The 49,793-nt window shown below is 38.0% G+C and carries 41 protein-coding genes, 1 tRNA gene and 1 pseudogene; 23 read left to right on the top strand and 20 right to left on the bottom strand.

From position 1 onward, the window contains the following. Positions 1-502: 502 nt before the first annotated feature. Positions 503-2,758 (bottom strand): ATP-dependent Clp protease ATP-binding subunit ClpA, encoded by a 2,256-nt coding sequence (clpA, locus tag HRT55_RS18110; protein ID WP_291623491.1) that lies wholly within the window; start codon positions 2,756-2,758, stop codon positions 503-505. A 19-nt stretch (positions 2,759-2,777) separates the two neighbouring features. Then, a complete protein-coding gene (clpS, locus tag HRT55_RS18105) occupies positions 2,778-3,098 on the bottom strand; it encodes an ATP-dependent Clp protease adapter ClpS (RefSeq protein ID WP_291623490.1) in 321 nt (106 codons plus the stop codon). A 258-nt stretch (positions 3,099-3,356) separates the two neighbouring features. On the opposite strand from clpS, the gene cspD reads away from it, so the two are divergent. Beyond that, entirely contained in the window at positions 3,357-3,575 is a 219-nt protein-coding gene (gene cspD / locus HRT55_RS18100) for a cold shock domain-containing protein CspD (RefSeq protein WP_291614749.1), read from the top strand. Between the two features lie 74 nt (positions 3,576-3,649). Here the strand turns inward: cspD and icd are convergent, their stop codons facing one another. Continuing rightward, positions 3,650-4,900 (bottom strand): NADP-dependent isocitrate dehydrogenase, encoded by a 1,251-nt coding sequence (gene icd, locus HRT55_RS18095; RefSeq protein WP_291623488.1) that lies wholly within the window; start codon positions 4,898-4,900, stop codon positions 3,650-3,652. Positions 4,901-5,158: 258 nt separating this feature from the next. After that, positions 5,159-7,390: an NADP-dependent isocitrate dehydrogenase gene (locus HRT55_RS18090; protein ID WP_291623486.1), complete on the bottom strand. Its 2,232-nt coding sequence runs from the start codon at positions 7,388-7,390 to the stop codon at positions 5,159-5,161. Between the two features lie 180 nt (positions 7,391-7,570). Between HRT55_RS18090 and HRT55_RS18085 the strand changes: the two genes are divergently transcribed. The 6 genes from HRT55_RS18085 (at position 7,571) to HRT55_RS18060 (ending at position 12,942) form a co-directional block, all read left to right on the top strand. Continuing rightward, the gene (locus HRT55_RS18085) at positions 7,571-8,176 is read left to right on the top strand and encodes a pseudouridine synthase (RefSeq protein WP_291623484.1); all 606 of its coding nucleotides are present in this window, start codon (positions 7,571-7,573) and stop codon (positions 8,174-8,176) included. Further along, positions 8,166-8,675 carry an NUDIX hydrolase gene (locus HRT55_RS18080; RefSeq protein ID WP_291623482.1) on the top strand — a complete coding sequence of 170 codons (510 nt, stop codon included), beginning with the start codon at positions 8,166-8,168 and terminating at the stop codon, positions 8,673-8,675. Before HRT55_RS18085 ends, HRT55_RS18080 begins: the two co-directional genes overlap by 11 nt. A gap of 112 nt (positions 8,676-8,787) precedes the next feature. Continuing rightward, positions 8,788-9,930 carry a tRNA 2-thiouridine(34) synthase MnmA gene (gene mnmA / locus HRT55_RS18075; protein ID WP_291623480.1) on the top strand — a complete coding sequence of 381 codons (1,143 nt, stop codon included), beginning with the start codon at positions 8,788-8,790 and terminating at the stop codon, positions 9,928-9,930. Between the two features lie 53 nt (positions 9,931-9,983). Continuing rightward, positions 9,984-10,610: a high frequency lysogenization protein HflD gene (gene hflD / locus HRT55_RS18070; RefSeq protein ID WP_291623478.1), complete on the top strand. Its 627-nt coding sequence runs from the start codon at positions 9,984-9,986 to the stop codon at positions 10,608-10,610. Between the two features lie 260 nt (positions 10,611-10,870). Continuing rightward, positions 10,871-12,241 (top strand): adenylosuccinate lyase, encoded by a 1,371-nt coding sequence (gene purB, locus HRT55_RS18065; protein WP_291623476.1) that lies wholly within the window; start codon positions 10,871-10,873, stop codon positions 12,239-12,241. A gap of 227 nt (positions 12,242-12,468) precedes the next feature. Beyond that, positions 12,469-12,942, top strand: coding sequence for an N-acetyltransferase (locus HRT55_RS18060; protein WP_291623474.1), 474 nt, complete (start codon positions 12,469-12,471; stop codon positions 12,940-12,942). 7 nt (positions 12,943-12,949) lie between these two features. On the opposite strand, the gene HRT55_RS18055 is transcribed toward HRT55_RS18060, so the two are convergent. Continuing rightward, positions 12,950-13,357, bottom strand: coding sequence for a DUF4826 family protein (locus HRT55_RS18055; RefSeq protein WP_291623472.1), 408 nt, complete (start codon positions 13,355-13,357; stop codon positions 12,950-12,952). Between the two features lie 230 nt (positions 13,358-13,587). On the opposite strand from HRT55_RS18055, the gene HRT55_RS18050 reads away from it, so the two are divergent. The 3 genes from HRT55_RS18050 (at position 13,588) to HRT55_RS18040 (ending at position 15,594) form a co-directional block, all read left to right on the top strand. After that, positions 13,588-14,622: an amino acid dehydrogenase gene (locus HRT55_RS18050; protein WP_291623469.1), complete on the top strand. Its 1,035-nt coding sequence runs from the start codon at positions 13,588-13,590 to the stop codon at positions 14,620-14,622. An 89-nt stretch (positions 14,623-14,711) separates the two neighbouring features. Continuing rightward, entirely contained in the window at positions 14,712-15,191 is a 480-nt protein-coding gene (locus tag HRT55_RS18045; protein ID WP_291623467.1) for a hypothetical protein, read from the top strand. A 4-nt stretch (positions 15,192-15,195) separates the two neighbouring features. After that, on the top strand, positions 15,196-15,594 hold the full coding sequence (locus HRT55_RS18040) for a hypothetical protein (RefSeq protein WP_291623465.1): 399 nt from the start codon (positions 15,196-15,198) through the stop codon (positions 15,592-15,594). Positions 15,595-15,682: 88 nt separating this feature from the next. Here the strand turns inward: HRT55_RS18040 and HRT55_RS18035 are convergent, their stop codons facing one another. The 5 genes from HRT55_RS18035 to thrS all read right to left on the bottom strand — a co-directional run bounded on the left by HRT55_RS18035 (position 15,683) and on the right by thrS (position 20,389). Next, entirely contained in the window at positions 15,683-16,786 is a 1,104-nt protein-coding gene (locus HRT55_RS18035; protein ID WP_291623463.1) for a phosphoribosylaminoimidazolesuccinocarboxamide synthase, read from the bottom strand. A 237-nt stretch (positions 16,787-17,023) separates the two neighbouring features. Continuing rightward, the gene (gene rplT, locus HRT55_RS18030; protein WP_019029134.1) at positions 17,024-17,383 is read right to left on the bottom strand and encodes a 50S ribosomal protein L20; all 360 of its coding nucleotides are present in this window, start codon (positions 17,381-17,383) and stop codon (positions 17,024-17,026) included. Between the two features lie 16 nt (positions 17,384-17,399). Then, the gene (rpmI, locus tag HRT55_RS18025) at positions 17,400-17,594 is read right to left on the bottom strand and encodes a 50S ribosomal protein L35 (RefSeq protein ID WP_291623461.1); all 195 of its coding nucleotides are present in this window, start codon (positions 17,592-17,594) and stop codon (positions 17,400-17,402) included. Positions 17,595-17,798: 204 nt separating this feature from the next. Beyond that, positions 17,799-18,356 carry a translation initiation factor IF-3 gene (gene infC / locus HRT55_RS18020; RefSeq protein WP_291616165.1) on the bottom strand — a complete coding sequence of 186 codons (558 nt, stop codon included), beginning with the start codon at positions 18,354-18,356 and terminating at the stop codon, positions 17,799-17,801. Between the two features lie 110 nt (positions 18,357-18,466). After that, positions 18,467-20,389, bottom strand: coding sequence for a threonine--tRNA ligase (thrS, locus tag HRT55_RS18015; RefSeq protein ID WP_291623458.1), 1,923 nt, complete (start codon positions 20,387-20,389; stop codon positions 18,467-18,469). Positions 20,390-20,837: 448 nt separating this feature from the next. Here thrS and HRT55_RS18010 point away from each other — a divergent pair, with 448 nt between their 5' ends. Then, positions 20,838-21,590: a hypothetical protein gene (locus tag HRT55_RS18010; protein WP_291623456.1), complete on the top strand. Its 753-nt coding sequence runs from the start codon at positions 20,838-20,840 to the stop codon at positions 21,588-21,590. 49 nt (positions 21,591-21,639) lie between these two features. On the opposite strand, the gene HRT55_RS18005 is transcribed toward HRT55_RS18010, so the two are convergent. Next, positions 21,640-23,325, bottom strand: a complete 1,686-nt coding sequence (locus HRT55_RS18005; protein ID WP_291623631.1) for an NAD(P)/FAD-dependent oxidoreductase — start codon at positions 23,323-23,325, stop codon at positions 21,640-21,642. Between the two features lie 147 nt (positions 23,326-23,472). Here HRT55_RS18005 and fdxA point away from each other — a divergent pair, with 147 nt between their 5' ends. The 6 genes from fdxA to dcm all read left to right on the top strand — a co-directional run bounded on the left by fdxA (position 23,473) and on the right by dcm (position 29,516). Continuing rightward, a complete protein-coding gene (gene fdxA / locus HRT55_RS18000; RefSeq protein ID WP_291623455.1) occupies positions 23,473-23,808 on the top strand; it encodes a ferredoxin FdxA in 336 nt (111 codons plus the stop codon). Between the two features lie 88 nt (positions 23,809-23,896). Continuing rightward, a complete protein-coding gene (locus tag HRT55_RS17995; protein WP_291623453.1) occupies positions 23,897-24,829 on the top strand; it encodes a fructosamine kinase family protein in 933 nt (310 codons plus the stop codon). Between the two features lie 140 nt (positions 24,830-24,969). Continuing rightward, on the top strand, positions 24,970-25,176 hold the full coding sequence (locus HRT55_RS17990; RefSeq protein ID WP_291616177.1) for a CPXCG motif-containing cysteine-rich protein: 207 nt from the start codon (positions 24,970-24,972) through the stop codon (positions 25,174-25,176). A gap of 177 nt (positions 25,177-25,353) precedes the next feature. Further along, complete coding sequence (locus tag HRT55_RS17985) at positions 25,354-26,751, top strand: MATE family efflux transporter (protein ID WP_291623451.1); 1,398 nt, start codon at positions 25,354-25,356, stop codon at positions 26,749-26,751. Between the two features lie 134 nt (positions 26,752-26,885). Next, positions 26,886-26,962, top strand: a tRNA-Val gene (locus HRT55_RS17980). Between the two features lie 655 nt (positions 26,963-27,617). After that, a complete protein-coding gene (gene dcm, locus HRT55_RS17975; protein WP_291623449.1) occupies positions 27,618-29,516 on the top strand; it encodes a DNA (cytosine-5-)-methyltransferase in 1,899 nt (632 codons plus the stop codon). 114 nt (positions 29,517-29,630) lie between these two features. Here the strand turns inward: dcm and HRT55_RS17970 are convergent, their stop codons facing one another. The 6 genes from HRT55_RS17970 to HRT55_RS17945 form a co-directional block, all read right to left on the bottom strand. After that, entirely contained in the window at positions 29,631-31,745 is a 2,115-nt protein-coding gene (locus HRT55_RS17970; protein ID WP_291623447.1) for an AIPR family protein, read from the bottom strand. After that, on the bottom strand, positions 31,738-32,730 hold the full coding sequence (locus HRT55_RS17965; RefSeq protein WP_291623445.1) for a PD-(D/E)XK motif protein: 993 nt from the start codon (positions 32,728-32,730) through the stop codon (positions 31,738-31,740). Before HRT55_RS17965 ends, HRT55_RS17970 begins: the two co-directional genes overlap by 8 nt. Next, complete coding sequence (locus tag HRT55_RS17960; RefSeq protein WP_291623443.1) at positions 32,708-35,560, bottom strand: Z1 domain-containing protein; 2,853 nt, start codon at positions 35,558-35,560, stop codon at positions 32,708-32,710. The genes HRT55_RS17965 and HRT55_RS17960 overlap by 23 nt, the downstream gene beginning before the upstream one ends. Next, positions 35,553-36,923 (bottom strand): ATP-binding protein, encoded by a 1,371-nt coding sequence (locus tag HRT55_RS17955; RefSeq protein WP_291623442.1) that lies wholly within the window; start codon positions 36,921-36,923, stop codon positions 35,553-35,555. Before HRT55_RS17955 ends, HRT55_RS17960 begins: the two co-directional genes overlap by 8 nt. Then, positions 36,920-37,249, bottom strand: coding sequence for a hypothetical protein (locus HRT55_RS17950; RefSeq protein ID WP_291623440.1), 330 nt, complete (start codon positions 37,247-37,249; stop codon positions 36,920-36,922). Before HRT55_RS17950 ends, HRT55_RS17955 begins: the two co-directional genes overlap by 4 nt. An 89-nt stretch (positions 37,250-37,338) precedes the next feature. Then, the gene (locus HRT55_RS17945) at positions 37,339-39,186 is read right to left on the bottom strand and encodes a methyltransferase domain-containing protein (protein ID WP_291623438.1); all 1,848 of its coding nucleotides are present in this window, start codon (positions 39,184-39,186) and stop codon (positions 37,339-37,341) included. Between the two features lie 271 nt (positions 39,187-39,457). Here HRT55_RS17945 and HRT55_RS17940 point away from each other — a divergent pair, with 271 nt between their 5' ends. From HRT55_RS17940 to HRT55_RS17930, 3 genes are all read left to right on the top strand, one after another. Beyond that, positions 39,458-39,772 carry a YeeE/YedE thiosulfate transporter family protein gene (locus tag HRT55_RS17940; protein ID WP_291623437.1) on the top strand — a complete coding sequence of 105 codons (315 nt, stop codon included), beginning with the start codon at positions 39,458-39,460 and terminating at the stop codon, positions 39,770-39,772. 385 nt (positions 39,773-40,157) lie between these two features. After that, entirely contained in the window at positions 40,158-42,362 is a 2,205-nt protein-coding gene (locus HRT55_RS17935) for a TonB-dependent siderophore receptor (RefSeq protein ID WP_291623436.1), read from the top strand. A 102-nt stretch (positions 42,363-42,464) separates the two neighbouring features. After that, entirely contained in the window at positions 42,465-43,136 is a 672-nt protein-coding gene (locus tag HRT55_RS17930; protein ID WP_291623434.1) for a Fe2+-dependent dioxygenase, read from the top strand. 335 nt (positions 43,137-43,471) lie between these two features. Here HRT55_RS17930 and HRT55_RS17925 read toward each other — a convergent pair whose 3' ends face one another. Continuing rightward, on the bottom strand, positions 43,472-44,302 hold the full coding sequence (locus HRT55_RS17925) for a LysR family transcriptional regulator (RefSeq protein WP_291623432.1): 831 nt from the start codon (positions 44,300-44,302) through the stop codon (positions 43,472-43,474). 132 nt (positions 44,303-44,434) lie between these two features. Here HRT55_RS17925 and HRT55_RS17920 point away from each other — a divergent pair, with 132 nt between their 5' ends. The 3 genes from HRT55_RS17920 (at position 44,435) to HRT55_RS17910 (ending at position 49,040) form a co-directional block, all read left to right on the top strand. Further along, entirely contained in the window at positions 44,435-45,625 is a 1,191-nt protein-coding gene (locus tag HRT55_RS17920; RefSeq protein WP_291623430.1) for an acyl-CoA dehydrogenase, read from the top strand. An 89-nt stretch (positions 45,626-45,714) separates the two neighbouring features. Next, entirely contained in the window at positions 45,715-47,991 is a 2,277-nt protein-coding gene (locus HRT55_RS17915; RefSeq protein WP_291623428.1) for a thiamine pyrophosphate-dependent enzyme, read from the top strand. Continuing rightward, positions 47,991-49,040 (top strand): ACP S-malonyltransferase, encoded by a 1,050-nt coding sequence (locus HRT55_RS17910; RefSeq protein ID WP_291623426.1) that lies wholly within the window; start codon positions 47,991-47,993, stop codon positions 49,038-49,040. The genes HRT55_RS17915 and HRT55_RS17910 overlap by 1 nt, the downstream gene beginning before the upstream one ends. Before the next feature lie 112 nt (positions 49,041-49,152). Here HRT55_RS17910 and HRT55_RS17905 read toward each other — a convergent pair whose 3' ends face one another. Continuing rightward, the gene (locus tag HRT55_RS17905) at positions 49,153-49,293 is read right to left on the bottom strand and encodes a hypothetical protein (protein WP_291623424.1); all 141 of its coding nucleotides are present in this window, start codon (positions 49,291-49,293) and stop codon (positions 49,153-49,155) included. 254 nt (positions 49,294-49,547) lie between these two features. After that, positions 49,548-49,793 (bottom strand): annotated as a pseudogene (locus tag HRT55_RS17900) (transposase); the annotation flags it as partial.

Raw genomic sequence — 49,793 nt, 5'->3', positions numbered from 1 at the left:
ACATTAAAAAAGCCGCGATTATTCGCGGCTTTTTTATGTCTGATGAAAATCTATCGCTCTAGCTTACTTGGTAGAACGATGGACTGTACTCTCTATAATAAATAGCATGTGTCACTGGTTCGAGCCCAGTTTTGGGAGCCACATAAGAACGAAAAAAAGATACATGCCCTGTAGAGCGTTTGTTAGAGCCATAGTTTGTACTCTATTACTCTCAGGTATATGTTACTTGAGCCATTTAATATCAATAGCATTACGCACTATTAAGATATAAAATCTGCCCTTACCGTATTTTTCCCTTAACAATTCTCTTCCAACAAAATACACTTCTTCAATACTTCTTACCTTAACTAACCTTATTTGTCTTAGCAGTAAGTTTATTTGATGAACATAAACAATAAACGCTGTCTCTTTATTATATGACATGCATAAAAAAGCCCTACTAAGTTTATTTGTAGGGCTTTTAGAATAACGTCTAAATTAACTTCTTAATTAAAGTGAATTATTATTTCGCAGTAATCAATTCCTGTTTATTTTCGTAGGTAATCACTATCTTATCTTTTTTAACATCAACTTTAGCCACGCCTCCCTGTGTTAACTCCCCAAAGAGTAACTCATTAGCCAATGTTTTCTTCAAATGCTCTTGAATCAGGCGAGCCATAGGCCTAGCGCCCATAGTCTTGTCATAGCCATGTTCAGCTAACCATAATCTAGCTTGCTTACTTAATTCAAGTGAAACACCTTTATCATCGAGTTGCGCTTGTAATTCAACAATGAACTTATCAACTACTTGTTGAATTACAATGTGATCTAAATGATTAAACCAAACAATGTTATCTAAGCGATTTCTAAACTCAGGTGAAAATATCTTATTAATTTCACTTAATGCATCAAGACTGTGGTCTTGTTGTTTAAAGCCAATAGATTGACGCACTGTTTCCTGTACGCCGGCATTTGTTGTTAACACTAAGATAATATTTCTAAAGTCAGCTTTTCGACCATTATTGTCCGTTAAAGTGCCATGATCCATCACTTGTAAGAGAATGTTGTATACATCCTCATGTGCTTTTTCAATTTCATCAAGCAATACAACAGCATGAGGATGTTTTAAAACAGCATCAGTAAGTAAACCACCCTGTTCATAGCCTACGTACCCAGGAGGTGCGCCGATTAGTCGACTAACCGCGTGCTTCTCCATATATTCCGACATATCGAAACGAAGCAGTTCTACTCCCAATATTTTAGCTAATTGTTGGGTTACTTCCGTCTTACCAACCCCTGTAGGTCCGGCAAAGAGGAAGGAGCCAACTGGCTTTTCTTCACTGCCTAGGCCAGCTCGAGATAAACGAATAACGGATGAAAGTTCACTAATAGCTTGGTCTTGTCCAAAAACAACAAGCTTCAAGTTACGATCAAGGTTTTTAAGATGATCCTTTTCACTGAGTGATACTGATTTCTCAGGGATTCTAGCCATTTTAGCGACAATACTTTCTATATCGGCATTATTAATAACTTTTTTTCGCTTATTAGCCGGAATAAGCTGTTGCCTGGCACCCGCTTCATCAATGACATCAATGGCCTTATCTGGCAGAAACCTTTCGTTAATATATTTAGCCGATAGCTGAGCAGCTGCATGTAGAGCTTTACTGGTATAACGAATACCATGATGGCTTTCATACTTCTCTTTCAGACCGTGCAGTATTTTAGTGGTATCGGCAACGCTAGGCTCGGGAATATCAATTTTTTGGAAACGACGAGCTAATGCACGATCTTTTTCAAAAATACTTTGATATTCTTGATACGTAGTAGAGCCTAAACAGCGTACCTTACCAGCAGAAAGCAGTGGTTTTAGCAGGTTAGATGCATCCATCATACCACCCGAGGCCGCTCCCGCACCTATAATAGTATGGATTTCATCAATAAACAGCACCGCATTTTTATCTTCTTCAAGCTCTTTCAATAAAGATTTAAAACGTTTCTCAAAGTCGCCTCTATACTTAGTACCGGCTAATAAAGCCCCCATATCAAGAGAGTAAATTGTCGCATCGGCTAAAAATTCAGGCACCTGTTTATTCACAATCATATTGGCTAAACCTTCAGCAATGGCAGTTTTACCAACGCCTGCTTCACCAACAAAAAGCGGATTGTTTTTTCTCCGTCTACTCAAAACCTGTAATGTACGTTCAAGTTCCTCATCTCGACCGATTAAAGGGTCAATATTACCTTTGATAGCTTCTTCATTAAGGTTGACAGCAAAATTTTCAATGGTACGCGGTTCATCTTCGCTTTGTTGCTCGCCATCAAGTGTCTGCGGTGCATTGTCATCAACCTTTGCAATGCCGTGAGAGATATAATTAACAATGTCTAAACGACTAATATCTGACTTTTTCAAAATATATGCGGCTTGCGATTCTTGTTCGCTGAAAATAGCGACTAATACATTCGAGCCACTGACTTCATTTTTCCCTGACGATTGCACATGAAAAACAGCCCTTTGCAAAACGCGTTGAAATCCTAACGTTGGCTGAGTTTCACGTTCTTCTTCCCCTATAGGAATCATTGGCGTTGTTTCGCCGATAAAATCTAAGAGGCTTTTGCGAAGTTTAGCTAGGTCAGCACCACACGCTCGAAGCGCTTCAATTGCTGAGGGGTTATCTAATAATGCCAACAGTAAATGTTCTACCGTCATAAATTCGTGGCGAGATTCTTTAGCTTGGCGAAAAGCTAAATTAAGTGATATTTCTAAGTCTTTGTTTAGCATAACTACTCCAACCTTTTCTTTAGGCTTTTGTCATCACACACTTTAATGGGTGCTGATTTTCAAAAGCGTACTGGACAACATGTTCAACTTTTGTTTCTGCTATCTCTGCAGTATATATGCCACAAAGACCTTTTCCCTTATAGTGAATATTTAACATAATATCCGTTGCTTCTTCTTCACTTTTATTAAAAAAATTACATAATACGTCTACAACAAAGTCCATCGGGGTATAGTCATCATTAAGTAAAAAAACATGGTATTTAGCCGGCTCTTCTAGTTGCTCTCTAACTGCCTCTTCAACTATGTTTTGGGTGTCAAATAACTCTTTCCAGTTGCTCATATATTTATCTTAGTCTCTACTTTTTACTTTTGCTGTATCTTTTCATGCAATAAAGTTAAAAAAACGTTAAAAAAAACATGTTTTTACCTTGACTAATTCTATAAATTATCTACGATTCTATAGGTGACTAATATTTAGTCGCTTAGTTTGTTGTCTATGCACTTACTTATTCGGATTTGTTGACTCTTAGACAGAGTTAACAATGGAAAGTAAGTTAAACATAATTGAATACTAAAGGATATAGAAGGAAGTTGAAGTATGGCACACGGTACAGTTAAATGGTTTAATAATGCAAAAGGTTTTGGCTTTATTCGCCCAGATAGTGGCGGGGAAGATATTTTCGCGCACTATTCAACAATCGAAATGGATGGATATCGAACATTAAAAGCCGGACAAGATGTCAATTATGAACTAAATGAAGGCCCTAAAGGTCACCACGCAGCAAGTATTAAGTTAGCTGAAGGCGAAATAGAATAAAAAAGACTTTGCGCTAAAGTAATATAAAAAAACACAGCTTTGGCTGTGTTTTTTTATTCTTCTAAATCCCTCTGCTACATATGTTCAATAATACAATCACCAAACGCTGAACAAGAAACTAAGGTAGCATCATCCATAAGACGCTCAAAATCGTATGTTACGGTTTTCGCTTTGATTGCTCCTGACATCCCCTTAAGAAGCAAATCAGCAGCTTCAAGCCAGCCCATATGTCTTAACATCATTTCTGCTGAAAGAATAACAGACCCTGGGTTTACCTTGTTTTTACCGGCATATTTTGGTGCTGTGCCATGAGTGGCTTCAAACACGGCAACTTCATCGCCTAAATTTGCTCCTGGTGCTATTCCAATACCGCCAACTTGTGCGGCAAGCGCATCAGATAAATAGTCGCCATTTAAGTTTAAGGTGGCAATAACACTATACTCTGCCGGTCGTAATAAGATTTGTTGTAACATGGCATCGGCAATAACATCTTTAATAATGATTTCTTTACCTGTATTAGGGTTTTTGAGCGTGCACCAAGGTCCACCATCAATCAAACTAGCACCAAATTCTTCGCGAGCCAGTTCATAACCCCACTCTTTAAAAGCCCCTTCGGTAAACTTCATAATATTACCTTTGTGAACCAGAGTTACCGAGTCTTTATCATTATCAATTGCGTATTGAATCGCTTGTCTAACCAAGCGTTGACTTCCTTCTTTTGATACCGGTTTTATACCGATGCCACAATTGTCAGTAAAGCGGATGTTACTTGCGCCCATTTCTTCAGTTAGAAACTTAATCATGGCTTTAGCTTTATCACTACCTGCTTGATACTCAATGCCAGCATAAATATCTTCCGTATTTTCTCTAAAGATAACCATATCGACTTCAGCAGGTCTTTTTACTGGGCTTGGTACACCAGTAAACCATTGCACTGGACGTTGGCATACATAAAGATCAAGCATTTGTCGTATAGCGACATTTAGTGAGCTCATACCGCCACCTACGGGTGTTGTCAGTGGCCCTTTGATAGAGACTTTATATTCTTGAAGAATATTTAATGTCTCTTCTGGTAGCCAAGTTTCACTATCATACATTTTAGTCGCTTTTTCACCTGCATAGACTTCTAACCACTCTATTTTTCTATCGCCAGCATACGCCTTAGCAACAGCAGCATTAACAACTTTAAGCATAGGAGGTGTAACATCTACACCTATACCATCACCTTCAATGAAAGGGATTATCGGATTATTGGGTACTGATAATTTACCGTCAATAAAAGTAATTTTATCGCCAGTAGTGGGAATGATGATTTGATTAGTCATAGGACGAGCTCCACATTAAACAAGTATAGAAAAGTTACTCTACTAAACTAATTCAAAAATGCACAAGGCACTAATCACTATTTAGTGATATCCAATATCACTAAAATGAATAAATAACACTTAGACTAAAGTCTAATAAGCATATCATCTAAAAAAAGATAAAAAAAAAGCTAAGTATCTCTACTTAGCTTTTGATTAATACAGCGCTATTGAATAGCACTTTCACTAGCTATTTTGCATTTAAAGCAATTAGTTAGCTTAAAGTAACGCTGATAAAATAGTATTTAATGTTTCGCTAGGACGCATTGCTTTTTCTACAAGCTGAGTCTCAGCGAAGTAATAACCATTAAGGTCAATAGCAGGCCCTTGAGCAGCATTTAATTCAGCAATAATTTTTTCTTCTTGCTTAGTTAGTGCTTGCGCTACACCAGTAAAGTTTTCTTTAAGCTCACTATCTTTTGTTTGCTCTGCAAGGGCTTGTGCCCAGTACATTGCAAGGTAGAAGTGACTACCACGGTTATCTAATTCACCCACTTTACGTGATGGTGACTTATTAGTATCTAAGAACTTGCCTGTAGCTGCATCTAGAGTATCAGCTAATATTTGAGCTTTAGCATTACCTGTCGATACCGCAACATGCTCTAGTGAAGCAGCAAGTGCTAAAAACTCACCTAAAGAATCCCAACGTAAGTGGTTTTCTTTTTCAAACTGTTGAACATGCTTAGGTGCAGAGCCACCAGCGCCCGTTTCAAATAAACCACCACCATTCATTAGTGGTACAATTGAAAGCATTTTAGCACTAGTACCAAGCTCTAAAATTGGGAATAAGTCAGTTAAGTAATCACGTAAAACATTACCGGTAACTGAAATAGCATCTTCACCTTTAGCAACACGGGCAAGGGTATACTCACAAGCTTTTACCGGTTCAAGTATTTGAATATCTAAACCGCTAGTATCGTGATCAGCTAAGTAAGTATTAACTTTTTTGATCATTTGCGCATCATGGCCACGGTTTTCATCTAACCAAAATACCGTAGGAGTTCCAGTTGCTTTAGCACGAGTTACCGCTAATTTAACCCAATCTTGAATAGGTGCATCTTTAACCTGACACATTCTGAAAATATCACCTTCAGCAACATCTTGTTCAAGCAGTGTTTCGCCCTTATCATTAACAACACGAACAACACCAGCACCTGACATGGTGAAAGTTTTATCGTGTGAGCCATATTCCTCGGCTTTTTGCGCCATTAAACCAACATTAGGTACTGTACCCATTGTCGTTGGATCAAAAGCACCGTTTTCACGACAAAAATCTACTACCGCTGAGAATACACCCGCATAGTTACGATCAGGGATCATAAATTTAGTATCTTTTTGCTTACCATCTGGTCCCCACATCATACCTGAAGCACGAAGTGCTGCTGGCATTGACGCATCAATGATGACATCACTTGGTACATGTAAGTTGGTAATGCCTTTATCTGAATCAACCATAGCCATTTCTGGGCGAGTAGCATAAACCGCTTGTAAATCTGCTTCAATTTCTGCTTTTTGCTCCGCAGGTAAACGGGCGATTTTAGCGTAAACATCACCAATACCGTTATCAGCGTCTACACCTAATTGTTCAAAAGTAGCAGCATGCTTAGCAAATACATCTTTATAGAACACTTTCACTGCGTGACCAAACATGATTGGATCTGAAACTTTCATCATGGTTGCTTTTAAGTGCAATGATAATAAGACATCTTCTTCTTTGGCTTTATTGATTTCAGTTTCAAAGAATTCTATCAAGGCAGATTTACTCATCACTGCAGTATCAATAATTTCTTTATCAAGTAAAGGTAACTTTGATTTTAATAAGGTTACATCACCGTTTTGAGCAACAAATTCAATATTTACCTTAGTAGCACCATCAATAGTTACTGATTTTTCACTACCATAAAAATCACCCGATGCCATATGAGCAACATGAGATTTAGTTTGCTTAGACCAAGCGCCCATTGAGTGAGGGTTATTACGTACGTATTGCTTAACAGAAGCAGGAGCACGGCGGTCAGAGTTACCTTCACGTAATACCGGGTTAACCGCTGAGCCTAATACTTTCGCGTAAGTTAACTTAATAGACTGTTCTGCTTCATTTTGTGGTTCAGCAGGATAATTAGGTAAATCATAACCTTTTGCTTGTAATTCTTTAATAGCCGCTTCTAATTGTGGAATAGACGCTGAAACATTTGGCAATTTGATAATATTTGCTTCTGGCGTTTTTGCTAATTCACCTAACTCAGTCAATGCATCATCAACGCGTTGCTCTTGGGTTAAGTATTTTGGAAAGTTAGCTAAGATACGAGCCGCTAATGAAATATCACGTGTTTCAACGTTAATGCCTGAAGAAGCTGTATAAGCTTGAATAATTGGCAATAAAGAATACGTTGCTAAGGCAGGTGCTTCATCGGTAATAGTATAAATGATTTTTGAGTTATCAGTGCTCATTGAGATTCCTACATTAATTAGCTAAATGCTTGAGTGTTCGCATAAAAATTCAATAAAAATTAATTATAATTCACTCAAGCTAAAAATTTATTTTTCGCGCGCATAGTATAGTAATTCAAAGCGTATTAATATAGCCAAGAAAAAAGCCATTCAATTTTTTTAAGGGAATTTAGCGCAATAATGAAGCACAACAAAGGCTATTCAAGACATAAGGCCAATTCACCTCTAAAGGTACGACCAGTAGAGGGAGAGCGAAAAATCGTCCTCTTCAATAAACCTTTCGATGTTTTATGCCAATTTACTGATGAGAATAATCGCCGTACATTAAAAGACTTTATTACTATACCTGGTGTCTATGCGGCGGGACGACTTGATAGAGACAGTGAAGGCTTATTGCTGTTAACCAATGACGGTAAGTTACAACATCAAATAGCCAATCCGGTTAAAAAAACTGAGAAAACCTATTGGGTGCAAGTTGAAGGTGCTCCTACAGAGACAGATTTAGCGAAGTTACGCCAAGGCGTTGAATTAAAAGACGGTATGACTAAACCCGCTAAAGTTGCAATAATACTTGAGCCTAAAGTTTGGCCGCGTATTCCGCCAATAAGAGAACGTGCCAGTATTGCAACCACTTGGCTGGAAATTACCATAACAGAAGGCCGTAATAGGCAAGTTAGACGCATGACAGCAAATATTGGTTTTCCTACCTTGCGCCTCATTAGATATCGCATCGGCAATTGGACCTTAGATGATATTGCTAATGGAGAATATAAAGTTGAGCAATAAGTCCAATACTTCACCTGCTATACATGAGCATGATAGAAACGACCATGGTGCACAGCAATTTAAGCCCAACACCACCGTTGCTGCTGTTATTCATCACCAAGGTAAGTTCTTATTTGTTGAAGAATTAGATAATAACCAAGTGGTTTTTAATCAGCCTGCTGGGCACTTAGAAGAAAGTGAGAGTCTCACTACGGCAATAAAACGAGAAGTACTCGAAGAAACGGGCTTAAACTTAGAGCCAGATTACCTATGCGGCATTTATTATTTTCATCGACCCGACCTACAGCTGTATTTTTTACGTTTTTGTTTTGTCATCGAATTAGAACAGTGGCTGACCGGCCAACCTCAAGACAGTGAAATAATGGCCACCCATTGGCTTACCCTTGAGCAAATAAAAGCAAAAGGTCAGCAATTGCGCAGTTCCATGGTACTGGAGTGCATTGAAGATTACTTAGCGGGTAATAAAATACCCTTGTCACAGCTAAAATCTAATCTTTAATCTATATCCTGCTAGTCGTGCGTGTTATAATTTTGCGCTTCTAATTTCAGTGTAAATACTTAGTGCAATTAATTAACGCACTTAATTTTTAAAGTCTATTGGTCAAACAAACATGTTAACTGCCTCAAAAAATAAAGCCCCTGAAGAAACCAAAGTCATTGTTGGTATGTCAGGTGGTGTCGACTCTTCTGTTTCTGCTTACTTGCTAAAAGAGCAAGGTTATCAAGTAGAAGGTTTGTTCATGAAAAACTGGGAAGAAGATGATACTGAAGAGTATTGTGCTGCTGCCCAGGACTTAGAAGATGCCCAGGCTATTTGTGACAAACTAGGTATTAAATTACACACTATCAATTTTGCTACCGAATATTGGGACAATGTTTTTGAGTATTTCCTTGAGGAATATAAAGCTGGACGTACTCCTAACCCCGATATCATGTGTAATAAAGAAATTAAGTTCAAAGCTTTTTTAGAGTTTGCCTGTGAAGACCTAGGCGCTGATTACATTGCCACCGGACATTATGTGCAACGTGAGTTTCGTGATGATGCTTGGATGATGATACGAGGTCTTGATAATAATAAAGACCAAAGTTACTTTCTTTACACTTTAGACCAAAAGCAATTATCTCAAACCTTATTTCCTGTCGGTCATATTGAAAAGCCTGAAGTACGCGCTATCGCTGAAAAAGCAGGTCTAGTAACTCATAATAAAAAAGACAGTACTGGCATTTGCTTTATTGGAGAGCGTAAGTTCAAAGACTTTCTCGGTCAATACTTACCTGCTAAGCCAGGAATTATTGAATCAGCCGAAGGTGTTGCCGTCGGCCATCACGATGGTCTTATGTATCACACCTTAGGCCAACGAAAAGGCTTACGCATCGGTGGTTTAGCTGATGCCGGTGAAGCGCCTTGGTACGTTGTTGAAAAAGATTTATTACGTAATGTCTTAATTGTTGGTCAAGGTCACAACCACCCTCGCCTTTTCTCTAAAGGTTTAATTGCCAATCAATTGCACTGGGTTGATAGAAAAGCATTAGTTAACAGCATTCAATGCACGGTTAAAACCCGTTATCGCCAAGAAGATGTGGCTTGTACGGTAACGCCTTTAACTAATGACGCAAGTATAAGTAGTGATAAACAAGAATACCAAATTGATTTTAACGAAGCACAAAGCTCAGTTACTCCTGGACAATCAGTAGTGTTTTATCAAGGTGATGTCTGTTTAGGTGGCGGTATTATTGATACCCTCATTCGTTAGTTGTTAACAATTAACATCGTCTAAGCCAATATAAGCCAAAAGCTAGAGAGAAAATGAAAGATCAAACGATTACCTTTGCCGTTATTTGCCAAGTTGCTTATCATGTACAACAAGTATCACGTACAGGCCATATCACTGATGAAGAATTCAGTGTGTTATTACAGAGTATTATAGAAACATCGCCAGAAAATACCTTAGCGGTTTACGGCGGTAAACTCAGTAATATTAAAAAAGGGCTAGAACTGTTAGTCAGCCATTTAGGTAGTGATACAGCAAGCTCAAGCAAACAAAAAGATCCTGAGTTTACCCGTTATATCATTAGTTTAATTAACTTAGAAAGACGTCTTGCTAAACAACCTCAGCAACTCAATGCATTGGGTGAGCGTATCAACGCAACTGAGCGACAACGTGAACATTACGCAATAACAAGCGAGACATTAATTGCCAGTTTCGCCAGTATTTACAGCGATATCATTAGCCCATTAGGTCATAAAATTCAGGTGACTGGCGAACCAAGTATTTTAAAGCAGAATATAAATCAATATAAAATAAGAGCGTTATTATTAGCAGGCATACGTGCTGCGGTATTATGGCGACAAGTAGGCGGTAAAAGACGTCATATATTGTTTAGTCGCAAAAAAATAGTCGATACGGCTAAATCATTACTCAACAGAATTTAGTAGAAACTTTATAAAAAATTAACATGCCTATGTAGTTTACTCCGGAACTCTTTGTAAACGTCATCTTCGAAGTCTCTGATCGAAGATCCATTGCTCTTTATACACTGGATCCCCGATTAAAACATCACGGGGATGACGATCTTGAGCCAAGTGCATAGCCATGAAAATTAATAACAACTTAAGCACTATTTAGCTCTGTCACTTCACCAGTAAGTTACAGAGAATATTAATATAACCTACATATAACCTAGGAAAACATTATGGAACTTTCAGCATTAAGTGCTATATCACCAGTCGATGGTCGTTATGGCAGCAAAGTAAAATCATTACGCCCAATCTTTAGTGAATTTGGCTTAATTAAATACCGTGTTACGGTAGAAGTACGTTGGTTACAAAAACTTGCCGAAACGAGTGCTATTGCCGAAGTTCCAGCATTTTCAGCGCAAGCAAATGCAGCTTTAGATGCAATTGTTACTGACTTCAGCGAAGCAGATGCTTTAAGCATTAAAAAAATTGAAGCAACAACTAACCATGACGTTAAAGCGGTTGAGTATTTCTTAAAAGATAAAATTGCCGATAACGTTGAATTACACGCAGTAACTGAATTTATTCACTTTGCTTGTACCTCTGAAGATATCAACAACTTATCTCATGGTTTAATGTTGAATGACTGTCGTGAGCAAGTATTATTGCCAGAGATGGACAAAATTTTAGCGGCTATCAAAGCGCTTGCGATTGAATACAAAACTATTCCTATGATGTGTCGTACTCACGGACAACCAGCTTCACCTAGTACCTTAGGTAAAGAAATGGCTAACGTGTATGTACGTTTACAACGTCAACGTGAACAAATCGCTAAGGTTGAACTATTAGGTAAAATTAACGGCGCTGTAGGTAACTACAATGCTCACCTTAGTGCTTACCCAGAGGTTGATTGGCATGAATACGCTAATGAATTTGTTACTTCATTAGGTTTATCATTCAACCCATTTACTACACAAATTGAACCGCATGATTACATTGCTGAGCTATTTGATGCTATTGCACGTTTTAATACCATATTAATCGATTTTGATCGTGATATCTGGGGTTACATTGCTATGGGTCACTTCAAGCAAAGAACAATTGCTGGTGAAATTGGTTCATCAACTATGCCACATAAAGTTAACCCTATCGATTTCGAAAATTCAGAAGGTAACTTAGGTATTGCTAATGCATTATTTACTCACTTAGCACAGAAATTACCAATTTCTCGCTGGCAACGTGATTTAACCGACTCAACTGTTTTACGAAACTTAGGTGTTGGTTTTGCTCATGCAATGATCGCTTACGGCGCAACATTAAAAGGTATCAGCAAGCTACAAGTTAATGAAGCCAACTTAGCCGCTGAATTAGACAGCAACTGGGAAGTATTAGCAGAGCCTATTCAAACAGTAATGCGTCGTTACGGTATTGAAAAGCCGTACGAAAAATTAAAAGACCTAACTCGTGGTAAGCGTGTTAACGGTGACTCAATGCGTGCGTTTATTATGACCCTTGAATTACCCGATCATGCTAAAGCACTGTTATGTGAAATGACTCCTGCGAGCTATATTGGCCGTGCAGTTGCGTTTATTGATGAATTAAAATAATCAGTTTTATCATTTGATGACAACCTAAAAAAAGAAGGCTTTGCCTTCTTTTTTTATATCTATTTTCCGAGCTTATGTGCTAAAGAATATTGCTCTATTTCCTGATTAACAAAATCGAAAATAAAAAAACAAAAAAAGACACATCTCTATTGGCAATAGCCGCAGTTATTAACTAGTCTGAATGTACTTCAGGTTTACACCTTTTCTAGTTATATTGGGTCAAATAAATGTCTTACAGTATTAGCCAAGTAAAATGGCAACAAGCTGCACCACTACTAAGAAATATTCGTGAAAAAGTATTTGTCTGTGAAAGACGCATTCCTAGAAAAATTGAATTTGATCAAGGTGATCGTACCGCTTACCACATGCTAGTATGTGACGATAACAACCAAGATCCTATTGCTACAGGCCGTATATCTCCACAAGGGGAAATAAGCCGTATTGCCGTGGTTATGGGCTATAGAAGTAAAGAAATTGATAGCTTTATTATGCAGGGCTTATTTGGTATCGCACGTAAACTCATGCTCAAGGAAGTTTTTATTTCCAGTCCGTTAGATAAAGTAGATTACTTTACTCAACATGACTTTTACCCCATTGGCTCAGTTTATATGGTGGCTGGCATGCCAAAGCAACGTATGGCATGCACGATAACTAAGGCAGCTTGCCATGTAGAAAAGGCTAAGTACTACCTAAGTCATTAACTTACTATTATTTAGCTTGCCACAAAGACTCATCTTCATAAAGTTTATACAAACCATCGGCACGGCCAATTAATAACTGAGCAAAATCGTGTTGCTCGGCATTTTTTGCTTGTAACAGATTTTCTGCTTGCATCTGCCATTTTAGCGAAAAGTGTCTCAAGGCATCACGAGCATTCGGTGCTACCTCAATACTGCTGTGATCGCTAGGTAAATCACCACATAATACCCAAAACTTTTTACCATCCAGTGACGTTAATTTCCATAACGCCAACAAAGGTACTAAATAGCGACTATCTTCGACTTTAACACTATTGGTAACAATGCCTTTTTCCGCTAAATATTTAGTGGCTCTTTGATATTGCTCTTTTATCCACTGCTTTTGTTGCTCTTCTGTCATCTGTACTGCTTTGGTCATTTTAACTCTCTAATAATTCTAATTTATCTTGGGTTAGTCATTTATAGCAGCGCTAAGTTTGTCATTGATTTTGGGCAAGTTGTATCTTTTCGCTTACAGCTTGCACCCTAATATTAAATTCTTAATTTTTCAGTGACTAGCTTGGCTATTTTCTAGGTGCTATCGTTCCTTCACAACATTACAACACATTTAAATTGCCTTTTCTAGCAAGAAAAAATGGAGAGATAACGATGGCTTTATTTGATTTACCTGATTTTGACGATCACGAACAAGTAGTGTATTGCAGTGATGCTGCAAGTGGACTAAAAGCAATTATTGCCGTGCACAGTACCAAACTGGGTGCTGCCGTAGGCGGCTGTAGAATGTGGGATTATGCCAGTGATGAAGAAGCTCTCGTTGATGTATTACGCCTATCGAAAGGCATGACCTATAAAAATGCTTTAGCGGGTTTATCTATGGGTGGTGGTAAATCAGTAATTATTGGTGATGCTAAAACACTTAAATCTGAAGCGCTTTTTAAAGCCTTTGGTGAAGCATTAAATAGTCTAAATGGCCGCTACTTAAGCGCTGAAGATGTCAATATTACCACCAGTGATATCGCTATTGCTAATAGCGTCACCCCGTTTGTCACCGGTACTGAAGGTAAAAGTGGTAACCCGGCGCCTTTTACCGCCCTTGGAACTTTCCTAGGTATCAAAGCATCGGTCAAACATAAACTTAATCGTGATGATTTAACCGGTCTTAAAGTGGCTATTCAAGGCCTAGGCAGTGTTGGCTATCTTTTATGTGAATACCTACATAAAGCTGGGGCAAAGCTTGTTATCACCGATATCAACCAAACGGCCTTAGATATGGCGGCTACTGAGTTTGATGCTAAGGTTGTCGGTTTAGATGAAATTTATGATCAAGACGTTGATATTTATGCCCCTTGTGCATTAGGTGCCACCATCAATGATGAAACCATATCTCGATTGAAAGCCGTAATCGTTGCAGGTTGTGCTAATAACCAACTAGCTGAGCCTCGCCATGATAAAGCACTAGTAGACCGTGGCATATTATATGCGCCCGATTATGTTATTAATGCTGGCGGTATCATCAATGTATCATTTGAAAGTAACTACGATGCTAAGAAATCGACGCTAAAAGTCGAAGAAATTTATCATACCCTATTAGATATTTACACTAAGGCTGATACTCAAAATAGGCCTACTGGTATTATTGCTGATGAAATGGCCCGTGCCATAATTAAAAATGGTGGTAAGTAGTATTTAGCTTATCAAATCTGTAACAAGTAACTGACAAAGCGTTCAAAGCTAAACTATAATTGCTACAAACGCCCTCATAGGGATTAGCAATGAAAGCTTTGATTATTTTGTTGTTGCTTGTTGTAGTTGATTGTTTTGCCGTAACAACGGTGACAACAGCTGGAAAACAAAAGCCTGATGATGCCAGTCACGATTATTTTATTGGCTTACTACGCCTTGTCTTAATCGAAACAGCAGATGAATATGGTTTCTCTGTTTTACAAACTGTCCCCTTCCCTGGCCAAGAAAGAATGCTAAAGTTGTTAGCATTAGGCGCATTTTATGATGTGGTCTGGGCTGGAAATTCAGATACTCGTGAGTCTGAAGTTAATAAAGTACCTTTTCCTTTATTTCGCGGTGGTTTAGGTTGGCGCGGTATGATAATCCGCCAGCAAGACAAAAATAAATTCTCCGCTATTCATTCTGTCAAAGACTTAAGCAAATTAATTGCCTGTCAGGGGCTACACTGGCCTGATGCTGATGTATTAGAGCATGCTGGTCTAGTCAGTTGCCCGTGTAGGTTACTTTGATGCTATGTTACACATGGTAGCGTTAAACCGGTGTGATTATTTGCCCTTAAGTATTTTTGAAGGTAAAGCTGAATTGGCCGTAGTACAAAACAGCTTTCCAAATCTTATCTTTTACCAAGACTTAATTATTCAATACCCACTTACCATGCATTTCTTTGTCAAAAATAATAATAAACAGTTAGCCAAAAGGTTAATTCTAGGCTTACAACGCCTTTATGACTCTGGCGCCTATGATGATTACATGCAAAACCATCAATTAACCCAACATGCTTTTCCACTCACTAAGTTTAAAAAATCAAGAGTGATCAAGTTAACAAACCCTAATAATAAGCAGGCAGAGTTAACCGAACTAGCAAAGTTTGGCTTATCTTGGCCGAGTGATAATTCACCTGAACATAAATAGCAAAAACCCAGCAATTTGCTGGGTTTTATTTTACTACGAACTAAAAAGCTAAGAAATCAGAAGCTAAGAAATCAAAAGCTAAAGAGTGCTAATCGATTAACTGGTATTGCTCACGCAAGATAGTAATAATTTCTGCTTTCGGGTTATCCGATAAGACAATTTTATCACCGGTTATTTTTTCAGCAATACTGATATAAGTCTTTGAAACATCCATAAGTACTGACAAAGGTAGCTTATTATCACGTGCTAATGCTTCACGCTCATTCATCCGGTCTTTATTGAGTAAAATATCAGCATCTGGAAAGTGATTTAACAACAACTGACGGAAACCTTCTTTTGAGTTTTCGACTACATTGCCAGCGCGGTATTGCTCACCATCCCATATACGAGATGAATCTGGTGTGCCCACTTCATCCATATAAATTAGTTTGTCATTGCCCGCTATATCTTTTACGTAACCAAATTCAAACTTAGTATCTACAAAAACTTGGTCAATGTTAGCTAAAGCGGTAGAAATAACATCAAAACCTTCGGTCAGTAGTTTCTCATAAAGCGCGATGTCATCAACTGACTTAAAGTTAAATGCAGAAAAATTATCTTCAATGTTTTTACGGGTAATATTGACATCATCAACGGCAGGAACACCGGGTATACCTTCTAATATCCCCTTGGTAGATGGCGTTTGCAGTAAGCTTGTTAACTTACTGTCTTTTGCTAAGCCTTCAGGCAACTCAATACCACAAAATTCACGCTCACCTTTTACATAACTGCGCCACATAGAACCCGTAATATATTGACGACAAATGGCTTCAATCATTACCGGTTTGGCTTTTTGTACAATCCATACGAATGGGTGAGGAATATCTAAAATATGACTATCAGCTAAACCTTGATCTTTAAATAATTTAAACCAGTGGTTTGAAATAGCATTTAATGCGGCACCTTTACCTGGTACACCACGCATGCCATCTTCACCCGTCCAAATACAATCAAAAGCTGATATCCGATCGCTGATCACCATAATAGCTAAAGCCGTGTCACTCGGTACATCATAGCCTTTTTCTTTAATAAGGCGCTTGCTATCTGTTTCGGTTAACCAATAAACAGAGCGAACTTTACCGCTATGTACAGGGGCATCAGTTCGAATTGGCAGGTCATTATTAACGGCTAAAACTTTATCAGCTAGGTTCATAGTTCATTCTCTTGTATATTCACAGTTGTTTTCAGCCTTTTTGAAAACTTACTGTTTAGTAAGGGGATTGTTTAAGAAAGGATACTGCTTAATTAACGTTACTTTAGGGTTTTCACATTAAATAAGTTTAATTAAGCATTAGATCGATTATTTTATTCTCTTAAAAGTAAAAAGGACGCTATAAAGCGTCCTTTTTTCAAGCTTAACTAAAGTTTAGCTAAGCTTACATTCTGTTACTTAAGCAGCTAAAGAAGCTTGCGCTTTTTCAACTAAGAAAGTGAATGCTGCTTTATCGTATACTGCGATGTCAGCTAGGATCTTACGATCAATTTCAATAGAAGCCTTTTTAAGACCATTAATGAACTTGCTGTAAGATAAACCATTTTGACGAGCTGCTGCGTTAATACGAGCGATCCAAAGCTGACGGAATTGACGTTTACGTTGACGACGATCGCGGTAAGCGTATTGACCTGCTTTAGTTACTGCTTGGAAAGCAACACGATAAACACGGCTACGTGCTCCGTAATAACCTTTAGCTTGCTTTAGAACTTTTTTGTGACGTGCACGAGCTTGTACACCACGTTTTACTCTAGCCATTTTCTATATCTCCTAATTAACCGTGACGTAAAAGTTTTTTAACTGACTTAATGTCAGATGCGGCGATCATGCTTTTAGCACGAAGATGACGCTTAACTTTAGTACGACGCTTAGTCAAGATATGACGAAGGCCAGCTTGTTTGAACTTGTAGCCATTGGCTGTTTTTTTAAAGCGCTTTGCAGCACCTTTATTGGTTTTCATTTTAGGCATGGGATTACTCTCAAAAGTACATCATCTTTTTAAAAAGATGGATGTATGCCAAATATTAAGTAGCGAGGGCGAAAGTAATGTTTTTATTTTCATAAAACCTATTACTTTACTTGCAAGCCTGTACTACCAGCGTAAAGATAAAGTTGGTGAATTCGCTTTTCATTCAAAAAAGAAGTAAAAGCCAATTACTTGTCAAACCAAGTTTTATCTATTTTTAGGTGCTAATACCATCACCATTTGACGCCCTTCCGCTCTACGCGGGAAGAACTCAAGCACGGTAAGCTCTGCTAAATCGTTTTTAACGCGAGTTAACAAGTCTAAACCGAGTTGTTGGTGTGCCATTTCACGACCACGGAAACGTAAAGTCACTTTGACTTTATCACCCCCTTCTAAAAAGCGTTTCAGGTTACGTAATTTCACCTGATAATCGCCTTCATCTGTACCAGGACGGAATTTAATTTCCTTAACCTGTATTTGTTTCTGGTTTTTACGTTGCTCTTTTTGCTCTTTAGCTTTTTCATAGATAAACTTGCCGTAATCCATCACACGACAAACGGGTGGTTTAGCAGTAGGGCTAATTTCAACAAGATCAACACCAGCATCATCTGCTTGGTCCATTGCTTCATCAAATGTAACGATGCCACCTGGCTCTCCGTCAAACTTAATTAAACGAATTTCGTTGCCTGGGATATCTGTAATTAACTCATTTAAACGATGAGCTGGCTCTTTACGCCCGCCTCGTTGTCCACCTTTAATAGCCATGTTCCTCCAAAGAACTCATTTTAGCTTTTTATTTAATTTCTACCTCTTAATGCTTAATTACATAAAAGACAGACTAATTTACTTTTATAGTATCCGTATACGATTTATTGCTAGTTTAACGTTGCCTGACGAGTTTTCACTTCATCAGATAACTTAGCAATAAAGTCATCAACCGACATTTTACCTAAATCTTCACCACTTCGAGATCGTACAGCAATTTCACCTGCTTCCATTTCTTTGTCACCGACAACTAAAAGGTAAGGAACTCTCTTCAAAGTGTGCTCGCGGATTTTAAAGCCTATCTTCTCATTTCTCAAGTCTTGTTTTGCTCTAAAGCCATTTTCTTTGAGTTTTTTAACGATTTCTTTACAATATGGCGCTTGTTTATCGGTAATGTTCATAATTATCGCTTGAGTCGGCGATAACCACGTTGGGAATTTACCTGAATACTCTTCGATTAAAATACCAATAAAGCGTTCTAATGAACCTAAAATAGCTCTGTGGATCATTACCGGAGTATATCTTTCGTTGTCTTCACCAACATAAGTTGCACCTAAACGCTCTGGTAAAGCGAAATCGAGCTGCACTGTACCACATTGCCAAGCACGACCTAAACAATCCATTAAGGTAAATTCAATTTTTGGACCGTAGAATGCACCTTCACCAGGTAAATATTCAAACTCAATATTACTGTCGGTTAAAGCTTGTGCTAAGCCAGCTTCGGCTTTATCCCAAATTTCATCACTACCAATGCGATTTTCAGGGCGTGTTGATAATTTAACAATGATGTCTTCAAAGCCAAATGAACTGTATACATCGTAAACCATCTCGATACATTTTTTAACTTCATCTTGCACTTGAGATTCCATACAGAAAATATGGGCATCATCTTGAGTAAAACCACGTACGCGCATTAAACCATGTAAAGACCCTGATGGCTCATTACGATGACAACAACCAAACTCTGCTATACGTAGTGGTAAATCGCGGTATGATTTTAAACCTTGGTTAAAGATTTGTATATGACCAGGACAGTTCATCGGTTTAATCGCGTATTCACGCTTTTCAGAGGTAGTAGTAAACATACCGTCTTTATACTTATCCCAGTGACCAGACTTTTCCCAAAGACTTCTGTCCATCATCATTGGCGCTTTGACTTCGTCATAATCATATTCGTGTAATTTTTCACGAATAAACTTCTCTAACTCAGTATAGATAGTCCAACCATCATTATGCCAAAACACCATGCCTGGCGCTTCTTCTTGCCAATGGAATAAATCTAACGTTTTACCTATTTTACGGTGATCACGCTTTTCAGCTTCAGCTAAACGCACGATATAAGCTTTTAATTGCTTTTTATCTGCCCATGCTGTGCCGTAGATACGTTGCAACATTTTGTTGTCTGAATCGCCACGCCAATAAGCACCGGCAACTTTCATTAATTTAAAATGATGACAATGGCGCATGCTTGGTACATGAGGACCACGACACATATCAACGTATTCTTCATGATGATATAAAGCAGGCATATCAGTCTTCTCGATGTTTTCATCAAGAATTTGTAATTTGTATGTTTCACCACGTTCGGTGAAGGCGTCATACGCATCTTGCCAAGTGCCAGTTTTCTTAACAACTTGATAAGCTGTACGCGCAAGTTCAGTCATGCGTTTTTCAATTTTAACTAAGTCGTCTTCGGTAATTGACTCATCAAGATCAATGTCATAATAAAAGCCATTGTCAATCGTAGGACCGATAGCCATTTTAACATTTGGGTATAACTGTTTTATTGCATGCCCTAATAAATGTGCACATGAGTGACGAATGATCTCAAGACCTTCACTATCTTTACTGGTGATAAGTTGTAAAGAAGCGTCTTGAGTAATTAATTCACACGCATCAACAAGATTACCGTCGATACGGCCAGCAATGGTTGCCTTAGCAAGACCAGGGCCGATATCAAGGGCAACGTCCATTACAGAAACGCTATTATCAAATGAACGAGTTGAACCATCCGGAAGAGTAATTACAGGCATGTTTTTCCTTATTCAGTGGCGGCGCATACGAAGCGTCGCTTGAATTTTTATATAGTATTTAAATGATTAAGCAATATGCTTATGCTTTTATGTGTTCTTATTGAGCAGCACCTTGCTCAGGATAATGTGCTCAGGATAATTGCTCCTGCATTATCTAATAAGGTACTTCCTGTACCGTCTACGTGTGCTTAGCTAAACTTAAAAATAGCTCCGTTCGTCCTGAACATAAAAAAGAGCCATAAGCTCTTTTTGATAAATTTAATTTTCACCGCCAATTGTAAAAGCCTTACCTTTTTTAAACAAGGCTTTTCAATAAGATTTAAACACTTTTTACTATTCAAAATAGCAAAACAAAAATCCCCCCAGCTTTTGGAAAAAAGTCTGCATAGCACTTTACCAATAAATCAGTGATAGTATTATGAAAGCAATTAACAACTAGCTGGTATTGGTGAAAAGATTACTCTTCCTTACTGCACTTATTTTTTATCTCGCCCAACAATGTGTCAATGCCTCAGAAGCACCATGGAAATTATGGAAAAAGACCAGTACACAAAGTGTCAGTTATCGTGCAGTGACACTCGATGGTCTAGCTGAGCAACAACTTATTGAAATTAAAGCGACAACGACTGTTAATTCAAGTCTCGCCGGCTTCTTATTATTTTTGCAAGATGTCAGTAACACGCAAAATTGGTTGATTAATGCCCGAGAAAGTAAAATCATTCAGCAATACTCAGCCACAGAACATAGCTTTTATATTAAATTAGCCAAAATCTGGCCTTTTAAGCCTCGAATATTAATACTCAGTTCCATTTATTGGCAAAACGATGATCTCAGTGTTGAGATCAACATAACAGATATTGGTGCTATGACTGCAGATAAAGCCAGTCCGTTAGCAGTAAGCAATATTGACGATTATTTAAAAGTAAAAATTCATAATGCTCATTGGAAAATCACACCTCAGCGAATAGCAGGTGATGCCACTGCCAACAGGCAAGCAGATATAGTTATTGAATATAGGTTTATTGCAGATGGTCGCGGGGACATACCAACATGGTTGGCGGATCATTTAGCGCTGAAATCAATTTGGAAAAGTATGCGTAATATTAGACGTCAGTTGCCAGCAGAAAAATGGCAACAACAAGAAATTGAAGGTATTACTGAATTATCAGTAATACCTTCATCTATTGACCTTAAGCAATAGAGCTCAATGAATAGACTTTAACTAATATAGCTTTAGCCTCAAAATATCATTAAGCTTCTTGTTCTGCTGTTATTGAAAGCGCCATTGCTTCGGCAATTTTAATACCGTCAATCGCAGCGGATAATATACCACCCGCATAACCAGCTCCCTCGCCCGCCGGGTACAAGCCTTGAGTGTTAAGGCTTTGCATGGTTACTTTATCGCGAGTAATTTGAATAGGTGATGACGTGCGCGTTTCTACTGCGGTTAAAGTTGCCTCTGCCATTGAAAAGCCATTTATTTTCTTATCAAAAGCAGGTAGCGCTTCTCTAATTGCCGCTATAGCATAATCAGGTAGACTTTCACTTAAATCGCAATAAGTAACACCAGGTTTATACGATGGCGTTACACTACCGTGGTCGCCGCTTTTACGCCCAGCAAGGAAGTCACCAACAAGTTGTACGGGTGCATCATAGTTTCCGCCACCCAATTTATAAGCTTTTTCTTCTAATCTGCGCTGAAAGTCGATACCAGCTAGAACGTAGTCGCGTTCACTGGCAAATTCACTAGTCATGAAATCTTCAGGCTCAATGCCAACAACAATTGCACTATTAGCATTACGTTCATGACGAGAATATTGACTCATACCGTTAGTCACTAAGCGACCTTCTTCAGATGCCGCGGCAACAACAGTGCCACCAGGACACATACAAAAGCTATAAACCGAGCGGCCATTGCTACAGTGATGCACTAATTTATAATCGGCCGAGCCTAATATTTCATTACCGGCATTGTTACCAAAACGTGCTTCATCAATAACTGCTTGCTCATGTTCAATGCGAAAGCCAACAGAAAATGGCTTAGCTTTAATGTAAACACCTTCATCAAATAACATTTCAAAGGTATCACGAGCACTATGGCCAATAGCTAAAGCGATATGATTAGTTTCAATATAATCGCCATTAGAAAGTGTTAAACCCGTTACTTGTTTGTTTTGGTAACCTTCAATACCTTCGGTAGTACATTCATTACCATCAACATCAGTAAAGTGAATCTTATCTACTCGCTGGTTAAAGCGAACTTCACCGCCAAGTTCAAAAATTTCAGCACGCATTTTCTCAACCATAGTAACCAGTTTAAAAGTGCCAATATGAGGTTTGCTTACATAAAGGATTTCTTCCGGTGCACCTGCGGCAACAAACTCATTTAAGACTTTACGACTGTAATGCTTAGGATCTTTAACTTGGCTATAGAGCTTACCATCAGAGAAAGTCCCAGCACCGCCTTCACCAAATTGCACATTAGATTCAGTATTTAATATTTTTTTACGCCAGAAACCAAAAGTATCTTTGGTGCGCTGTCTAACTTCTTGGCCGCGCTCTAGAATAATAGGATTAAAGCCCATTTGAGCTAATACTAACCCAACAAACAAACCACAAGGTCCCATACCGATAACAACAGGACGGTTTTTAAGGTTCTTTGGTGCTTGGCTAACAAATTTATAAGCCATATCTGGCGTTGCTTTTACCTGAGTATCATCACTAAATTTTGCCAGTAACTCTTCATTAATATTGGTTTCTACATCAAGGGTATAAATCAGGAAGATCTTATTTTTCTTGCGTGCATCATAACCACGTTTAAACATTGTAAAATTAACTAATTGATCATTTTTAATTGATAACTTAGTTAAAATGGCTTGTTCAAGTTCGTGCTCTTGGTGGTCAAGGGCGAGTTTAATATTGGTTAAACGAATCATTCTGTAAGATCCAGCATTAGGAAGAGTAATATTTTTCACTATTTTACCTGTACGCTATCATTTTAGAAACAAGAGATTGAAATTGCCCGCAACAAAGGTATGATCTACGCCCTATTAAGATAAATATTAACGATTTTAGATAACACTATGGCATTTGTGGTAACCGATAACTGTATATTATGTAAATACACTGACTGTGTGGCAGTGTGTCCTGCTGATGCATTTTATGAAGGGCCTAATTTTCTCGTGATTAGCCCTGATGATTGTATTGATTGTGACCTATGTCCTGTTGAATGCCCTGCCGGTGCTATTTTTCAAGAAGATGATGTACCCGAAGACCAAAAAGAGTTTATTGAGCTTAATGCTGAATTATCCAAGCACTGGCCCAGAATCACCGAAATAAAGCCTGCTCTAACCGATGCGAAAAAGTGGGATGGAGTAACGGATAAAATCCAATATTTAGACATTGAATCTGATGACTAATTGTCAAAAAACGTCACGTCCAGCTAAGTCACAGTCTGTAGGAAAGCAGCTATACTAAAAAAGGTGTACTAAAAAGGTATAATTACCCTTGGAGACAACTATGTGGCACAGCATTGAACAAGCCATTAGCATTGAAACTGGGAAGCCATTTTATATTTCAACAACGCAAGAAATTTCTCTCGGTGGCACAAAGGCCTCTGCCTTCACTAGCTTACTTGATAATAAAGCGCCGCCATTAAACCTCACTTTTAAAGTTTCTGATGGCCAGCGTTGTTATTTTATAAAAATAAATAACAAAGACTACCTAGAAAACTATCAAGCCGAAGCCTATTCATTAAAACAACTTAACACCTTAGCGAATATTGCCAGTCCAAAGGTAACCACCTTAGGTACTAGCTTAGATAAGAGTTTTTTAGTACTCGATTATATCGACTTCAGTAAAGCGAAACCTATACTTTGGTACCAACTGGGCCAACAACTAGCACAAATGCATTATGAAACTCGTCATGGCCAGTTTGGTTGGCAACATGACAACTACATTGGCAGCACAATTCAGCCGAATCAGTGGAGTAGTAACTGGACAACTTTTTTTGCTGATCAACGCATTGCTTGGCAATTACAATTATTATCAGAGCGCTCCATAGTGCTCGGAAATATTGAACACATAGCCCAAGTTTGTCACGACGCCTTACTTCATCATCAAGTAACACCCTGTTTAGTTCATGGCGACTTATGGCAAGGTAATACTGGTTTTAGTGGTGAACAAGCGATGATTTTTGACCCCGCCTGTTACTACGGTGACCGTGAGGTTGATATTGCCATGACCGAATTATTTGGTCATTTCCCTGACGACTTTTATCATGGCTACCAAGCAGAGTACCCCTTAGATGAAGGCTATGGCCAAAGAAAATTAGTTTATAATTTTTACCATATTCTCAATCACGCTAATATTTTTGGTGGTATCTATATTGACCAAGCCAAAGCCGCATTATCACGAATTATGTCACTACCATTACACTAACAACGTAAGATACGATATAGATCAAAGAACTAGATAATAAGCACTAAAATCACCGGCTATTTTTTGGTAATTTAATTAAAAATAGTCATACTCAATAAAGAAGCATTAAAACCTTTTCCCCCTTTCTTTATGGAGGCTCTATGATCAATAAACTCAGTGAAAAACGCATTACTTGTCCTCACTGTGGCCACCATTTGCATGCAACGTTAGATGCTTCTGCTGGTGATCAAGACTACTACGATGAATGCCCTGCGTGCTGCATGGAAATTCACTACCATTTACACATAGATGAATATAGAAAGACCATTCAATTAACCGTTGATAGTGATGATGAACAAGTATTCTAACCACACCTTTAATAGCCACATGCACTGTTGAGTTAATTGCCGCTATAAAGCAATGCATTCCTTATTTTTTCAACATTTTTTGCCTTGTTTGCTTAAGCTATCTCATCTATTATGCTGTCAGTTTAACGATGCTCGATAATCGTTTCCCCCTCCCCCTTTATTAAAGTTACCGATGACATGAACCTAGCTGACTTCCGCACTCATAGTAAAAGCTTATTAAAACTGACTTACCCCATTTTAATTGCCCAATTAATTCAAAACTTAATGGGTTTTGTCGATATTGTTATGGCTGGACGCGTCAGTGCTACTGACTTAGCCGCAGTGGCCGTGGCCAATAGTATTTGGCTACCACTGATATTGACCATATACGGATTAATTATGGCGCTGGCGGCTATTGTTTCTCAGCTTTCCGGTGCAAAAAAATATACTGATGTGGTAGAGCAAACCTATCAAACCGGGTGGATAGCTTTGCTACTCGGCATATCATTAATAGGCCTGTACTACATACTCACCCCGATAATTGCACCGCTTGTTACGCTAGAAGGCAATCTTGAAGCATTGATGTTTGACTATCTAGGCTTTATTGTCTGGGGCGCACCAGGCTATTGCATATATTTAGTGCTAAGAAACTATTCAGAAGGCCTCTCCTACACTAAACCGACCATGATTATCAGCATTATAGGTTTACTGGTAAATATTCCAGCAAACTATATATTTATCTATGGAAAATTTGGTATGCCAGCGCTTGGCGGTGCCGGCTGTGGCTTAGCAACGGCGTTAGTTTACTGGTCTATGTGTATCAGTATGCTTATTTATTGCTTTTATTCAAAGGTACTCAAACAAGCCAACTTATTTAGTGCCTTTTATTGGCCAGTGTTAGCTGAAATAAAAGCAATTCTTGCCTTAGGCATTCCTATCGCTTTATCACTACTTTTTGAGGTTAGCCTCTTTGCCATTGTCGCTATCATTTTAGTCCCTTTTGGCTCGCAAGTTGTCGCCAGCCACCAAGTTGCCTTAAACTTTACCGGCTTAATTTTTATGGTACCGCTAAGTATTGCCATCGCGACAACCATTAAAGTAGGTTATGCCGTTGGCCATAAGAATTTTAAACAAGCCAGAGACTATACCAAGTATTCAATAATACTTGGCTTAGCACTCGCTTGTTTTACCGCGTTAATAACTGTGCTGTTTAGAACACAAATTGCAGGTATTTATAGTACTGAGGCACCCGTTATAGAATTAGCGGCGAGTTTAATGTTACTTGCTTCTGTGTATCAGTTTTCAGATACCATTCAAGTGATTTCAGCAGGGGCATTACGCGGTTATAAAGACACCAAATCTATTTTATATATTACCTTTGTTTCATATTGGGTCGTTGGTTTATCCGTTGGCTTGATCCTAGGAATAACAGATTGGATTGTCCCTGAAATGGGCCCGTATGGTTTTTGGATAGGATTTATTATTGGCTTAACTACCGCTGCAATATTACTTGCTTGGCGTTTACAGGTCATTCAACAACGCATTAAAAATGACATACAGGCACAAGAAGAGACGAGTCAGGTAGCAACATTTTAGTGGCTTAGCACTATATTTAGCCACTTCGTTGTTTTAATCAGCAAGTAATACTTATTTCTCAATGAATTAGATAAAAGCACTTGCAAGGCGATTGTTCAGGGGCTAACATAGCCCTCGTTGATTTATCAACAGCTGCTCGCTTAGCTCAGTTGGTTAGAGTACTTGCATGACATGCAAGGTGTCACAGGTTCGAGTCCCGTAGCGAGCACCATATTAGGGTTTAATAACCCTCTAAGAAAACCCGTAAAGCCCATAACCAAAGGTTTTACGGGTTTTTTTATGTCCTAAGACATTTAATACCATTCTTTTGAAATCCCTACCTTTAGTAGTACTGTAAGTAGTACCAGTGAAAAATACAATCAAGCGGTACTACTAAAATGGCTAGAGGCGTTACCTACTTGCTAACACTGAAGTAAGCAGGCAAAACCTAAAGATAATATTTACAAGTTAGCTGCGGTGATGAATTTGACACTTAAACCATTTCTAATATCGGCTAGCATCATCCATTAACTGAATCGCTTCCTCGCTAGTAATAACCTGTAAAAATTCACTTGCATTAATAAAGCCCTCACTCTACTTAAGATCAGTATTAAGTTTATTCTTCTATGACAGCTGGAAGTAGCCAATTAACTGTCTATTGAAGTCCAAGACAAGATCATATTTTCCTGGTAGACTATTGTCATGAATGCGATTTTAAAGCCTTATTTGTGAATAACCTTATGAATAATAATTTCAGGGCAAGTATTTTTACTTTTAATACCAGACATCATCTTTGTTCTGGTTTTTTATCAACAATGCCCATAGTTATCTCGTAGTACTATGTGCTATCAGGCCATTAAAGGTCTGTATTAAATGATTACAAAAAAATGATTAAAGCTATTAAAATTATAGACCTTTTCGCCGGCCCCGGCGGACTTGGTGAAGGGTTCTCCAACTGTAAAGAAAATTCACCTTTTGAAATTGGTATGTCTGTCGAGTTTGAAGAAAATGCACATAAGACCCTCACTTTAAGAGCATTTTACAGAAAGCTTACTACTGAATCAGAACTAAGAGATTACAAAGATTACGTTCAAAGCAGAAACTTAACGGAAAAATCCAAAAATCATAAAATAATGCTGTCAAATAATAACGAGAAATGGGATGAAGCAAATAGAGAAACACTGGGCTCGCCTCATGCATTAGGCAACGCTAATAGATGGAAAAAAATAAAAGAGGGCCTTCAGTTAACAGAAGAAGATTATGCTCCAACTCAACAGGAAGCCTCTATTTTTCAAAGAATCAAAGAAATAAAAGATGAACAAGCGGGTAATGGTCCACTAATTGTAATTGGAGGCCCGCCCTGTCAGGCATACTCAGTGAATGGTCGAAATAGAATACAGGCGGAAAAAGGCTATAAACCAGAAAATGACGAAAGATTTTTTCTATACCAGGAATACTTGAAAGTTTTGGACGTTGCAGATCCTGATCTTTTCATTATGGAGAATGTTGAAGGCATTCTCTCGGCAAAATTGGCTACCGGCGAGAAAATATTTGAAAGAATAAAAAATGAACTTGTAAGACCCAACAAGGAAAGCGAAGAACAATACAATATTTTTTCACTAGTAACTGAATACGAGTCTGACGATCTTTTTACCAATGGTCCACAGTACAAAAATGACAAAGCATATGTTATCAATGCGCGTAAATTTGGGGTGCCACAGGGTAGAAAGAGAGTAATCCTACTAGGCCTTAAGAAAAAATACAAAGCACCACAAGCGCCTCTTAAGTCATCTCAAGATTCGGCTCCTTGCATATCAGAACTAATTGACGAAATGCCTAAGATTAGAACAGGTTTGAGTAGAGTATCTAATGAACTTAACAATGAAAATTCTTGGCTTTCAATATGGAAATCAAATAAAGAAAAACTGATGGCTATTCTTCAAGATAAAGGCGAGATTAACAAAGTCGTAACAAGGCTAACTAATATAGCTTTAAATCAAGAGGTTGCAAAGAACGTTAGAATAATTCGACGAGAAAACCCTGAAATTTCGCCACAAGAAATATTAAGCTTTGAGAAAAAGAGACTAGGCTCGGAGGAAGTTAGAGAAATAGCAAAAACACTTAAAATAAGATACCTGAAAGAAATTAGCGAGTCTTTTAAAAAGACGGCTAATCAATTGAAGAAAACTCAGTCATTTAATGCATTTGACAATGGTAAAGGGAATGATTTTTTCATACAACACGACCATACTGCTTTTTCAGATAGTTTTCACTTAACTTACCCCGAACTATCAAATTGGCTTGGTGGCTGTAAAGTCAAACTGGATGGAATTCTAAATCATTGTACGAGGAATAATATGGAGGCAGATTTACAAAGATATATGTTCTCTGCCAGTTGGGCCAAAGCCCACTCCGATTTAAGCTGCCCATCGCCTAGAAGCAGACAATACCCTATAGCTTTGTCCCCTAAGCATCAAAACTGGGAGTCTGGGCATCACGCAGATAGGTTTAGAGTAGTAGAAGCAAATCAAATACCTTTTACAATAACAAGCCATCTACGCAAGGATGGACATGCACAAATACATTACGATGCGGCTCAAAATAGATCATTATCAGTGCGTGAAGCAGCAAGAATCCAAACTTTTCCAGACAGCTATTATTTTGAAGGTAGTCAAGGTTGGCAATTCCAACAAGTAGGTAATGCCGTTCCCGCCTTTTTAGCGAAACAAATTGCAAATTATGTGCTTGATATATTGATAAATAACGGTCTTTATAAAACTAACTAAAAAGCTTATATTCGTTAACCACAGCTTAAGAAGTAACACTACTTCACTACCTTTTGATCGTGAAAAAGTGTTACTTTTTATATTTAATAATTTTAGCGTTAAAATAGTCACCCGTTAAGCAAAATCAAAGCCTTCTTCGTAAGCCCTATCTCTTATCTGGACGGCTAATTTTAATTGCTTATCAGAAGGCATCTTCCCTCTTAGTATCAAAGCAACACAAGCATTAGGAACAGATACGTTCATATGAGTATAGGGATATGTCTGAATGTTAAATGCAGAAATCAGCTCCCACTCTTTAGAGGTGATTTGCATAACAGAGTCTAAAAAAGAAATTGATTTAGATGTTTCATTTACAGCCTGCCTTTCTTTATCCGCTTCATTTATTTGAGATTTATCCAAAACATCCTGTCTATCAATGCCAGCTAAGTCAATTTCCATTTTTTGGTAACGTAGCCAACCTTTTTCAGATTTAGCAAATTCTGATGGATTTGCAATTCCTCCTCTGAAGTTAGAATTGGTAAGATTATTTCTTACTTTCTCAGCTAAATTCACGATAAAACTCAATAAAGATTCTGAAACGGCCTGATTTTGGAAGATTCTAGATAAGTTAATATCCTTATTAACTTTTATCAGATTAAAACGTAAAAGAGATAAAGTATAAGTTACTATCTCAGCTTTGAATCCTTTCTCTAATTTATACCATTCTGAACGTGGAATGGAAAAATCGGAATCTCTAAATAAAATCATTTTTGCGACTAAATCATTATAAAAAGCACCGCCAAAATCGTCAGGATTTTTATCAAATTCCTCAATTATTATGGGTCCTAAAAATTTCAAATTAGCTTGCGCACCTTTTTTAACCAAATATGGTTTCATTCTCCAAGTGTTTTCATACTTAGCCATATCAGTTTTTGTAAACATCTGTTTTTTAGGATATTCAGCTATGAATTTTGTTTGTTTCCTTTTAGATAAAGCTCTTAATTTCGTAGAAAACTGCCCTCTTGCTCTTTCATAAAACCATTTTGAGGGTAAACCACTTTCGCCCGCAGGCATCAGTTGTTTCCTAGAACGTGTTTCTATATTTAAATGAAATGGATGATTGGAAACCAAATCAGATTGTTGGATGGAGTTTTGTGAGTTAGCATAAATTGCAATATTACCTTTTATTACATCTGCAGCTTCTTTCTCGCCAACAACAGTTAATTTCATTTGTATAAATACTTTAGTTAAATCGATGTCACTATATAAATAGTCTCTATCTTTACCTTTTAACTTCCCTTTATCTTTGGGTGAAAAATAAATTGCTGCGGTTGTTTGTCCGCCATTAACGATTTGCATGTTCTCCAATTTTGTGAGAGTCAATTGCCCATTAACAATTTCAGTTTCTATCGAAGTTGCTGTTATAGTTAAACCATTATTATATGCAAAAAAGTTTTCCGGCTCTGTTAACAGCGTTTTTCTCATACCTTTATTCGTTGAAGCCCTAAAATCAAGAAATGTCCGTACGTTACTTTCAAGTAATCGCTGTCCGTACTCATCATAAATAGCACTTAAAAGTGTCCCTGGCATTATTCCCAAATAAGTTTCAACACCATTCGCTAATGTATTGGCTGGTAATGCTTTAATACCACCACCTAATGCTTTTACATCAACAGTAAACTCTTCATAATCAGCATCCGACTGTTCAAGTTCTTTTAATCTTTTTAAATCCCAAATTTCTATTGAGGTATCCTTAGCAAGAATACTATCTATAGAGATTTTCTTAACTGCATCACTTAACAATTGGTCTGTTAATAAGACAACTCTTATCTTTATTGCATCCTTTAAGTACTCCGCAATATCAGTAGCGGCGATATGCCCAGGATCAGTCACTTCAAGGCTTTCAATAAAACTAAGATCTTGAGAATGTTCAAAAAACCTCGTTACTCTTCTACTGATATCATTAATATTTTTATTCGTTAGAGAATCAAGAACATCGGGCTCATTAGTAAAATTCACTATTATCCCACAAATGGTTTTTTCAAGTGCATTCCAACTGTATCCGTCAAGCCTAAGTCCTTTACGTGTATTTCGATATGGACAATATTCCACATTATCTAAAATACCGGCTTCAGCTAGCATCACAGAGACATACTCAAAAAAGCTCTCTTCTGGAAATATTTCATTAGCATCTGCATCTATATTGGCAGAATTAAATAGCTCATTTTTATATTCTAAAAGATCATCCATTTTTAATTACCTCTTCAATTGACTTTTCAGATTCAAATTTATTTACTTCTGAAATAAGTACTTCATATTTAACCTTTGTAATAGCAGTTGGTATGTTTTTACGAGTTAAAGCTGGGAAATCATCTGTGACAGTAAACATAGTTTCAGAAATTATTGATATTGAATTATTAAGCTGTTCGTTATTTGCTTTCCCATAAAATTGGGTCACCTTATTCAAAAAAAGAGTTTCGGTCTCCATATCGTGTTGAATACGTTCAATGCACGATTCATATAACTCTAATAGTGAAAAACCATGACCATCAACAGATGGTGAGCCGACTAAGTGAAGTAAAAATAATGAAGGTGTCACCTTTTCAAGTTGATCAATAGAACTTATATTTATAGATCGAGAATCTCCTGACATACTTGTTTTTATTTCAATAGCGGTAGAGTTTAATGTAATATCTTGCTTCTTTCCTTCGGGTCCAAGCCAAAACCTTACCGCATCTTTTGGTGAATGAAGTTTCATCAAATATTGAGAAAAAACATATAATTCTCCCCAAAAACCTACATATTCAGAGTTTGATAATCCCGTCCTAGCTGGCTTTAAAAAATTAGCCCAGGACTTTATTCTTAACTGGACCTTGCTTAACAATTCATTCCCAGAAAACTTACTACAATTATGTGCAATATCTTTTGCGACTATCGAAAACTTATTTTTTAAATCACCATCTACGTCAATCAAAGTACAACACAGACGTGTATCACCAACAAAACTAGTATCTAAATGAATATCTAATGAAGCTAAATTCTCAAGTACTTTTAAATTAGCTTCACCTCCCTCATGAACAAAGAACATTATTCTTCCGCCATCATCAACTGAGACCCAAAAGCGTTCATCATTCAGATACAATCTTCTCCCTTCAGGATAACAAAGACCATTAAGAGAATCCCAAGGATCATCATTAAAAAACTGACTATACTTATTCGTCGTCATAATCGTCATAATCTGCTATTTCTCTTAATTTGCTTTGAATTTTATTGACTTTATATTCATGTTTAGTTGATTTGTTTAATTCAATAATTTCTTTGCTACTTAAACCTTTTAATTTATCAATTCTAGGGAATGATAGAGTAAACCCTAACGTAGGATTATGACCATGTGCTAATTGGATCTTGGAGTCATTTTCTTTTTTATAAGGAAATGGAGTTACATGGGCCACAGCAAATAAATAAATAATTAATGCCGGAAAGTCTCTTTCTTCAGAGCATAAGTAGTCAAAATTCACTGGCTTTTTTTTCATTGAATCAACAACTAACTGTGGTGACTTTAGAAAAAATCTTTCATCATCGGGATTACCTAGTTGCACACTAGGGATATAATAATTTCCGTCTTTGAAATTCATCCCACGTTTTGGCAAAGTCATCTTTTGACCGGCAAAAACATATTTTTCATTTATAAATGTTTTATCTTCGCTTTCAAGTAAATCTGTCCATCTAGGATTTCGGCTGTCTTTTTGATTAAAAAGACATACTTTGGGCGCTTTAAGCCCCTTACTTCTCATGCTTTTCAAATGCGATATTACAGCACGAGTACCGATATCATCTTCTGGTAAAACAATATCATTAATGAAATCAATTATGTCATTGTACCCAACCTCAGAAAAAATAATGGGTTCGCCACATTCGTTTTTAGAAAGCAATTCATCACGCTTACCACTATCAATTAATTTATTTACAAATGTTTCTGCATAAACAAGATTCTTACTATTTATTTCATTGCTTTCTTTGAATTTAAATCGTCTTTGAATTTGCCCCCAAAGATCTTGCTTAATTATTTCTGATGTTCCTGCACCTATCTTATTTTTGGCTGTTATTATCATCGCACCAGGATGCTCTCTAACCTTCAAACCAAACTCACTTGGCCTATCCCCCCTTCTAGCCATTAAATCTAGCTCTTGATAAAGCTCTCTAATTGAAGAAGATATAAATGAATACCAATCTAAGGAGTCCTGAGGGAGATAGACCCTGCATAAATCTTTATAAGTAGGACGATACCCAAACCAGCGACACATTTGCATCAAGGTATCATATGCTTTTGAGTTTCTGGCAAAGTAAGAAATAGATAAACCTTCTAATGTGAGACCTCTAGAAAGCTTATGCCCGCCTATAACTATTGCAGAGAGTCCATTTTCTTTATGCTGGGAGTAATCTAATTCTCTATTATCTGATTTTTTGTTACTTTGATTGATCGCCCAAGTTTTAATTTTACCCAAAGCGTCCTCAATACAGCTAAAAACTTGGCTGTAGCTTTCAGCTACATTAAATACTTTATTGAAAGTGCATTCGAGATCGAAGATTCTTTGATTATCTCTACATACAACGAATCCATATTTCGAATAAACCTTTATCGCTTCTTCAATCTCACTTCGGTATTCCTCTATAAGGAACTCCAGTTGATTTTGATGGTCTTTTAGATGAGATATATTTACCAACATTGTGTTATGAGCGGTACTCTCACCTCTAATACTTCTGATAGCTACAATTAGAATAAACGATCTGACCGCTTCTTTTAGACTCTCAGGTAAGAAAGGTACATCTTGATTTTTCTTTAATTCAAAAACGGGAAGGTAGTCGTTTATTATTACAGCAGGTGAATATGTGCTTTTTTTATCTTCATTCTCGTCTAATTCTAGAGGGTTACCATCACCAAAAAAGAAATCTTGCCCCATATAATTATCTGGAACAGGAATTTTTATCATAAAATCTTTAGGGAATAAATCATCTTTGTCATTATATGTATTGACATCAGGATCTATGAAAATATTGGCAAATGGTGTAGCGGTATAGCCTATATAAGTATTTCTATTAAATAATGACAATATATTACGAATGCAGTCATTAGTTTTTGTTACTTCTTCTTTTTGATGTTTAGTATTTATAGATGCATAATCAGCTTCGTCATCAATAAGTAAAAGAGGACCATCCAACCTTTTACCTGTATCAGGTGAAAGCATATGCTCATCTTTAATATATTTGTATAATCCTTCTAAAACGCTTGTATGCTTTTTAATTGTAAATATTACAGGATCGGAGCCATTTAGTTTTATACCAAAGCTTTCAGCGGAAGCCTTGTTAAAATCCTTCATGGTTGATGTCCCTGTATGAATTTTATTAGTATTAAAAATACCAACTCCAATAGGCTCAGCAACGGCTTTATTTTTTAAGATTAGGTGCTTAGACTCTCTTCCTAGAACACCTTCATCTACTCTTTCTTGAGTTTGCTTTCTCAAATCATTTAGGTGACCACCTAATACTATGATCGTTTTATAACCACAATCTATTGCTTTGTTAATCAGTCCAAGAAAGTTTTGAGTTTTTCCTGATTGAACATTTCCCATCACAAGGCCTTTCCTAGACCATGTTCCTGGTGTAGTAGGGTCGCCTGAATAATCTAATATAGAATCAATAACCTTTTCATTTTCATTAATAACATCTATAGATCTTGCCTGAGATAACAACATATCTTTATAGGCTTCCCAATGGGACCAATCGATTTTTGATTTTTTATTATGAAACCAAAGAGGTAAATCTGGGTTAGGAAGTTTAATAGCCCCTTCCCCAACTTTGATATTAAACATACTTTCTAGATTAAATTTGAGTAGCTTTAGATCTTCTTTCGTACATTCAAAACTTGGAACACTTCTAAACTCACTAATTATTTCATTAACTTTTACATCAATATATGAAGGCGTAATGGGTACACCTAGCTCTTCCATCATTTTTAATTTTGAAGAGGCCTGCGCAATTAATTTATTAAAAAAAGATCTATTCATTTATTTCTTCCTCAAAAACTCTACTCATGATTGCTTCTAATAAAGCGTCAGTTACACTTTCTTGATCTATATCTCTTGGGGATTCAGACATTTTTTCATAAATATGATTTAACGGTAAGTTTTCAGCTAACTGCCCTAAATACTTAATTAATTGAGATTTTTGTTCTTTCGGTATTACTCTAAAAATGTCTATTAAAAAATCATTTTCTGCTGATATCTGATAACTAATAGTTTTGTCATTTTCATTCTCTTGTATATTCCAATATTTATTAGCCTTATCTTGCTTTCCACGATACGTATACACCCGTTTAGATCTTTTTATTGGATCTGCAAGAAACTTTCGCAGTTCTTTTTTGATTCTTGGCGGTAGTTGTAAACTCGACTTTTTAACATCGGTTGCCCACTCTTGGTCTAGAGAAGATGGTACGTTAACTTCAACTCTAGCTAATGCTCCCAATTGACTAGTTTTAGCCAAACCTAGCCATCCCCCAGCATTAATTAATCTATTTTCTCTATATATATAAAGTCCTTGGTTTTGAACAATACCGTTTGCACCGCCTAATCTTTCGAGTGGGATAGTCTCCATTCTCTTAAAATGAGGTAATACATGCGTATTGATTTCAATATACCCTCCTTTACACCTTAACTTTTCTGATCGCCCTTCTTGATATCCTGGTGATCTAGTCATGAATGGGTCAATACTTTGAAGTTGAGCATTATTAATAGAAAAATTTCTTTTATTTTTACCATCCATAAATTTATGGAAATGCAACGAAATATAATTACCCAACTCACTAAGGTTAGAAGCCATTATTGTTTCATCATCTAAAGAGTGATTTGTCTTATTAAGACAACTCAATTTTTCCCAAATGACTTGAGTTCCGGACTCTTTTTTACTACCAAGAAGTAGTAATGGATGTGCTTTGACTTCATTTTCATCGAGAATTTCTAAACACCATGCATTTTCACTTTCAATACGGTCAATATCCCAAACTGCCGCACAGAGAGGTTCGCCTTCTTTTTTTGAAATAACCGTAAGCTTTCTAGCTTGAGAGAAACTAGCTGTTTTCAGACCTGAACCAAATCGCCCTAAATCACCTCTCTCTCTGTCATCACTTGGGTCTTTACAGCCTATCTTCATATTTTGAATTAACTCTTCAGGGGACATCCCGTCACCATCATCTAGAATAGATATATTCGGCTCTTTAAAGCCAGGTAAAGAGTGAATTTCAATATTTTTTGCATTAGCTGTTATTGAATTATCTAAAATATCAGAAACAGCAGAGGGCATCGTATAACCGATTCTCATTAAAGTTTTGATATGGGATTTAGGGTCTGGTGATGCATCGGCGAAATGGCTCATATTTCACTGCCAAGGATTAGTTTGACTTTATGAAGAGCTATATTTTCTTTGATATCTAAACCATCAGCACTTGCGCTTAATTCACATATATTGATGATAAATGGATTTAAACCAGATCGAGCAAGTTTATGTAAGTAATCTTCAATCTGTAAAGTTTCATCAAAAAATTCATCTAAGGCTTGATTGAACCTTTCTAATGGGTAATTGGGATACTCTAATATAATCAAATTTAGCATAGCCTTTTCTTCAGCCTGTGAAATAATACCATCTTTACCACAAACACAAGCTGCTACTTTAACGATAAAATCTACAATTTCTATTTCCATATAACCCTCTCTATGACATGAACTGTTATCATACCTTTCACGTGATTTTTCCCTGTATTAGTAAGTGAACATAATGTAACAATATGCGATCACCATTCTCGCAATTGCTGCATTTCTTTCAATCGCCCTCTTTGCATCACCAATGCCTCAAACAAATCATCAACTGACGAGTTGTCCGAATTTAACCCCGGCAGGGCAATGTTAGCCTCAGCGAAAAAGCGTTTATAGTTGTTTGCTAGTGAAGCTGATGGCTCTACGGCTGAGGACACATCATCAAGCCAAGCGACTTGCCACCAGTGTTGAATTCTTTCTTTTGCCTGTTTTAGTTTCTGCTCTGTTGGCAATCTATCGCTTTTTTGATTGTTAACTGTGCTATCGGTTGGCAGTAAATTCCATAAATCATTATTAGGCCAACGGGCAAAAGGTAGGCTGTGATCAATGTCATATTTTTGTGTTAATGGTTTGGCCGACCATACACATCGCATGTGTTCTTGCTTTGGCACTTTATTAGATAAGTGTTTCGAGAAATCCTGCCTAAGCTGTTCAAAACGTTTACGCACCTCAACCGTTGTTCGTTTAGGCTCTTCCCAATTTAACGCTTGATGCAATTTATATTGATTTTCAAGTGATTTATATTGGCTATTACCTGCATAACTGGCCATGGCTTTTACCCACTCGCTAACTAATACAGGTTCAATCCAGCATGGGTAACGATTAAACGCTAGCCATGTAGATTCTGGTAATGAAAACTCGCCCCACTGTTCTAGTGTTTGTAAATCAAGGAAGATACTGTCTTTGGCTTTTACGGTTTTACTGTCGACTTCAAAAACAGTTTTATCGCTATTAGACTCTCTATTAGGGAAGGTTATATATCTACACGGTAAATCTCTAATATTTTGAACGGCCGCAGAAAGTGTTTTATGTAGCGCTACAGCATCATCGCCAGTAAACAAATTACCAATACGGTAATCGGCAGCGGTTAAGTGCGTTAACTTATGCCAGCCATTAGCTTTCATAAAACCCATATTGGGGTTTTTATTGGGTGTTTGAAATAACTGGTGAGTATCTATTAAGTCTTTGTATTGGTGACACCAATAAAGTGCGACTAAACCAACCGGTAAAATAACTCTGTCGCCACCTATGCCTGATTCTCGCCTTAGTACTGCACCAGGGTGTCCGTCAGCAATGCGCAGTAAAACTCTTAACAAGGCAAGTTTGTGTGTGGCAGATTTACCGTCATTAATTGCGACATGGCGAATGAATGGAAAAGCGCCTGTGCCATCGTCTGGCATTTGTAATACTAGGGTTTGCCACGAAACGTGAGTTCTACCGAGCTTATCGTCTTCTTTTGGCGTTTCTAACTTGGTGAATAAGCCTACATCGGTGGCTAAGCGTTTTAATTCATCTGCACAAACGGCATGCATTTTACGCTCTTTGCGCTCTTGCTCTGCTTGTTCACTACACGATGAATAACGCAGTGAAATAACCAGTTTGCCGCCCGGTTTAAGTAGGTTAGCCAATTTACGCATTGAAGGTGCGCGGTCACTTAGCGGAATATGCATCCACACGGCGCTTAGTAGGATTAAGTCAAAGCTAACTTCTTGCTTGGTAATAGTGCTTAACGCGGGTAATGAATCTGTAAGCCATTTCACCTTAAGCCCAGTGGTTTGACGTGCGCCAAGCTCTGCTAGTAAGTTGGCTGGCTCAACCGCAATAACCTGAGTATTGTTTTTGTCACCGTGGGAGTTAGCTGCTGATTGGGCAATATATTTGGCATCACGCCCTGATCCGGCACCAATATCTAAAATACGGGCATTGGGGTTTTCTATAATGGCAGGCAATAGTTGATGCCAGCTTTGATGTACCTTATCAAATGACGTTGATAGGTATTGCTGGGCTAATTCAGTGGCATTTTCATTATAAAATTTGGCTGGCAAGCGCGTGATCCTTTCGCGTAGGTATTTTTATTATTCTATTACTTCCATTCTGACACGAAGACAATCTACTACTTGTTGTTCTTTGTCAATAAAACTTGAAATAATTCCCATATAAATCAAAGTTAAAACCATAGTTATGGGCATCCATATTTTAAAAAATAATTAGCGCTAATGTATAGCCTGCTTTCTATTTTTAATAGAGCCTAGCTGGCCACCAAGTGGCTTACTTAATGACTTAAGTGGCGCCTTATTAGATGTAGAAGGTAAATCTTTGCCTAGTACTTCACGCTACGCTATATTTGCTTCTCTGATAACAGGAATGGCCATAGCGGCTTGGCGTACTAATCGATTTAAGTTAGCGTTGCCTAATGTTAAGCAAAACACTTTACATCTTGTTGCAGGAGTATTTATGGGCTTAGGTGCTTCATTGGCAATGGGCGGTAACGATTCACAGCTGTTATTAGCATTACCGGCCTTTTCGCCTGCGGGCTTTGTCGCAGTTAGCTCTATGCTGGTTGGTATTTGGGTTGGATTACTTATCCGCGAACGATATCTAATTAAAGATTATAAAGTTAATATTCAATAGTTAGGGTATTGGGGATGTATTGCAAAAGGAAATAGAATCTTTCACCCGTAGCGGTAAGCAATTAAAATACTCACCACTCCCTCAACAGCTGCATTTATTTTAATCATCCACGCTGCATCAGCAAGGCTTTATATAAATCAACTACTGAAGAGTTATCAGAACTAAATCCCAGAAAAGCCATACTACCTCGTCAGCCTAGTTACACCTCTCCTCCCTTGTCGCTTACCTATAACCTATTACCGCTTACTATGAGCAAAAATAAATCGATCTCTGGGTATCATCACTTTATTGATTTAAATTAACAAAAAACACTTGTAAGTGATAATGATTACCATTAGTATGCGCATCCTTTTTGCAGTTACACCTTTTAACATAACGAAACAAAATGACAAAACACAACTTACTAAGCATGAAAAAAGTGTCTTTAGGCACAGTACTTATCTCCTCACTTGTCAGCCATGCTTCAGCGCAAGAAGTCAATATTGATAATGCCTATGACTCAGAAACAATAGAACACATTGCAGTTGCAGGCCGACCAATGAGTGATATTGACAAACCAGCCACTGCGGCAACAAAAATGGATGTATCCATCAAAGATACCGGCCGCTCTATGATGCAACTTGATGCCAATGACTTGAAAATTCGTGCAATACAAGATATCAGAGAAGCGTTTAATTATGTCGCTGGTTTTAGAGCAAATGGTCCTGCGGATCGTACTTATATTGCTCGTGGTTTTTCAACAAGCATAGACAATGTAATGGTTGATGGTTTACGTTCTTTACAAGGTGGTGAAGGTGGCACTGGCTCTAAATTACCAAGCACATTCAATGCAGAAAACACTACCTTCCTTCGTGGCCCAGAAGCGATTCTTTACGGTGCTGGTGTTGCTGGTGGTTTAATTAATATTACCAGTAAAAAACCTCAAGCAACGGCTAGAACAACCATAGGACTTAATAATCGTAGTTACGTATCAAGCGATACTGGCAACTTTAAACGCAACAATACCAGCTTTAACTTAGACAGCACCGGCCCAATAACAGATGAAAGCGTGCTTTATCGTGTTTTAGCGCAATACACGCCTTCAGGTGATCATTTTCAAGACGGCCGAGAAATTGAAGAATTGTTACTCGATGCTGCCTTAAGCCTCGACATTGGTGAAAACACCACTATATTACCGCGTTTTGAAAGAACCGACCGTAAACGCACTGGTGGTAGTGGTTATGCTGATGGTGTATTTGAGTCAAACTTTGCAACCGGTGAAATTACCACGTATGGCAAACCCATTAATCGTGGTAAGTATTACGGTAGCCCGATAGACCTAGGTGAAAATAAATCAACCAGCACTAGTCTACTTATCAAACATCAGTTAACTGATGATTGGAAACTTGCCGCAAACCTACGCCATAACGAAACCACGTCTAACGCATTAGATTTATACATTTCTGATTCATCGGCATTAGAAAATGAAGTCGGTAAAGATGAAGTAAACCGTAAATGGGTATACTCCGCGGGTGATGATAGCTATAACTTATTTGATATTACCGTTGAAGGAAAAGTCGAAACAGGTAGCATTAAACATCACCTACTTGCTGGTTATAACTATCGCGATATGGATATTAACTTTGCTCGTGCTTTTCAAAGTAGCGAAGATGCTGTTGGCAAAAACCCGATTTCGGCGTCAAATCCAGACAAGCAAATGACGGGTCCTGTCCCTGATGGTTTAGTCGATCAGCCATACAAAGCTCGTACTCAAACTGATACTAATATTTACCTAAAAGACCGTATTAGTTTAGGTAATACCACAGTAGCTGTCGGACTTGCTTATGTTAAACAAGATCAAGAAGAGTTAAGTAAAGGTGAAACCATTGCAACAAGCTTTGACGAAACGCTTTGGGATTTAGGCCTCGTACAAAAAATTAATGACGATATTAATGTATTTGCGACTTATAGCCGCGCCTATGAACCGATTAAAGGTCGTTATATTGTTGAATACGGTCAAGGAAAAACAGACTACAAACCGATTGAAGGCAATAACTACGAGCTAGGTATTAAAGGCGACTTTTTCAACAATAATTTAACCGCTGCCTTAACACTATTCGCCTTAGACCGTACTAACAGTACCAAATGGGAAAGAGGCGAAGATGGCTGGATATTAACGCAACTTTCAGGTAAAAGCTTTGAATCAAAAGGTGTTGAAGTAGATGCAGCAATGTACTTTACGCCAAAATTCAATAGCAGTGTAAGTTATGCCTTTACTGAAGCACATGACACCATAGGTGACGATAAAGGGGTGCAAGCAAACAACACACCAAAACATGCATTATCTTTGTGGAACAACTACTTGCTTGATGAAAATATCAGTTTTTCTTTAGGTTTACGTTATGAATCTGAGCGTAGCGACAATGATTATAAAATGGAAGCTTACCTAGAAGCTGATATTGGTGCCTATTACAAAACCGACGATTGGGATGTTGGCTTGGTAATTAATAATGTCTTTGATAAAAACAGAGTGGAAGCTGGTGCTAACTGGGTTACAGTGCAACCTAATACACCGCGAACAGTCAATGTATCTCTTAACTATCATTTCTAGTTATCACTGCTCTTTATCATTACTAACGATCACTTAACACAATATTAGGTAAATTCTCTCCCTTATAACAGTCACTGTTTTAAGGGAGAGTTCATAAAAATCATGATCACAAAACTACCTCAAGTGCTTTCTGCGCAGCAAATATCGTCTATTATTCAATTGGTTGAGCATGGCAATTTTATTGATGGAAAAAGTACCGCTGGCTGGCATGCCAAAGCAGTAAAAACAAATCGGCAATGGCAAGGCGAGCCAGAATTAAATGAGCAAATTCAACAAGGCATGCAAGGCGCCTTAACGCAGCATCCATTGTTTTCAGGGGCTACTTACGCCAAGTCTATGATGCCATTCATCATTAGTGAATCAACGTTAGGTGGCGGTTACGGAAATCATATTGATGATGCGCTAATGGCAAATGATACTGTGCTACGTACCGATATTTCATGCACTGTTTTTTTAACACCACCTGAAGATTATGAAGGCGGTGAACTTGTGATGAACTTATCGGGTATGGAAATGGCCTTTAAGCTAAACGCGGGCGATGCCATTATCTATCCTAGCACCACATTACATCGGGTAAACCCAGTAACGTCAGGCTCAAGAAAGGTTGCCCTAACTTGGATTGAAAGCCATATTCCGCAAGCGTCACAACGTGAAATGTTATTTGATTTAGACACTGCCCGTAAAGATATTATGGAACACCAGGGTAAAACCGATGCCTTTGATCGTATCACCAAAACACATGCTAATTTATTACGTCAATGGGCTATGACATAACAACATGGCAACAGAAATGGCAATGACTTATAAGTTGAGTTGTTTTTTATCTTCAATATTGCCAAGTATGCAAGGTTATTGTTATCAGAAGAAGTGAGTGATAAAAAACTGAGTTTAACCGATGATATTTTAGGGTCGCTGTTGGCACCGCTAAGTTAATTCGTCATTCCCGAGGTAACTGATCGGGAATCCACATGACATTTTGACACTGGATCCCCGACTAAGAAACCACGGGGATGACGAGATTTCGAGTCATAGCCGAGCTAGCCAAGGCGTTATTATCCGAAGAAGTGAGTGATAAAAAACTGATTTTTTCAATTAAGTTAGTGTCACTATTATTGCCTATGTTTAATCACTAACTGCTTTAATTGCTCAGTGACTCCGGTGCTTTGTTGAAAAGCAAAGACGATCTCCCGCATTAATCGTAAACCTTCAATAGGACGATATACCACTTCTGATTTACTGAGCACTTCTGAATGGGCTGGCACTAATGCACAACCAAGCCCTGCTTGCACTAGCCCGAGAGCATAATCGATGGTTTGTATTTTAGCGCGAATGTCGACACTAAAACCGGCCAAGGTAAGGGTATCGTTTAAGCTACTCCATGCTGTACAAGGTATGCGTTGGATAAAGGGCAACTCATCAAAATCGGCTAGGCGAATGCTATCTTGCAGAGACAATACATGGTTATAAGGTAAAGCCAGTAAATAATCTTCTTGCCACAACAAGATAAATTGCTCACTTTCATGCAACTCTTCTTTAATGATGATACGAGCATCACAGGTTTGGTTTGGAGAGACTAACGTTAATTCCATCAACTCTTGTGAAGCGGTAAAGTCTTTTAACAGAGCACTCATTCTTGCCACCCCCAAACCTTTAGTAACACCTAAATAAAAAGGCTGTTTGAGGCTGTTGTCCTTAAATAAATTTTGGATAGCGTCTGCTTGACCAATGAGTTGCTTAGCTAAAGGAAAAAGCCGATCACCTGTACTGGTTGGTTTGACACCGCGAGCATGTCGAATAAACAAACTCGTCGTTAGTGTCTCTTCCAAGTGAGCAATAGCAGTTGAAATAGAAGGTTGAGCGACAAAACATTTTTTAGCGGCCCCGCTGAAGCTTTGTTCTTGATATACCGCAATAAAATATTTAAGACTACGAATGTCCATGGTTAACCTTTAATCAACTAGCTATAAGAATAAACTATACCAGACAAAGGAAAGATATATTTTAACTTTGGCTTATTTTTATTTACTATCAAAAACAAGCAATCATTCTTTCAGCAATTAAGGTACTTTTTCATGTCTACAGATACTCGCAGTAAACCCGTCTTTAACTGGCAAGATCCATTATTACTCGATTCTTTATTAAGTGAAGAGGAGCGAATGATCAGAGATAGTGCTCACCAATACTGCCAAGAAAAATTAATGCCTCGAATTTTGGAAGCGAATCGCCATGAAATATTCGATGTAGAAATCATGAAAGAGCTTGGTGCTATCGGGTTATTAGGTGCAACCTTGCCTGAAAAATACGGATGTGCCGGCGTTAACTATGTTGTTTACGGCTTAGTAGCTCGTGAAGTAGAGCGTGTCGACAGTGGCTATCGTAGCGCTATGAGTGTGCAGTCTTCTTTAGTTATGCATCCCATTTATGCCTATGGTAGTGAAGAGCAACGCATGAAATATTTACCTAAATTAGCAACCGGTGAATACATTGGTTGTTTTGGCTTAACCGAGCCTAATTCAGGCTCTGATCCTGCCAGTATGTTAACCCGCGCCGAGGTCGTCGAAGGTGGCTATCGTTTAAATGGCACTAAAATGTGGATCACCAATTCCCCTATTGCGGATGTTTTTATTGTTTGGGGTAAATTAGACGGTGTTATTCGTGGTTTTATTTTAGATAAAGGCATGGAAGGTCTTAGCGCTCCTAAAATCGAAGGAAAATTCTCACTACGCGCTTCTATTACCGGTGAAATTGTTATGGATAATGTCTTTGTACCGAGTGAAAACATGCTACCAAACGCCAAAGGTTTATCTGGGCCATTTGGTTGTTTAAACAAGGCTCGTTATGGGATTTCATGGGGAGCTTTAGGCGCGGCAGAATTTTGTTGGCACGCTGCACGTCAATACACACTAGATCGTGAACAATTTGGTAAACCGCTTGCTGGCACTCAGTTAATTCAGAAAAAATTGGCCGATATGCAAACTGAAATAACCACAGGTTTACTTGCTTGTTTACAAGTAGGTCGATTAATGGACGCGGGTAATTTAGCCCCAGAAGCAATATCTTTAGTTAAACGTAATTCCTGTGGTAAAGCACTCGATATTGCTCGTATGGCGCGTGATATGCACGGCGGCAATGGTATCAGTGATGAATTCCATGTGATTCGCCATGTAATGAACCTTGAGGCAGTTAATACTTATGAAGGTACCCATGATGTGCATGCCTTAATATTAGGTCGAGCTCAAACAGGTATTCAAGCGTTCTTTTAACCTCGATTATTGATAAATTAATTTGTTCATTACGCTAGCGGATGTTTACTCATCCGCTGAGTTTTGCTTAGCTTTTTTGTGGAGTTAGAATGTCTAATCGTAATCAATTGGTAAGAGATAATTTTGTAAATTTTGTCCGTAGTGAAAACCTTCCCACGTCTAATATAACCTTAACGCCTGCTGATGTGGGTTTATCTGCTCATGAGGTTGTCGATCTGTTTGAAACTCAAGTCATGAGTCGTCATCTGGATTTACAATCTAGAATAATGCAAAAAAAGGGACAGAGCTTTTATACCATTGGTAGCTCAGGGCATGAAGGAAATGCAGCTTATGCTAAAGCCTTCAAACCTACTGATATGGCCTTTTTACATTATCGTAGTGGCGCTTTTGTTATTCAACGTAGCAAGCAAGTTCCCGGACAAACCCCTATTTACGATATGTTATTGTCGTTTGCTGCTTCAAAAGATGATCCAACGTCTGGTGGCCGACATAAGGTGCTGGGTAGCAAATCATTATCCATTCCTCCGCAAACCAGTACCATAGCCTCACATTTACCTAAAGCGATGGGGGCGGCTTATAGTGTACCTTTGGCTAAAAGGTTAGCATTTGAAGGAAAAATTCCCGAGGATGGCATTATTATTTGTAATTTTGGCGATGCTTCATCTAATCATTCTACTACTCAAGGTGCGCTTAACAGCACGGCTTGGGCTGCTTACCAATCAATTCCTATGCCCATTATTTATATTTGCGAAGATAACGGCATAGGCATATCTACGGCGACACCAGAAGGCTGGATAGCAGCAAACTATCAAAACAGAGCAGGGTTAAATTACCTTTATTGTGATGGCTTAAATCTACTAGATACTTATCAAAAAGCTAAACAAGCAGAAAAATTAGCACGTAATCAAGGTAAACCGGTCTTTTTGCATATGAGAACGGTGCGCATATTAGGGCATGCCGGTTCTGATGCCGAGTTTGTCTATCGCAAAGTAAGCGATATTGAAGCAACGGAATTTCAAGATCCGTTATTACATAGCGCCAGAATTTTGCTTGAAAACAATATTTTAGATAAAGAAGAGATCATTAGCATTTATGAGAATATTGAGGCAAGGATAGCTTTGGTAGCTCAAGTCGCGGCCAGTAAAGCTAAATTAGAAACTGCTGAGCAAGTTAAACAGTGCATTGTTCCGCCAGCATTAGATCGCAAACAAAGCGAGATTCACCGTCAGTTGATAACTGACTCGCAACGCGCACAATTATTTAGCCACGAAAAACATAATATCAACAAGAAGCAACATTTAGCTAAGTTACTGAATTGGGCATTACTCGATTTAATGGCTGAAAATAAAAACATGGTTATGTGTGGCGAAGATATCGCGAAAAAGGGTGGTGTCTATAATGTTACCGCTAAGCTGTGTGAACGCTTTGGTAAAAATCGGGTGATTAATACCTTATTAGATGAACAATCTATATTGGGGTTAGCGATTGGCATGGCGCATAACGGCTTTTTACCTGTACCAGAAATTCAATTTTTAGCGTATGTACATAATGCCGAAGATCAAATTCGTGGTGAAGCCGCGACATTGCCCTTCTTCTCTAATGGCCAATTTACCAATCCTATGGTTATTCGCATTGCCGGTTTAGCTTATCAAAAAGGCTTTGGTGGACATTTTCATAATGATAATTCTTTTGCTGTTTTTCGTGATATCCCAGGTCTCATTCTCGCGTGTCCGTCTAATGGTGCTGATGCCGTTGAAATGATGCGTACCAGCATCAAATTAGCGCGTGAGCAGCAACGATTAGTGGTGTTTTTAGAGCCAATAGCGCTTTACATGACCAAAGATTTACACCAAGCAGAGGATGGTCTTTGGACTTCAGAATATGTTTTACCAGATCAGTCTCAAACATCTGAAACAAATCAAAAAATTAGTGTTTTTGGACAAGGAGAAGAGGTCTGCATTATTTCTTATGGTAATGGCTATTATCTTTCTCGTAAGGCTGAAAAAATATTGCAAGAACAAGGGGTTTTCTGTCGAATTATTGACTTGCGTTGGTTAGCACCTCTGGATGAACAAGGCATTATAGAGCAAGCTAACTTATGCGAAAATGTACTTATTGTCGATGAATGTCGTCAAACAGGTTCAATTAGTGAAGCTTTATTTACCTTATTAGCCGAATCTAAAACAGCTAATCAAACGCTGAAAATAAGCCGTATTACCGCACAGGATAGTTTTATTCCTTTAGGTGGTGCAGCTTATCATGTATTGCCATCGACTCAGCAAATTGTCGATGAAGTACTGGCGTTAGTAGCAGATAAACCAGCACATAAACCAGCGCTAGTATTAGCTAAAGTCGGGAGTACATAATGAGCCAAGTAAAATCAAAAAAAAGAGCGGTAGTTATTTGCCCTGGTCGTGGTACATATAACAAAGAAGAGTTAGGGTATTTACAACGGTTACACCCAGACAAAATTGAACTGGTAAGTCAGATTGATGCATACCGCGAAAAACAGGGGCAAATCAGTATTCATGAACTGGATACCATGGAAAAATACAATATGCGTAAGCATACTGCGGGTGAAAATGCCTCAGCCTTAATATATGCGTGTGCCATGGCTGATTTTCAGTCTATTAACCGTGAAGAATACGACATCGTTGCTGTTACCGGGAATTCAATGGGCTGGTATATAGCCTTAGCGGTCGCTGGTGCTTTAGATTCTCAAGCGGCTATTGAGTTAATTAATACCATGGGCTCAATGATGACTGACGGGGTAATTGGCGGACAAATGCTTTACCCCATAATCGATGAGAATTGGAACCTAGATCAACAAGCTATTGATCTCACTGCACATGCACTATTAGAAGTGAATAAACTCGACGGTTGTGAAGTCTATATCTCGATAAAATTGGGCGGTTACCTTGTTTTTGGCGGAAATAAAACTGGCTTAAAAGCTTTAGAGCAGCAGTTACCTATAGTGCAAGATAGATACCCGATGAACTTGTTTAATCATGCGGCGTTTCATACTCCTCTTTTAACAGACGTATCGTTAAAAGCTCAAAAACTGTTGGCTCCAGACTTATTTAATTCACCTAAAATTCCCCTTGTCGATGGTTTAGGACAGATTTGGCAACCGTATAGTTGTGATGTAAAAGGCTTGTATGATTATACGTTAGGCAAGCAGGTGGTGGCTCCTTATAATTTTACTAAGGCCATCGAAGTTGCGATTAAAGAGTACGCCCCTGATAAACTTATTATATTAGGTCCTGGGGCCACTTTAGGCGGAGCTGTTGCTCAAAGTCTCATTCAGCAAAGTTGGTTAGATATGCACAATAAAAGTGACTTTATTGCATTGCAAAAACATGACCCCTTTATACTGGCAATGGGATTAGCGGAACAGCGTAAACTTGTTCTATAAAGGATTAAAGTAATAGCCATCTAAAATTTGAGGAGGTGTATGAAACACCTCCAATTAGGTGGCTAAATGCAGTATGCCACTACATAAAGCCTAAGAAGATACCCTACGTATTTTACGGTAGAGGGCTTTCATGGTTTTCTTGCTTAACCAACATGATTTTGCCTAACCAAACAAACCAGACAATCTGACCTAAGCCAAATATTTCTGTTAATACCTCAGCAGGATAAATGGTCAAGATACCGGCAAGGCCCATGAATAAGCCAATGAAGTTATCTAAGTTATCTAGTGAAGTTAACTAGGACACTCGCTTATACCCCCCTAAAACAAAACAATAACATAAGCAAAATAACCACTCAAAATAAGCTCAATTGTTGCGAATAAAACCTGAGTTCGTACAGTGTTTACCAAATTTTCAAATAAATAGCAGAAATGCTATTTTTTAGACATGACAAAAAATATCAGGCTTGATGTGGTGTTATTAAATAAGAGGTGATTGGTGCTGAATCGTTACGCAAATAATTTATTACAACAAGTTACATTGGTTCGTCGCTTTAACCCTTTGTGTTCACAATAATCAGTCAATACATCGCTATGTCCCACCGCGCCATGAAAGAGTTTTCTAAAACCTTTGCTTAGTGTCAGCCAGTTTTCAGGGCTTATATTAAGCCGAGTTAGTAAGGTTGGTTGATTTTCTTCAATGTAACCTGCTTTATCTTCACGAAGACAACGCCCTGTCAGTTCAATTAGTTCAAG

This window comes from Colwellia sp., assembly GCF_013214175.1.
Lineage (GTDB): Bacteria > Pseudomonadota > Gammaproteobacteria > Enterobacterales > Alteromonadaceae > Colwellia.
This window is presented reverse-complemented; position numbering and strand designations above follow the sequence as displayed.

Bases quoted from the DNA above. Each gene is read 5' to 3' on its own strand.
- clpA (WP_291623491.1), bottom strand. From the start codon at position 2,758: ATGCTAAACAAAGACTTAGAAATATCACTTAATTTAGCTTTTCGCCAA.
- clpS (WP_291623490.1), bottom strand. From the start codon at position 3,098: ATGAGCAACTGGAAAGAGTTATTTGACACCCAAAACATAGTTGAAGAG.
- cspD (WP_291614749.1), top strand. From the start codon at position 3,357: ATGGCACACGGTACAGTTAAATGGTTTAATAATGCAAAAGGTTTTGGC.
- icd (WP_291623488.1), bottom strand. From the start codon at position 4,900: ATGACTAATCAAATCATCATTCCCACTACTGGCGATAAAATTACTTTT.
- HRT55_RS18090 (WP_291623486.1), bottom strand. From the start codon at position 7,390: ATGAGCACTGATAACTCAAAAATCATTTATACTATTACCGATGAAGCA.
- HRT55_RS18085 (WP_291623484.1), top strand. From the start codon at position 7,571: ATGAAGCACAACAAAGGCTATTCAAGACATAAGGCCAATTCACCTCTA.
- mnmA (WP_291623480.1), top strand. From the start codon at position 8,788: ATGTTAACTGCCTCAAAAAATAAAGCCCCTGAAGAAACCAAAGTCATT.
- hflD (WP_291623478.1), top strand. From the start codon at position 9,984: ATGAAAGATCAAACGATTACCTTTGCCGTTATTTGCCAAGTTGCTTAT.
- purB (WP_291623476.1), top strand. From the start codon at position 10,871: ATGGAACTTTCAGCATTAAGTGCTATATCACCAGTCGATGGTCGTTAT.
- HRT55_RS18060 (WP_291623474.1), top strand. From the start codon at position 12,469: ATGTCTTACAGTATTAGCCAAGTAAAATGGCAACAAGCTGCACCACTA.
- HRT55_RS18055 (WP_291623472.1), bottom strand. From the start codon at position 13,357: ATGACCAAAGCAGTACAGATGACAGAAGAGCAACAAAAGCAGTGGATA.
- HRT55_RS18050 (WP_291623469.1), top strand. From the start codon at position 13,588: ATGGCTTTATTTGATTTACCTGATTTTGACGATCACGAACAAGTAGTG.
- HRT55_RS18045 (WP_291623467.1), top strand. From the start codon at position 14,712: ATGAAAGCTTTGATTATTTTGTTGTTGCTTGTTGTAGTTGATTGTTTT.
- HRT55_RS18040 (WP_291623465.1), top strand. From the start codon at position 15,196: ATGTTACACATGGTAGCGTTAAACCGGTGTGATTATTTGCCCTTAAGT.
- HRT55_RS18035 (WP_291623463.1), bottom strand. From the start codon at position 16,786: ATGAACCTAGCTGATAAAGTTTTAGCCGTTAATAATGACCTGCCAATT.
- rplT (WP_019029134.1), bottom strand. From the start codon at position 17,383: ATGGCTAGAGTAAAACGTGGTGTACAAGCTCGTGCACGTCACAAAAAA.
- rpmI (WP_291623461.1), bottom strand. From the start codon at position 17,594: ATGCCTAAAATGAAAACCAATAAAGGTGCTGCAAAGCGCTTTAAAAAA.
- infC (WP_291616165.1), bottom strand. From the start codon at position 18,356: ATGGCTATTAAAGGTGGACAACGAGGCGGGCGTAAAGAGCCAGCTCAT.
- thrS (WP_291623458.1), bottom strand. From the start codon at position 20,389: ATGCCTGTAATTACTCTTCCGGATGGTTCAACTCGTTCATTTGATAAT.
- HRT55_RS18005 (WP_291623631.1), bottom strand. From the start codon at position 23,325: ATGATTCGTTTAACCAATATTAAACTCGCCCTTGACCACCAAGAGCAC.
- fdxA (WP_291623455.1), top strand. From the start codon at position 23,473: ATGGCATTTGTGGTAACCGATAACTGTATATTATGTAAATACACTGAC.
- HRT55_RS17990 (WP_291616177.1), top strand. From the start codon at position 24,970: ATGATCAATAAACTCAGTGAAAAACGCATTACTTGTCCTCACTGTGGC.
- HRT55_RS17985 (WP_291623451.1), top strand. From the start codon at position 25,354: ATGAACCTAGCTGACTTCCGCACTCATAGTAAAAGCTTATTAAAACTG.
- dcm (WP_291623449.1), top strand. From the start codon at position 27,618: ATGATTAAAGCTATTAAAATTATAGACCTTTTCGCCGGCCCCGGCGGA.
- HRT55_RS17970 (WP_291623447.1), bottom strand. From the start codon at position 31,745: ATGGATGATCTTTTAGAATATAAAAATGAGCTATTTAATTCTGCCAAT.
- HRT55_RS17965 (WP_291623445.1), bottom strand. From the start codon at position 32,730: ATGACGATTATGACGACGAATAAGTATAGTCAGTTTTTTAATGATGAT.
- HRT55_RS17960 (WP_291623443.1), bottom strand. From the start codon at position 35,560: ATGAATAGATCTTTTTTTAATAAATTAATTGCGCAGGCCTCTTCAAAA.
- HRT55_RS17955 (WP_291623442.1), bottom strand. From the start codon at position 36,923: ATGAGCCATTTCGCCGATGCATCACCAGACCCTAAATCCCATATCAAA.
- HRT55_RS17950 (WP_291623440.1), bottom strand. From the start codon at position 37,249: ATGGAAATAGAAATTGTAGATTTTATCGTTAAAGTAGCAGCTTGTGTT.
- HRT55_RS17935 (WP_291623436.1), top strand. From the start codon at position 40,158: ATGACAAAACACAACTTACTAAGCATGAAAAAAGTGTCTTTAGGCACA.
- HRT55_RS17930 (WP_291623434.1), top strand. From the start codon at position 42,465: ATGATCACAAAACTACCTCAAGTGCTTTCTGCGCAGCAAATATCGTCT.
- HRT55_RS17925 (WP_291623432.1), bottom strand. From the start codon at position 44,302: ATGGACATTCGTAGTCTTAAATATTTTATTGCGGTATATCAAGAACAA.
- HRT55_RS17920 (WP_291623430.1), top strand. From the start codon at position 44,435: ATGTCTACAGATACTCGCAGTAAACCCGTCTTTAACTGGCAAGATCCA.
- HRT55_RS17915 (WP_291623428.1), top strand. From the start codon at position 45,715: ATGTCTAATCGTAATCAATTGGTAAGAGATAATTTTGTAAATTTTGTC.
- HRT55_RS17910 (WP_291623426.1), top strand. From the start codon at position 47,991: ATGAGCCAAGTAAAATCAAAAAAAAGAGCGGTAGTTATTTGCCCTGGT.
- HRT55_RS17905 (WP_291623424.1), bottom strand. From the start codon at position 49,293: ATGGGCCTTGCCGGTATCTTGACCATTTATCCTGCTGAGGTATTAACA.